42 protein-coding genes and 1 pseudogene (1 of these 43 only partly in view) are annotated in these 42875 nt (G+C 71.7%); 17 read left to right on the forward strand and 26 right to left on the reverse strand.

What is annotated here, in order from left to right; genetic code table 11:
- The 5 genes from PV419_RS18020 to PV419_RS18040 all read left to right on the forward strand — a co-directional run.
- A protein-coding gene (locus PV419_RS18020) for an ABC transporter ATP-binding protein (RefSeq protein ID WP_319690066.1) crosses the window boundary here: on the forward strand, positions 1-1171 show its 3' portion. The gene continues 401 nt to the left of window position 1, outside the view; the window shows 1171 of its 1572 coding nt (coding positions 402-1572); the start codon falls outside the window, past its left edge; it ends in the stop codon at positions 1169-1171.
- Entirely contained in the window at positions 1168-2388 is a 1221-nt protein-coding gene (locus tag PV419_RS18025; RefSeq protein ID WP_319689773.1) for an ABC transporter permease, read from the forward strand. Before PV419_RS18020 ends, PV419_RS18025 begins: the two co-directional genes overlap by 4 nt.
- 82 nt (positions 2389-2470) lie before the next feature.
- Complete coding sequence (locus tag PV419_RS18030) at positions 2471-3742, forward strand: ABC transporter permease (RefSeq protein WP_319689775.1); 1272 nt, start codon at positions 2471-2473, stop codon at positions 3740-3742.
- Positions 3742-4161, forward strand: a complete 420-nt coding sequence (locus tag PV419_RS18035) for a cytidine deaminase (protein WP_319689776.1) — start codon at positions 3742-3744, stop codon at positions 4159-4161. The genes PV419_RS18030 and PV419_RS18035 overlap by 1 nt, the downstream gene beginning before the upstream one ends.
- A 60-nt stretch (positions 4162-4221) precedes the next feature.
- Positions 4222-5502, forward strand: a complete 1281-nt coding sequence (locus tag PV419_RS18040; RefSeq protein ID WP_319689777.1) for a thymidine phosphorylase — start codon at positions 4222-4224, stop codon at positions 5500-5502.
- 100 nt (positions 5503-5602) lie between these two features.
- On the opposite strand, the gene PV419_RS18045 is transcribed toward PV419_RS18040, so the two are convergent.
- Complete coding sequence (locus tag PV419_RS18045; RefSeq protein ID WP_319689778.1) at positions 5603-6967, reverse strand: MFS transporter; 1365 nt, start codon at positions 6965-6967, stop codon at positions 5603-5605.
- Positions 6968-7002: 35 nt separating this feature from the next.
- Here PV419_RS18045 and PV419_RS18050 point away from each other — a divergent pair, with 35 nt between their 5' ends.
- Positions 7003-8016, forward strand: coding sequence for a LysR family transcriptional regulator (locus tag PV419_RS18050; protein ID WP_319689779.1), 1014 nt, complete (start codon positions 7003-7005; stop codon positions 8014-8016).
- A gap of 63 nt (positions 8017-8079) precedes the next feature.
- Here the strand turns inward: PV419_RS18050 and PV419_RS18055 are convergent, their stop codons facing one another.
- Complete coding sequence (locus PV419_RS18055) at positions 8080-8844, reverse strand: alpha/beta hydrolase (protein WP_319689781.1); 765 nt, start codon at positions 8842-8844, stop codon at positions 8080-8082.
- 102 nt (positions 8845-8946) lie between these two features.
- Between PV419_RS18055 and PV419_RS18060 the strand changes: the two genes are divergently transcribed.
- Both PV419_RS18060 and PV419_RS18065 read left to right on the forward strand, forming a co-directional pair.
- Positions 8947-10113 (forward strand): adenosine deaminase, encoded by a 1167-nt coding sequence (locus PV419_RS18060; protein ID WP_319689783.1) that lies wholly within the window; start codon positions 8947-8949, stop codon positions 10111-10113.
- A gap of 136 nt (positions 10114-10249) precedes the next feature.
- Positions 10250-10483, forward strand: a complete 234-nt coding sequence (locus PV419_RS18065) for a hypothetical protein (protein WP_319689785.1) — start codon at positions 10250-10252, stop codon at positions 10481-10483.
- Between the two features lie 85 nt (positions 10484-10568).
- Here the strand turns inward: PV419_RS18065 and PV419_RS18070 are convergent, their stop codons facing one another.
- The 4 genes from PV419_RS18070 to afsQ1 all read right to left on the reverse strand — a co-directional run bounded on the left by PV419_RS18070 (position 10569) and on the right by afsQ1 (position 14290).
- Positions 10569-11153, reverse strand: a complete 585-nt coding sequence (locus PV419_RS18070) for a VanZ family protein (RefSeq protein ID WP_319689786.1) — start codon at positions 11151-11153, stop codon at positions 10569-10571.
- Positions 11154-11293: 140 nt separating this feature from the next.
- Positions 11294-11896, reverse strand: coding sequence for a hypothetical protein (locus tag PV419_RS18075; protein WP_319689788.1), 603 nt, complete (start codon positions 11894-11896; stop codon positions 11294-11296).
- Entirely contained in the window at positions 11893-13449 is a 1557-nt protein-coding gene (locus tag PV419_RS18080; protein WP_415925319.1) for an ATP-binding protein, read from the reverse strand. Before PV419_RS18080 ends, PV419_RS18075 begins: the two co-directional genes overlap by 4 nt.
- A gap of 163 nt (positions 13450-13612) precedes the next feature.
- Positions 13613-14290, reverse strand: a complete 678-nt coding sequence (afsQ1, locus tag PV419_RS18085; RefSeq protein ID WP_311724214.1) for a two-component system response regulator AfsQ1 — start codon at positions 14288-14290, stop codon at positions 13613-13615.
- A gap of 204 nt (positions 14291-14494) precedes the next feature.
- Here afsQ1 and PV419_RS18090 point away from each other — a divergent pair, with 204 nt between their 5' ends.
- On the forward strand, positions 14495-15322 hold the full coding sequence (locus PV419_RS18090) for a SigE family RNA polymerase sigma factor (RefSeq protein WP_319689791.1): 828 nt from the start codon (positions 14495-14497) through the stop codon (positions 15320-15322).
- Positions 15323-15528: 206 nt separating this feature from the next.
- Here PV419_RS18090 and PV419_RS18095 read toward each other — a convergent pair whose 3' ends face one another.
- The 6 genes from PV419_RS18095 to deoC all read right to left on the reverse strand — a co-directional run bounded on the left by PV419_RS18095 (position 15529) and on the right by deoC (position 21443).
- Positions 15529-16191 (reverse strand): ATP-binding protein, encoded by a 663-nt coding sequence (locus PV419_RS18095; RefSeq protein WP_319689793.1) that lies wholly within the window; start codon positions 16189-16191, stop codon positions 15529-15531.
- Positions 16188-16979 (reverse strand): helix-turn-helix transcriptional regulator, encoded by a 792-nt coding sequence (locus PV419_RS18100; RefSeq protein WP_319689795.1) that lies wholly within the window; start codon positions 16977-16979, stop codon positions 16188-16190. The genes PV419_RS18095 and PV419_RS18100 overlap by 4 nt, the downstream gene beginning before the upstream one ends.
- A gap of 16 nt (positions 16980-16995) precedes the next feature.
- On the reverse strand, positions 16996-17928 hold the full coding sequence (locus PV419_RS18105; RefSeq protein ID WP_319689797.1) for an alpha/beta hydrolase: 933 nt from the start codon (positions 17926-17928) through the stop codon (positions 16996-16998).
- A 145-nt stretch (positions 17929-18073) separates the two neighbouring features.
- Positions 18074-18982, reverse strand: a complete 909-nt coding sequence (locus PV419_RS18110; RefSeq protein WP_319689799.1) for an aldehyde dehydrogenase family protein — start codon at positions 18980-18982, stop codon at positions 18074-18076.
- A complete protein-coding gene (locus PV419_RS18115; protein ID WP_319690075.1) occupies positions 18975-20411 on the reverse strand; it encodes an aldehyde dehydrogenase family protein in 1437 nt (478 codons plus the stop codon). Before PV419_RS18115 ends, PV419_RS18110 begins: the two co-directional genes overlap by 8 nt.
- A 21-nt stretch (positions 20412-20432) precedes the next feature.
- Positions 20433-21443 carry a deoxyribose-phosphate aldolase gene (deoC, locus tag PV419_RS18120; protein ID WP_319689801.1) on the reverse strand — a complete coding sequence of 337 codons (1011 nt, stop codon included), beginning with the start codon at positions 21441-21443 and terminating at the stop codon, positions 20433-20435.
- 103 nt (positions 21444-21546) lie between these two features.
- Here deoC and PV419_RS18125 point away from each other — a divergent pair, with 103 nt between their 5' ends.
- Together PV419_RS18125 and lspA are read left to right on the forward strand one after the other, a co-directional pair.
- Positions 21547-22227 carry a PH domain-containing protein gene (locus tag PV419_RS18125; RefSeq protein ID WP_319689803.1) on the forward strand — a complete coding sequence of 227 codons (681 nt, stop codon included), beginning with the start codon at positions 21547-21549 and terminating at the stop codon, positions 22225-22227.
- A gap of 38 nt (positions 22228-22265) precedes the next feature.
- Positions 22266-22841 carry a signal peptidase II gene (lspA, locus tag PV419_RS18130; RefSeq protein WP_319689813.1) on the forward strand — a complete coding sequence of 192 codons (576 nt, stop codon included), beginning with the start codon at positions 22266-22268 and terminating at the stop codon, positions 22839-22841.
- Between the two features lie 8 nt (positions 22842-22849).
- On the opposite strand, the gene PV419_RS18135 is transcribed toward lspA, so the two are convergent.
- Both PV419_RS18135 and PV419_RS18140 read right to left on the reverse strand, forming a co-directional pair.
- Positions 22850-23107 carry a hypothetical protein gene (locus PV419_RS18135; protein WP_319689818.1) on the reverse strand — a complete coding sequence of 86 codons (258 nt, stop codon included), beginning with the start codon at positions 23105-23107 and terminating at the stop codon, positions 22850-22852.
- A complete protein-coding gene (locus PV419_RS18140) occupies positions 23104-23433 on the reverse strand; it encodes a hypothetical protein (protein ID WP_319689822.1) in 330 nt (109 codons plus the stop codon). Before PV419_RS18140 ends, PV419_RS18135 begins: the two co-directional genes overlap by 4 nt.
- 155 nt (positions 23434-23588) lie before the next feature.
- On the opposite strand from PV419_RS18140, the gene PV419_RS18145 reads away from it, so the two are divergent.
- Both PV419_RS18145 and PV419_RS18150 read left to right on the forward strand, forming a co-directional pair.
- Complete coding sequence (locus tag PV419_RS18145) at positions 23589-24419, forward strand: helix-turn-helix transcriptional regulator (protein ID WP_319689827.1); 831 nt, start codon at positions 23589-23591, stop codon at positions 24417-24419.
- Entirely contained in the window at positions 24416-24637 is a 222-nt protein-coding gene (locus PV419_RS18150; protein WP_319689829.1) for a DUF397 domain-containing protein, read from the forward strand. The genes PV419_RS18145 and PV419_RS18150 overlap by 4 nt, the downstream gene beginning before the upstream one ends.
- Positions 24638-24742: 105 nt before the next feature.
- Here the strand turns inward: PV419_RS18150 and PV419_RS18155 are convergent, their stop codons facing one another.
- The 3 genes from PV419_RS18155 to PV419_RS18165 all read right to left on the reverse strand — a co-directional run bounded on the left by PV419_RS18155 (position 24743) and on the right by PV419_RS18165 (position 28203).
- Entirely contained in the window at positions 24743-26074 is a 1332-nt protein-coding gene (locus PV419_RS18155; protein WP_319689835.1) for an ankyrin repeat domain-containing protein, read from the reverse strand.
- A 71-nt stretch (positions 26075-26145) separates the two neighbouring features.
- Positions 26146-27297, reverse strand: coding sequence for a MalY/PatB family protein (locus tag PV419_RS18160; RefSeq protein ID WP_319689843.1), 1152 nt, complete (start codon positions 27295-27297; stop codon positions 26146-26148).
- 189 nt (positions 27298-27486) lie between these two features.
- Complete coding sequence (locus PV419_RS18165; protein ID WP_319689848.1) at positions 27487-28203, reverse strand: TetR/AcrR family transcriptional regulator; 717 nt, start codon at positions 28201-28203, stop codon at positions 27487-27489.
- A 129-nt stretch (positions 28204-28332) separates the two neighbouring features.
- Between PV419_RS18165 and PV419_RS18170 the strand changes: the two genes are divergently transcribed.
- Positions 28333-29535 carry an FAD-dependent monooxygenase gene (locus PV419_RS18170; protein ID WP_319689850.1) on the forward strand — a complete coding sequence of 401 codons (1203 nt, stop codon included), beginning with the start codon at positions 28333-28335 and terminating at the stop codon, positions 29533-29535.
- A gap of 11 nt (positions 29536-29546) precedes the next feature.
- On the opposite strand, the gene PV419_RS18175 is transcribed toward PV419_RS18170, so the two are convergent.
- Positions 29547-30578 carry a saccharopine dehydrogenase family protein gene (locus PV419_RS18175; protein ID WP_319689855.1) on the reverse strand — a complete coding sequence of 344 codons (1032 nt, stop codon included), beginning with the start codon at positions 30576-30578 and terminating at the stop codon, positions 29547-29549.
- A 112-nt stretch (positions 30579-30690) separates the two neighbouring features.
- On the opposite strand from PV419_RS18175, the gene PV419_RS18180 reads away from it, so the two are divergent.
- Entirely contained in the window at positions 30691-31653 is a 963-nt protein-coding gene (locus PV419_RS18180; RefSeq protein ID WP_319689858.1) for a helix-turn-helix domain-containing protein, read from the forward strand.
- A gap of 21 nt (positions 31654-31674) precedes the next feature.
- Here PV419_RS18180 and PV419_RS18185 read toward each other — a convergent pair whose 3' ends face one another.
- From PV419_RS18185 to PV419_RS18200, 4 genes and pseudogenes are all read right to left on the reverse strand, one after another.
- Positions 31675-33444, reverse strand: coding sequence for a phospho-sugar mutase (locus tag PV419_RS18185; protein WP_319689865.1), 1770 nt, complete (start codon positions 33442-33444; stop codon positions 31675-31677).
- A 315-nt stretch (positions 33445-33759) separates the two neighbouring features.
- Entirely contained in the window at positions 33760-34581 is an 822-nt protein-coding gene (locus tag PV419_RS18190; protein WP_319689870.1) for a purine-nucleoside phosphorylase, read from the reverse strand.
- A gap of 152 nt (positions 34582-34733) precedes the next feature.
- Positions 34734-35171, reverse strand: a complete 438-nt coding sequence (locus PV419_RS18195) for a gamma-glutamylcyclotransferase (RefSeq protein WP_319689877.1) — start codon at positions 35169-35171, stop codon at positions 34734-34736.
- Positions 35172-35174: 3 nt separating this feature from the next.
- Positions 35175-36819, reverse strand: a pseudogene (locus PV419_RS18200) (IS200/IS605 family accessory protein TnpB-related protein).
- A gap of 162 nt (positions 36820-36981) precedes the next feature.
- Here PV419_RS18200 and PV419_RS18205 point away from each other — a divergent pair.
- A complete protein-coding gene (locus tag PV419_RS18205) occupies positions 36982-38430 on the forward strand; it encodes an NAD(P)H-quinone dehydrogenase (protein WP_319689883.1) in 1449 nt (482 codons plus the stop codon).
- Between the two features lie 162 nt (positions 38431-38592).
- Entirely contained in the window at positions 38593-39612 is a 1020-nt protein-coding gene (locus tag PV419_RS18210) for a DeoR/GlpR family DNA-binding transcription regulator (protein ID WP_319689888.1), read from the forward strand.
- A 94-nt stretch (positions 39613-39706) separates the two neighbouring features.
- Here the strand turns inward: PV419_RS18210 and PV419_RS18215 are convergent, their stop codons facing one another.
- The 4 genes from PV419_RS18215 to PV419_RS18230 all read right to left on the reverse strand — a co-directional run.
- Positions 39707-40300, reverse strand: a complete 594-nt coding sequence (locus PV419_RS18215) for a helix-turn-helix domain-containing protein (RefSeq protein ID WP_319689893.1) — start codon at positions 40298-40300, stop codon at positions 39707-39709.
- A gap of 80 nt (positions 40301-40380) precedes the next feature.
- Positions 40381-41454 (reverse strand): hypothetical protein, encoded by a 1074-nt coding sequence (locus PV419_RS18220; RefSeq protein WP_319689898.1) that lies wholly within the window; start codon positions 41452-41454, stop codon positions 40381-40383.
- Between the two features lie 54 nt (positions 41455-41508).
- Complete coding sequence (locus tag PV419_RS18225; RefSeq protein WP_319689903.1) at positions 41509-41943, reverse strand: hypothetical protein; 435 nt, start codon at positions 41941-41943, stop codon at positions 41509-41511.
- 118 nt (positions 41944-42061) lie between these two features.
- Positions 42062-42875: biotin/lipoyl-containing protein (locus PV419_RS18230; protein ID WP_319689908.1), on the reverse strand; the 814-nt coding region annotated here is incomplete at its 5' end.

Below are 42875 nucleotides of genomic sequence, written 5' to 3' on the forward strand. Positions count from 1 at the left end.
GCGCCCCGACGTCCTCGTCGAGGACCTGGGCGTCGCCGACCGTCAGCGCGTGGAGATCCTCAAGGTGCTCTACCGGGGCGCGCGGACGCTGATCCTCGACGAGCCGACCGCCGTGCTGGTCCCGCAGGAGGTCGACGCGCTCTTCGACAACCTCCGCGAGCTCAAGGCGGAGGGCCTCACCGTCATCTTCATCTCGCACAAGCTCGGCGAGGTGCTGTCCGTCGCGGATGACATCACCGTCATCCGGCGCGGCACCACGGTCGGCTCCGTCGTCCCCTCCGAGGTCACCGTCCGGCAGCTGGCCGAGCTGATGGTCGGCAGCGAACTGCCCTCGCCGGAGACCCGCGAGTCCACCGTGACCGATGTGCCGATGCTGCAGGTCGAGGGGGTGACGCTGACCACTGAGGACGCCGAGCACGGCGCCCGCACCGTGCTGGACGACATCACCTTCACCATCCGCAAGGGCGAGGTGCTGGGCCTGGCCGGGGTCGAGGGCAACGGCCAGACCGAGCTGATCGACGCCCTGGTCGGCACCCGCAAGCCCGACAGCGGCACCATCCTCCTCGGCGACGAGGACGTCACCGGCTGGCCCACCCGGCGGCGCCGCGAGGGCGGCGTCGGCTACATCCCCGAGGACCGGCACCGCCACGGCCTGCTGCTCGAAGCGCCGCTGTGGGAGAACCGCATCCTCGGGCACGTCACCGAGCGGCCCAACACCAAGGGCAAGGGCTTCTGGCTCGATCTGAAGGGCGCCCGGGCGGACACCGAGCGGATCGTGACCGAGTACGACGTACGCACCCCCGGCGTCGAGGTCACCGCGGCCTCGCTGTCCGGCGGCAACCAGCAGAAGCTCATCGTGGGGCGGGAGATGAGCCACCATCCGCGGCTGCTCATCGCCGCGCATCCCACCCGCGGCGTGGACGTCGGCGCGCAGGCGCAGATCTGGGACCAGATCCGCGAGGCGCGCCGGGAGGGCCTGGCCGTCCTGCTGATCTCCGCCGACCTGGACGAGCTGATCGGCCTGTCCGACACCCTGCGGGTCATCTACCGCGGCCGGCTGGTCGCGGACGCGGACCCGTCGACCATCACCCCCGAGGAGTTGGGCTCGGCCATGACCGGTGCGGCCACGGGCCATCTGGAGCACCCCGCCGAGGAGGGGGCGGCGCGATGAAGAAGACCGACGAGGCGAAGCCGATGAGCGGCGACGCGAAGACCGGCGGCGGCCCCGCCAAGTCCGGCGGGTCCGTCAAGTCCGGCGGGTCCGCGGGCAAGAAGTTCAGCCGCGACCGGCTGCTGCTGGCCGTGGCCGGCCCGGTGCTGGCCCTGGTCGTGGCGGTGCTGCTGACCTCCGTGGTGCTGCTCGCCTCGGGCAAGAGCCCGTTCGAGCCGTACCAGCTGATGCTCGAATACGCGGGCAACGCCGACATCCAGGTGCTCATCATCAACCAGGCGGGCTCCTATTACCTGGCGGCGCTCGCGGTGGCCGTCGGCTTCCGGATGAACCTGTTCAACATCGGCGTGGACGGCCAGTACCGGCTCGCGGCGATGGCCGCCGCCCTGGTCGGCGCCAATGTCGGGCTCCCAGGACCGCTGCACATCGCGCTGATCGTGATCGTCGCCATGCTGGTGGGCGCCTTCTGGGCGGGCATCGCGGGCATCCTCAAGACCACCCGCGGCGTGAGCGAGGTCGTCTCCACGATCATGCTCAACGCGATCGCCACCAGCCTGATCGCGTATCTCATCCTGCCCGCGCAGTTCGGTGTGCAGCCCAAGGGCAGCAACAACCTCACCACCGGCGACCTGCCCTCCTCCGCCTGGTTCCCGGGCCTCCACGTCAGCGATATGGCCGGTGACATCTACGGCTTCGTGTTCGTGGCGATCGGCTGCGGCGTGGCGTACTGGCTGGTGCTGGGCCGCACCCGCTTCGGCTTCGACCTGCGCGCCACCGGCGCCAGCGAGAGCGCGGCGGCCGCCAGCGGCGTCGACGCCAAGCGCATGGTGCTCACCAGCATGCTGATCTCCGGCGCCGTGGCGGGCCTGGCGGGCATGCCGATGCTGCTCGGCGACGCGCACACCTACAGCCTGGACTTCCAGACCGGCATCGGCTTCACGGGCATCACCATCGCCCTCCTCGGCCGCAACAACGCGGTCGGCATCGCCTTCGGCGCGCTGCTGGTCGCGTTCCTGGACAAGACGGCCTCGACGCTGGACTACAACGGCTACGAGAAGGAGATCGCCACGATCATGCAGGGCCTGATCGTGATCTCCGTGGTCGTCGCGTATGAAACCGTTCGCCGGTACGGCCTCCGCCGCCAGCAGCGGAAGGTCGGCGAAGAGCTCGCCGCCGCGGCCCGCACGACGACGACCCGTGAGGAGGTCGCAGTATGAGCCGCGCAGTGACGGAGGAACGAGCAGTGACGAGGGAAGCTCGTGCGTTGGAGCGCGCCGGGACTGAGCGGGAGGGAGGGGCGTGAGCACCACGACTACCACCAAGACGGACAAGCCGCAGCCGCAGCCGCGGAAGCCGGTGCGCCAGAAGCTGTCCCTGCCCGTCGTCCTGCTGATCGTCGCGGGCGCCGTGGTGCTGGTCTCGGTGGTCCGGCTGATCACCGGCGCCGACGACATCACCTCGGTGGGCCAGGTCTCGGGCGCGCTGGAGCTCGCCATCCCCATCGGGCTGGCCGGGCTCGGCGGCCTGTGGGCCGAGCGGGCCGGCGTGGTCAACATCGGCCTCGAGGGCATGATGATCCTCGGCACCTGGTTCGGCGCCTGGGCCGGATACCAGTGGGGGCCGTGGACCGGGGTGCTGCTCGGCATCGCCGGCGGCGCGCTCGGCGGGCTGCTGCACGCCGTCATCACCGTGACGTTCGGCGTCAACCACATCGTCTCCGGTGTGGCGATCAACATCCTCGCCGTCGGCGTCACCCGCTATCTGTCCAACTTCACGTTCCTGGAGGCCGAGGGCTCCAAGAGCGCCCGGCAGTCCCCGACCATCGACCCGATCACCGACATCACCGTGCCGGGGCTGTCGGACGCGATGAAGACCCTCAACGGCAAACACTGGTTCCTCGTCTCCGACCTCGCGGGTTTCGTCGGCGGCGTGGTGACGGAGCTGTCGCTGCTCACCGTCGTGGCGCTGCTGCTGGTGCCGGCCACCTGGTGGGTGCTGTGGCGCACCTCGTTCGGGCTGCGGCTGCGGTCCTGTGGTGAGAACCCGGTGGCGGCGGAGTCGCTGGGCGTCAACGTCTACCGGTACAAGTACCTGGCCGTGATCATCTCCGGCGGGTTCGCCGGGCTCGGCGGCGTCTTCCTGGCCGAGGTGGCCTCCAACATCTACCAGGAGGGCCAGACCGGAAACCGTGGCTACATCGGCCTGGCCGCGATGATCTTCGGTAACTGGATGCCGGGCGGTCTTGCCATGGGCGCGGGCCTGTTCGGCTACACCGACAGCCTCAACCTGCGCTCCGGCGGTACGAACGTGCACGCGCTGCTGCTGTTCATGGTGTTCGTGCTCGCGCTGGTCGCGCTGTGGCAGCTGTACCGGAAGAAGTACGTGGCCGCGGTCATCGGCGCGGCGGTCTCGGCGCTGCTGCTGGTCTGGTATTCGCTGACGGATGAGGTGCCGAGCCAGTTCGTGACCGCGGCACCGTACATCGCCACGCTGCTGGTGCTGGCGCTGTCCGCACAGCGGCTGCGCGCGCCCAAGGCGGCGGGGCAGCCGTACTACAAGGGAGGCGGATGATGACCAAGGGCGCGACCCCGACGGCGAGTGAGCCGGTCGACTGGGAAGCGCTGCGCGCGCAGGCCCGGGGCGTGATGTCCCGGGCCTACGCCCCGTACTCCCGCTACCCCGTGGGCGCCGCCGCGCTGGTCGACGACGGCCGCACGGTGACCGGCTGCAATGTGGAGAACGCGGCGTACGGCGTCGCTCTGTGCGCCGAATGCGGCCTGGTCTCCGCCCTGTTCGCCTCCGGTGGCGGCCGTCTGACCGCGTTCACCTGCTGCGACCGCCACGGCGCGGTGCTGATGCCCTGCGGCCGCTGCCGTCAGCTGCTGTGGGAGCACGGCGGCCCGGAGCTCCAGGTGGACACCGCCTCGGGCATCCGCCCGCTCGCCGAACTCCTCCCGGACGCGTTCGGGCGCAACGACCTGGAACGCTGAGCCGCTACGAGCGTTGCGGCGCTCGATCGCTCGAATCCCCTGAAAGGCCCGCACTCCATCATGGACGCCATCTCCGTCATCCGCGCCAAACGCGACGGCGGCCGTCTCACCGACGCCCAGATCGACTGGATCATCGACGCCTACACGCGCGGTGAGGTCGCCCACGAGCAGATGTCCGCGCTCGCGATGGCGATCTTCCTGGGCGGCATGGACCGTGCGGAGATCGCCCGTTGGACCGCCGCGATGATCGCGTCCGGCGAGCGCATGGACTTCTCCTCCCTTCCGCGCCCGACCGCCGACAAGCACTCGACCGGCGGCGTCGGCGACAAGATCACGCTGCCGCTGGCCCCGCTGGTGGCCGCCTGCGGCGCGGCCGTGCCGCAGCTGTCCGGGCGTGGCCTCGGCCACACCGGCGGCACGCTCGACAAGCTGGAGTCCATTCCGGGCTGGCGGGCGCGGCTCTCCAATGAGGAGATGCTGCGGGTGCTCGAAGACGTCGGCTCGGTCATCTGCGCGGCGGGCGAGGGGCTGGCGCCCGCGGACCGGAAGCTGTACGCGCTGCGCGATGTGACCGGGACCGTGGAGTCGATCCCGCTCATCGCGAGCAGCATCATGTCGAAGAAGATCGCCGAGGGCACGGGCTCGCTGGTGCTGGACGTGAAGGTCGGTTCCGGCGCCTTCATGAAGGACCTGGCCTCGGCGCGGGAGCTGGCCGCCACGATGGTGGGCCTGGGCACCGACCACGGGGTCCGTACGGTCGCCCTGCTCACCGGCATGGCCACCCCGCTCGGCCGCACCGCGGGCAACGCCCTGGAGGTCCGCGAGTCCGTGGAGGTCCTGGCGGGCGGCGGCCCGGCCGACGTCGTGGAGCTCACCCTCGCCCTCGCCCGCGAGATGCTGGACGCGGCGGGCCTGCCGGACGCCGACCCGGCCAAGGCCCTCGCGGACGGCTCCGCGATGGACCACTGGCGCCGCATGATCGCCGCCCAGGGCGGCGACCCGGACGCGCCGCTGCCCGTCGCCCGCGAACAGCACGTCGTGACGGCCGAGTCGACCGGGGTGCTGACCGGCCTGGACGCGTACGCGGTCGGCGTCGCCGCCTGGCGGCTGGGCGCGGGCCGCGCCCGCAAGGAGGACCCGGTGCAGGCGGGGGCGGGCGTGGAGATCCACGCCAAGCCGGGGGACGCGGTACGGGCGGGCGAGCCGCTGCTGACGCTGCACACGGATACGCCGGAGAAGTTCGACTACGCGCTGGAGGCGCTGGCGGGGGCGGTGGGGTACGCCCCGCCGGGGACGGAGTTCACGGCCGAGCCGATCGTTTGGGACCGCATCGCGCCGTAACGGGAAAGCGGGAGAGACAGAGGGGCGAAGGGGCCGCTCCGCCGGGACAGTGGCGGAGCGGCCCCTTCGGGCTCTGTGGTACTTCTCGGGCGTCGGGCCGTTACGCCTGTGCGGCCAGCCGACGCATGCCCTGCGTGGTCTCGTTGGACGGTGAGCACCGCTCGGGCTGCTTCGCCGACCGGGCCACGATCTCCGCGCGCCGCTCGGCCAGCGCCTTCCGCGTCGCGTAGAGCGTGATCGCCGCCGCGCCGCTCACGGCCACGAGACCGAGCACGACCGTGCCGGTCCAGCCGGCCGCGTGGAAGGCGAGCGCGCCGAGGGTGCCGCCCACGCTGCTGCCGATGTAGTACGCGGTCTGGTAGAGCGCCGAGGCCTGGGCGCGCCCGGTCTTGGCGGCCCGGCTGACCGAGGAGGAGGCCACGGCGTGCCCCGCGAAGAAGCCCGCGGTGATCAGCACCAGGCCCAGCAGCACCGCGGCGAGCGAGTCGCCGAGGCTCAGCAGCAGTCCGGCCGCCGTGGTGGTGACCGCCACGTACAGCGCGCCGCGCCGGCCCAGCCGGCCGACCAGCTTTCCGGCCGCCGCGGAGGAGGCCGTACCGACCAGGTAGATCAGGAAGATCGAGCCGACCAGGGACTGCGAGAGGTTGAAGGGCTCGGCGACCAGGCGGTAGCCGATGACCGTGTAGACGCCGCCGAAGACGGTCATGAACAGCGCGCCGATCGCGTACAGCCGGCGCAGCAGCGGGTCGGACAGGTGCCCGCCGACCGTACGGGCCAGGGCGCGCGGGCTGACCGCCGAGGGGGTGAAGTGGCGCGCCTTGGGCAGCAGCAGCCGGAAGGCGATCGCGCAGACCAGGGACAGGACGCCGACCGTGCCGAGCGACACGCGCCAGCCCCAGCCGTCCGCGACCCAGCCGGTGAGCAGCCGGCCGGTCATGCCGCCGAAGCTGTTGCCCGCCACGAACAGGCCGATGGCGCCGATGAGGGAGGCGGGGCGCACCTCTTCCGAGAGGTAGGCCATCGCGGAGGCGGGGATGCCGGCGATCGCGGCGCCCTGGACGGCGCGCAGCGCGATCAGAGCGCCCAGGTCCGGGGCGAAGGGCACCGCGAGGCCGACCGCGACGGCGACGGCGAGCGAGCCGGTCATCATCGCGCGCCGGCCGAAGCGCTCGGACAGGATGCTGAGCGGGAGCACCGCCAGGGCCAGCGCGAGGGTGGCGGCGGACACCGTCCAGCTCGCCTGGTCCGGCTGGACGTGGAGGTCGGCGGAGATCGCGGGCAGCAGTGCCTGAGTGGAGAAGAGGAGGGCGAACGTCGCGAGACCGGCGGCGAACAGAGCGAGCCTCATCCGGCCGAAGCCCGGGTCCCCGGGGCTCATACGGTCGGGGTTCATTCGAGCAGAAGTCGGGTTGGCGCAGGCGTCCACAGGGGTTCCGGTGGACGCCTCGGTATCAGCAGGAGGCATGTCTCGACCGTAGGGTCCCTCTTTTGATGCGTCCAATGCACGGAATTGCCATAATCGATGCTGTGGAGCATCAGCCGAGGTCAGCGAGATCACTGTCACGCATCAGCAATGAAAAAGACATTCCCGTGACAGCCGAGTTCGAGCCCGACTCCTGGGCCGCCTCCTTGACGCCCCGCCTCGTGCAGTTCGCGGCGGTGGCCCGCCACGAGCACGTCACCCGGGCCGCGCAGTGGCTCGGCGTACCCCAGTCGACGCTCAGCCGGGCGATGGTACGCCTCGAAGCGGATCTGGGCGTCGCGCTGTTCGCCCGCCACGGCCGCACCGTCACGCTCACCCCCGCCGGCCGCACGTTCCTGCGCGCGGTGGAACGGGCGCTGGCCGAGGTCGAGCGCGCCGCCGAGTCCGTACGGGCCGACGCCGACCCGGCCGCGGGCAAGGTCGCCTTCGGGTTTCTGCACACCCTCGGCCCGGAGACGGTACCCGGTCTGATCCGGGACTTCCGGGTCGACCACCCGCGCGTGCGCTTCCAGCTCGTCCAGAGCTACGGCGAGGCGATGATCGAGCGGATGCACGCCGGCGACCTCGACCTCTGCCTGACCTCACCCGTCCCCGACGCCCCGGACCTGGTCGCCCGCCGCCTCGACGAGCAGCGGCTGCGCCTGGTGGTGCCCGACGACCACCGGCTCGCCGGCCGCAAGCGGATCCGGCTGGCCGAGGCCGCCGCGGAGCTCTTCGTCACCCTGGAACCGGGCTACGGGCTGCGGCGCATCACCGACGCGCTGTGCGCCGAGGCGGGCTTCAAACCGAAGATCGCCTTCGAGGGGGAGGAGGCCGAGACGCTGCGCGGCCTGGTGGCCGCGGGGTTCGGGGTGGCGCTGCTGCCGCCCCCGGCGGTGCCGCGTCCCGGGGTCGCCGAGCTGACGGTGACGGCCCCGCGGGCGGTCCGCGAGATCGGCGTCGCCTGGCTCGACGGCCACCCGGACACCGCGCCGGTGGCGGCGTTCAAGCGATTCCTGCTGAGCCGCCGCGGGCAGCTGCTGCCCAGGTGAACTCCGCCCAGGTGAGCCCCGCCCAGGTGAACTCCGCCCAGGTGAGCCCCGCCCCGGCAGGGCTCACCGCGGCAGCGAGGAGCCGAACCCCGCCGCCAGCGGCATGCGCAGCCCCAGCGGCGGCGGGGCCGCGAGCGCGTCCGCGACCGGGCGGGAGAAGCCGTGGGCGAACAGCGAGCCGAGCAGGAAGTCGGCGGTCAGCGCCTGCACCTCGGAGCGGTGGTGGTGCAGGCCGTGTCCGTCCGTGTGGACCTCGAAGCGGCACACATCCCGGTTGGCCTTCTTGGCCCGCTCCGCGAGCCGGTACGACAACTCGGGGTCGGTCCGCTGGTCATTCGTCCCATGGGCGATGAGCACCTGCCGCCCGACGAGCTGCTTCACCGGCTCGGGTTCGAGTACGGACTCGGGCGCCGGCAGCCACGGGGCCAGCGCGACCACCGAGACGACGGCGTCGTGCCCGGCGGCCCGCAGGGCGGCGCGGGCGCCCATGCCGTGACCGACGAGGCACACCGGCACATCGCCGTAGCGCCGTATCACCTCGTCCGCCGCCCACTCGGCGTCCAAGGCGGGGTCGGCCGCGGGTTCGTTCCAGCCGCGGTGGCGGTAGTGGACGACATGGGCGGTCAGCCCTTCGGACCGGCCCACCCGGACCAGCCGCCGGGCCAGGGGCAGCACCGCCGCCACCGACAGCCGCGAGGGCCGCCCGGTGCCGGTCTCCGGCCCCCCGGGGAGCAGCAACACCACACCGTGCACGGTCTCTTGTGCGGCGGCCGCGCCTCTCGGCCGCCCCAGCCGGGCGCCCCGCTCGGGCAACGCTTGCTGAGCCATGGCAGAACGATCGCAGAAGGAGCGGTGTACTCCACCACTCGTGCGGGTCACTGTTGCATATCTATCGGAAGCGATCTACGCGCGTAGGGGTATGGTGCGCAGATGACGAGCGAGTACCACGACCGACCCACCCCCGAGCAGATCCGCCGCGCCCCGAAGGTGCTGCTGCACGACCACCTCGACGGCGGGCTGCGCCCCGCCACCGTCATCGACCTCGCCCGCGAGACGGGCTATGACGCGCTGCCGGAGAGTGATCCGGAGAAGCTCGGCCGCTGGTTCCGGGAGGCCGCCGACTCCGGTTCGCTCGAGCGCTACCTGGAGACCTTCGCGCACACCTGCGCCGTCATGCAGACCCGCGACGCGCTGTTCCGGGTCGCCGCCGAGTGCGCCGAGGACCTGGCCGAGGACGGGGTCGTCTACGCGGAGGTGCGTTACGCCCCCGAGCAGCACCTGACCCGGGGGCTGGCCCTGGAGCAGGTCGTCGAGGCGGTCAACGACGGCTTCCGCGAGGGGGAGCGACGGGCCCGGGAGAGGGGCCTGCGCATCCGCGTGGGCGCCCTGCTCACCGCTATGCGCCACGCCGCCCGCGCGCTGGAGATCGCCGAGCTCGCCAACAGTTACCGCGACCGCGGCGTCGTCGGCTTCGACATCGCGGGCGCCGAGGCGGGCTACCCGCCCACCCGCCACCTCGACGCCTTCGAGTATCTGAAGCGGGAGAACAACCACTTCACGATCCACGCGGGTGAGGCCTTCGGGCTGCCCTCCATCTGGCAGGCGCTCCAGTGGTGCGGCGCCGACCGGCTCGGCCACGGCGTCCGCATCATCGACGACATCCAGGTGGCCGACGACGGGAGCGTGGCCCTCGGCCGGCTCGCCTCGTACGTCCGGGACAAGCGCGTCCCGCTGGAGCTGTGCCCGACCTCGAACCTCCAGACGGGCGCGGCCCGTTCGTACGCCGAACACCCCATCGGGCTGCTGCGCCGGCTGCAATTCCGGGCGACCGTGAATACGGATAATCGTCTGATGGGCGGTACGAGCATGAGCGCCGAATTCGAGCACCTTGTTTCGACGTTCCGCTACACGCTCGACGACATGCAATGGTTTACGGTCAATGCAATGAAATCGGCGTTCATTCCTTTTGATGAACGTCTGGCGATGATCAATGACGTGATCAAGCCTGGATATGCCGAATTGAAATCCGAATGGCTGTTCCGTCGGATGGCCTCTGCGTCCCCTCTGACCAGCAAATCTGGCAGCGGCGACGGCTGATCGTACGCACGGGGGCGCGGAGCGGGATAAACAGCCGGAAGGCAAGTGGCTGACGTTTTTTCGGGTTTGCGGGAAGCCGAAATCCATGGCTACGTTGCCGTACCGGTCAAGCCCCCGTCTCAAGGACAGATTTCTGATGAAGCAGGGAACCATCAAGACCCTCGGCGCCATTGCCCTCGGTGCGGTCGCCGTCATCGCCGGAGGCGGCGCCGCGGCTGCGGTCGGCAGCGCCCCGGTCGGGCCCGCGCCCGCACCCCAGGGCCAGGCCCCGCGGCCGGGTCAGCCCGCCACCAACAGCAAGGGTCTGTTGGAGAACCTCCCCCTCAACAATGTGAGGACCGGCGGTCTGCCGGGCGGCCTGCTGGGCTGACCCTCGTACCGCCCCCAGGCAGTGGGGCCCGCACGCCCGGACCGGGCGTGCGGGCCCCACTGCGCTGCCCTCGTGCTGCCTCGCGCTACGGCGCGACGCCGACGCTGTGAATGGAACGGGCCAGGGCCTGGACGCCCCCGTCCCGCTCTCCCTCCCGGGCCTCGTCGCCCTCGTCCCGGGGAAGGGCGGCGGCCCGCCTCCGGTCCGCCCGCCGGCGCAGCCACCCCCGTACGGCGGGGACCACCGCGAGGTGCGCGAGCGCCACGCCCGCCGTGTTGAGCAGCACCGTGTCGACGTTCATGATCTGGCCGGTGAGCTCGCTGTGCACCAGCGCCATCGTCAGGGAGACCATCGCGCCGGTGAAGACCGTCCGGACGAACGAGGCGAGCGGGTACACCGTCACCCGGCCCCCCGCCAGCGGCAGCAGCACACCCAGCGGTGCGAGCAGCAGCAGCCCGGCGCCGATGCTGCGGGTGGCCTCCCAGGGGCCGAGCGCCAGGTCGGCGCGGATGGTGGCCAGCGGCTCCAGACTCACGGCGGTCACCCAGGGCGCGGTCAGGGGGCGCAGGGTCAGCCAGCACACGTACGAGAGGTGTGCGGCGAGAAGGACGAATCCCGCGGCGCGGAAGCGGAAGGCGGCCCTGCGGCGGCCGGAACCATGACCCTGCACGCCTGTCAGGACGCCGGTTGCGGGGGTCGCGGTTCCGCCGGAGCCGCGCTGGTGAGAAACGGGTTACCGGTGAGTCGGTCAGGAGCGGGGAGAGGGGCGGGAGCGCGGGCGGCAATCGCCACGCGGCGGATTCAGCGGATTCAGGAGACGAGCACGCCGGAATTCACCGCGATCTCGGGGTGGCGGCGCATCTCCTCCGTGCACTCGTACCGCTTGAGCGGATCCCGGTCGGCGTCCGGGCCGCCGAGTACCACCCGGTGCCTGGAGTCCGCCACGGTGGTCTCCGCGTAGGTGCAGACGATCTGCGCCAGCGCGTAGGACTGCAGCTCCTCCGGCAGCCGGTTCAGCCGCAGCGCGCGATCCGGGTCGCCCTTGGCCGGCCCGGAGATCCGCACCCAGTCCTCCACCGCGGTGGAGAACCCCGCCTCCTCCTCGGCCACCGACGGCGGCTCCTGCAACTGCTCCAGCAGCGCGCGGGCGACCTGCAGCGGCTCGGGGGGCGTCTTGTCGTCCGTCAGCCGCGCGGAGCGGCTCACCGAGAGGATCCGCGAGGTGCACAGCAGATAGACCCGTACGGTGACCCGGCCCGCCCCCTCGGCCGACCGCCCGGGCTCGGGCGCCTGACACGACGCGCGTGAGGGGGCGGGGCCCGCGTCCACCGGCACCGACGTACCACGGATGCCGCACCCGGAGGCCAGCAGCGCCACCGCCCCGAGCAGCGCGCCCGCCGCTCGCCGCCTCATCGCTCGCTCCCCTCGTCCGGGCCGTCCTGACCGGTGTCCCGGCCGCCGTGCTGAGTGTTGTCCTGGCCGCTGCCCTGACCGGGGTGCTGGTCACTGCCCTGGCCCGGTTCGCTCAGCCGCGAGGCGTCCATGGGCAGGCGCAGGGTGAAGACGGCTCCGCCGTCGGGGGAGTTGTCCGCGGTGATGTCGCCGCCGTGAATGTGCGCGTTCTCCAGCGCGATCGACAGGCCGAGGCCGCTGCCCTCCGACCGGGGCCGGGAGGCGCTGGCCTTGTAGAAGCGGTCGAACACATGCGGAAGCACATCCTCGGGGATGCCCGGGCCGTGGTCCCGGACCTGGATCAGCAGGTCCTCGTCCACAGGCCGCACCGAGACCCTGACCGGCGAGCCGCCGTGCTTGAGGGCGTTCCCGATCAGGTTGGCGAGGATGACGTCGAGCCGCCGGGGGTCCAGCCGGGCCACGATGCCGCGCTCCGCGTCGAGCTCGACCGCGTCCAGCCAGGCCCGGGCATCGATGCAGGCCGTCACCATGTCCGCGACATCGACATCGTCGAGGACCAGCCGTGCCGTGCCCGCGTCGAACCGGGTCACCTCCATCAGGTTCTCCACCAGGTCGTTCAGCCGCCGCGTCTCGCTCACCACCAGCTGCACCGCCGGGGCGATCATCGGGTCGAGCGCGTCGGTCTCCTCTTCCAGCACCTCCGTCACCGCCGTGATCGCGGTGAGCGGGGTGCGTAGCTCGTGCGACATGTCCGCGACGAAGCGGCGGCTGGCCGCCTCCCGCGCGCTCAGCTCCTCCACCCGCTTCTCCAACCGCTCCGCGGCCCGGTTGAAGGTACGCGAGAGATTGGCGAGCTCATCGGTGCCGGAGACCTCGAGCCGGGTGTCGAGATGCCCCTCGCCCAGCCGGTGCGCCGCCTCCCCCAGCCGCTGCACCGGCCGCAGCACGGTGGCCGCGGCGGCCTGCGCGAGCAGCGCGGAGCCGATCAGCGCCAGGGCGGTCGCGATGCCCAGGGACCAGGCCAGGGAGTTGAGGTCCTGGCGCTCGGTCTCCAGGGACTTGAGCATGTAGCCGGTCGGCCCGCCGCCGTTCACCCGGGCGCCGCCGATCAGGTACGGGGTGCCCTTCAGCGTGATCCGCTGCCAGTAGAGGTGATACGGGGAGGTATTGGAGCCCGCGACGGCGCGCTTCTTGTCCACCGCGCTCCGCAGCGCCTCCGGCACCGTCTTCAGCGTCAGCAGATCGTCCGCGGAGGCCGCGGTGCACGGGCCGCCGCCCTCGGTCCGGGCGATCAGCAGCACCTCGTACTTCTGGGTGTTGTCCGCCATCCGATCCGCGGCATCTTGCAGTTCAGGACAGGTCGGCACGGCGGACAGCGGGTCGGTGGCCTCCTTCAGCGACTTGCGGAAGTCGTCGAGCGCGGCGTCCTGGGTGCGCGTGAGCACCGCGTCACGATTCAGCCAGTACGCGATCGCCGACGCGGACACGGCGGCCGCCAGCGCCACCAGACCGAATACGAGCATCAGCCGCAGCCGCAGGCTGAGCCATCGCAAGAGCCCCGCGGCCCAGCCACGCGCCCGGCTGGGCTTCTCTCCCCCGGATACCGCTGGGTGGTGCCCCCTCACCGCGCTCAATGCTCCGCTTCCCTGCCCCCCGCGGCGCCCGCGGGCGGATGGCACACGGCGCCCGCCGTCATCTTCCCGCTCGCCTTCCCGCTCACTGGGGTGCGTCCAGCCGGTATCCGACCCCGCGCACCGTGCGGATCAGCGTCGGCGACGACGGCACGTCCTCCACCTTCGCGCGCAGCCGCTGTACGCACGCGTCCACGAGCCGGGAGTCGCCGAGATAGTCGTGTTCCCACACCAGCCGCAGCAGCTGCTGCCGCGACAGCGCCTGTCCCGGTCTGCGGCTCAGCTCCAGCAGCAGCCGCAGCTCGGTGGGGGTGAGCTGCAGGTCCTCGCCGTTTTTGGTCACGGTCATGGCCGCGCGGTCGATGACCAGAGAGCCGAACGACGCCGAGTCATTGGCCTCCCGCTCGCCGCGGCGCAGCACCGCGCGGATCCGGGCGTCCAGCACCCGTCCCTGTACGGGCTTGACCACATAGTCGTCCGCGCCCGACTCCAGCCCGACCACGACGTCGATGTCATCGCTCCGCGCGGTCAGCAAGATGATCGGCAGCTGGTCGGTGCGCCGGATGCGGCGGCACACCTCGAAGCCGTCGATGCCGGGCAGCATCACATCCAGCACGATCAGATCCGGCCGCTGCTCGCGCAGCAGTTTCAGGCCGTCCTCGCCGGTCGCCGCCGTCGCCACGCGGTGGCCCTGGCGGGACAGGGAGAGTTCGAGGGCCGTGCGGATGGCGTCGTCGTCCTCGATCAGCAGAAGGAAAGGCACGTTGGTCATTCTGGCCTACAAGGGGCCTGTAGTTCGACCGTCAGGCGGTCAGGAGGTTCATTCGCCCCCTGTCCCTGTGACGAGCCTGTGACAGTCGGCAGACAGGGCCATGAAACTGGCCCGGCAGTCTTTTGGGCACCGGGAGGAACGACGGCCCGGGAAGCACGACGGAACCGAGCAAGCTCTACCGACGGGGGGCGCGAGATGAACACACTGCACTTCAACAACGCCAGCGCAGTCATTCGCACGCGCCTCCACGACGCCGGCCGGGGCAACGAGAAGTCCGGTGCCGTGAGCGGGCGGGGGTGCGCTCGCGGCGCCGGGCGTCAGCGGCCTCCTTACATGGTGGCTATTGACGCGTACACGGGGGACACCGGGGGGAGCGCGGGTCCGGGGGGACCCGCGGAGCCGGCCGGCTCCACGGACCAGGGGGGCTCCGCGGCCCAGGGGGGACGCGGGGAAGGCGGGGGAAGCTCGTACAGGGAGGCATCGGGGGAGCGGTGCGGGGCGTCGGAGGTGGAGTTCACCGCCTACGTCCAAGAACGCCGCGCCTCCCTGTACGCCACCGCCTACCACCTGACCGGTGACCGGTTCGAGGCCGAGGACCTGCTGCAGAGCGCGCTGTTCTCGACCTACCGGGCCTGGGACCGGATCAGTGACAAGGCGGCGGTCGGCGGCTATCTGCGCCGCACCATGACCAATCTGCACATCAGCGCCTGGCGTCGGCGCAAGCTCAACGAGTACCCGACGGAGGAGCTGCCGGAGACGGCGGGCGACCACGACGCGATGCGCGGCACCGAACTGCGCGCCGTGCTGTGGCAGGCCCTGGCCCGGCTGCCCGAGCTGCAGCGCACGATGCTGGTGCTGCGCTACTACGAGGGCCGGACGGACCCGGAGATCGCGGACATTCTCAACATCAGTGTCGGAACGGTCAAAAGCAGCATCTGGCGCTCACTGCGCCGGCTGCGCGAGGACGAGTGCCTCAGCTTCGGCCGGGACGAGGAGGAGTCCTTCGGCGAGCTCGTCGCCTGAGGATGAACGGGGGATACGGGGGAAAGCGGGGGGACCACGGGGGCCGACGTTCGGGGGAGCGGCGGTAGTACCGGGGAAAACGGGGGAAGCACGGGGGATCACGGGGGAAACGAGCGGGTCCGGACGGCCGGGGGGTCTGTCCGGGCCCGCCTTTCCGTGTGTCAGGAGGTCCTGCGCCGGGAGGTTCTGCCCCGGGAGGTCCTGCGTCAGGAGGTTCTGCTCGGCGCCGTCGGCTCCGCGGTCCTCGCGCCGGGGAAGGCCCGACCGGAGGCCGCCGCGGCCGCGATCCGGCCCATCGCCACGTCCTTCCCGCACGGATACGCCCCCAGCGCCGTCTGCCGCGCCACGATCCCGCGCTCCGCGCGCATCAGCCGCCAGCCCCGCCGCAGCAGATAGGGCGCGGACTTGCGCCCCTCCCGCAGATCGCGCAGCAGCCGGCGGCGGAAGGTGGTGGAGGGGCGGCCGCGCAGGCAGAGGGCGTCGGCCAGGACGCCGAGCGCGCGGCAGCGCTCGATGATGTCGGCGGCGAAGATCCCCTCGGCGACGAACAGCGGCGTACGGCCGATGCCCAGCGGCTCGGCGCCGACGCGGGCGCTGGAGGCGATGTCGTACACCGGCACCGTCGTACGCGACGTACGGCACAGCGCCTCGATCGCCGCGACCGCGGCCTCCGCGTCCCATGACAGCGGCGAGTCCCAGTCGGCGCCGGCCCCGCCCGGGAGTTGGGGCAGCGAGGGGTCGTCGCCCTCCTTGTAGAAGTCGTCCAAGTTGAGCACGGGCAGACCGGTGCGGGCCGCCAGGGACGACTTTCCGGAGCCGGAGGGGCCGGACAGCAGGACGACGCGGGCGGGTATGGGAGGAATGGTCACGGGACACCAGTGTGAGGCATGGCGGCCCTCGGAGGAACCGTTGCCGCAGGCTGAGCGTGAGTGAGGCCCGGGGGCGGGGGTGTGAGTGAGGCCAGCGCGGTGGGCCGCACCGCACCGGCGGCGGCCGAGCCGAGCAGCAGTTCGGCCAGGTCATGGGGGTGCGCCTGCTCACCGGTCGAAGCCGCTGCCGCGATCCGGTCCAGCCGGAAGCCCCGGCCGGCCCGCCGGGCGCGGCACCAGGCGATGAGGTACCACCGGCCCTCGGCGGTGAGCAGTCCGGCCGGTTCCACTACGCGGTCGCTTTCGCGCCCTGCCGCGTCGACGTAGGACAGTCGCAGCGCCATGTTGTCAGTGAGGGCCTGTTCCACCGCGGCGCGGACCGCGGAGTCGGTCCGCGACGGCAGCGCGACGATCCGCGCGGCCAGTTCCTGGGCCGCCGCCGAGGTGGGACCCGTCATCGAGGCCGTGATCTTCTGGTACGCCGTGCGGGCCGCACCGGCGTAGGGGGCGGAGGTGTCGGCCGCGGCCAGCGCGGTGGCCAACGCCCAGGCTTCATCGGCTGTGAAGTGGATCGGGGGCAGCGTCATCGCCGGGTCGACCGTCCAGCCCCCGCCTCGCCCGGGTGTGGTGCGCACCGGGACACCGGACTCCATCAGCGCCTGAAGGTCACGTTGCACCGTGCGCGTGCTGACCTCGAACCGTGCGGCGAGCGCCGCGACCGTGACCGGCCGGGGCGCCGACGCGCGCAATTCTTCCACCAGCGCGTAGAGCCGGGCAGTGCGGTTCATGAGGCCGACGCTACCGTCACGCGGTCGCCAGGAACTCCCGCTCACGCCCCAGTTCCCGCTCGGTGATGGTCAGCGGGAACAGGGTGAAGCCGTGCATCGCGCCGGCGACGACGCCGAGCTGCACGGGCGCGCCCGCCGCCTGCCACCGCCTGGACAGAAACAGTGAGTCATCCAGCAGCGGATCCTCGGTGCCGACGACGATCCGGGCGGGCGGCAGGCCGGCCAGGTCGGCGAAGAGCGGCGAGACCTCCGGGTCGCGGCGCTGCTCCGCCCCCCTCCCGGGGGTGAACAGCTCATAGCTGCCCCGCAGCGTGTCGGTATTGCTCAGCAGCCGCTTGGAGCCGAACGACCGCTGGCTCGGCGTCATCGACAGGTCGTACGGGCCGAAGAGCAGGTGGGCCGCCCGGAACGCGCCGGTGATGCCGTGCCGGTCGCGAAGGCGCAGCAATGTCACGACACTCAGGTGGGCGCCGGCTGATTCGCCGCCGATCAGCAGCCGCCCGGTGCCGAACTCGGCTTTGGCGTGGTCCACCAGCCACCGGGCAGCCGCTTCGCAGTCGTCGGGTCCGGCGGGGAACGGGTGCTCCGGCGCCAGGCGGTACTCCACGCTCACGACGGCCAGCCGCGTCTGCACGGCAAGCCGCCACAGCCTCTCATCCTGCCCACCCGCAGAGCCGAACGCCCAGCCACCCCCGTGGATGTGCAGGTATACGCCCTCGACGTGGTCGGGCACGAACGCCCGGAGTCCCACCCCACCCGCGACGACGAGGTCTCGGCCCTGCGGCAGTCTCACCGGTGGCGTGTCGCCACCGAGGCGGTTACGCCGCAGGAGCGCCAGTACGGTCGCGTCCGGCGCCTGCTCGCGGGGTGGACGGCTCGCGGCAGCAGCCTCGAATTGCTCGTTGAATGCCAGGGTCTCGGCGAGGCAGTCCTCATCGGTGATCGTCATGCCGTCGACAGTCGCAGCTGTCCGCGACAACACCCTGTCACCGTTTCCCAGTGAGCTGTGTCATAGCCCTGTCGCATTGCGCCGCGGCGGCGGGGTGCCTCGGCGGGCACCCCGCGGTCGGGTCTTCTCTGCCGGGCTGAAGTGGTCACACCCCCATCGGGTGCCACACCGTCTTCGTCTCCAGGAAGGCCAGCAGCCGGGCCGTGCCCGGGTCGGCGGACCAGTCCACAGGCTGTGGACGGACGACGCGCTTCAGGTTGTCCGCGGCGGCCTCCTCCAGCGAGCGGGCCAACTCCGCGTCCGCGCCCGCGAGGTCGATCGCGTTGACGTCCTGGTGGGCGGCGAGCGGGGTGGCGATCTCGGTGGTGCGGCCGGAGAGGATGTTGACCACGCCGCCCGGGAGGTCGGAGGTGGCCAGGACCTCGCCGAGGGAGAGGGCCGGGAGCGGGGCCCGCTCGCTCGCCACGACCACGGCCGTGTTGCCGGTCACGATCGCCGGGGCGATCACCGAGACCAGGCCGAGGAACGACGACTCCTGGGGCGCCAGAACGGCCACCACGCCGGTCGGCTCGGGCGTGGAGAGGTTGAAGTACGGGCCCGCGACCGGGTTGGCGGCCCCGGCGATCTGGGCGACCTTGTCGGACCAGCCCGCGTACCAGACCCAGCGGTCGATCGCGGCGTCCACGACGGCGGCGGCCTTGGACTTGCCGAGCCCCTCCGCGTCGCCGACCTCCCGCGCGAACTGCTCGCGGCGGCCCTCCAGCATCTCCGCGACGCGGTAGAGGATCTGGCCGCGGTTGTAGGCCGTGGCCCCCGACCAGCCGCCGAACGCCTTGCGGGCGGCGACGACCGCGTCGCGGGCGTCCTTGCGGGAAGAGAGCGGCGCGTTGGCGAGCCACGTGCCCTTTGGGTCGGCCACCTCGTACACCCGCCCGCTCTCGGACCGGGGGAACTTGCCCCCGACGAACAGCTTGTAGGTCTTGAGAACGCCCAGGCGCTCAGCGGACTTGTCTGTCTTCTCAGACTTGTCTGTCTTCTCGGACTTCTCAGACATCGAGGTACGCCTCCAGGCCGTGGCGGCCGCCCTCGCGACCGTATCCGGACTCCTTGTAGCCGCCGAAGGGAGAGGCCGGGTCGAACTTGTTGAAGGTGTTGGACCACACCACACCCGCGCGGAGCTTGCTCGCCATCCACAGAATGCGCGAGCCCTTCTCGGTCCAGATGCCGGCGGACAGGCCGTACGGGGTGTTGTTCGCCTTCGCGACCGCCTCTTCCGGGGTGCGGAAGGTGAGGACGGAGAGCACCGGGCCGAAGATCTCCTCGCGCGCGATGCGGTGCGCCTGGGTGACGCCCGTGAACAGTGTGGGGGCGAACCAGTAGCCGGCGGAGGGCAGCGGGCACTCCGGCGCCCAGCGCTCGGCACCCTCCGCCTCGCCCGCGTCCGCGAGGGTACGGATCCGGGCCAGCTGCTCGGCGGAGTTGATCGCGCCGATATCGGTGTTCTTGTCCAGCGGGTCACCGACCCGGAGCGTGCGCATCCGGCGCTTGAGCGCGTCCAGCAGCTCGTCCTGGACAGACTCCTGGACGAGAAGGCGGGAGCCCGCGCAGCAGACGTGGCCCTGGTTGAAGAAGATGCCGCCCACGATGCCCTCGACGGCCTGGTCGATCGGCGCGTCGTCGAAGACGATGTTGGCCGCCTTGCCGCCCAGTTCGAGGGTGACCTTCTTGTCCGTACCGGCGACCGTACGGGCGATGGCCTTGCCGACCTCGGTGGAGCCGGTGAAGGCGACCTTGTCGATGCCGGGGTGGGCCACCAGCTCGGCGCCCGTGGAGCCGTCGCCGGTGATGATGTTGACGACGCCCTTGGGGAGCCCGGCCTGGCGGCAGACGTCCGCGAAGAAGAGGGCGGACAGGGGGGTGGTCTCGGCGGGCTTGAGGACGACCGTGTTGCCCGCGGCGAGGGCAGGGGCGATCTTCCACGCGAGCATCAGGAGCGGGAAGTTCCAGGGGATGATCTGGCCCGCGACGCCCAGCGGGCGGGGGTTGGAGCCGTAGCCCGCGTAGTCGAGCTTGTCGGCCCAGCCCGCGTAGTAGAAGAAGTGCGCGGCGACCAGGGGGAGGTCGACGTCACGCGACTCGCGGATCGGCTTGCCGTTGTCCAGCGACTCCAGGACGGCCAGCTCGCGCGAGCGCTCCTGGACGATGCGGGCGATGCGGAAGAGGTACTTGGCGCGCTCGGCGCCGGGCAGCGCGGACCACTTGCCGAAGGCCTTGCGGGCCGCCTTGACCGCGCGCTCCACGTCCTCGGCGCCCGCGTGGGCGACCTCGGACAGAGTCTCCTCGGAGGAGGGGGAGACGGTCTTGAAGACCTTGCCGTCGGCGGCCTCGGCGAACTCGCCGTCGATGAAGAGACCGTAGGAGGGGGCGATCTCGACGATGGAGCGGGACTCGGGCGCGGGCGCGTACTCGAAGGGGTTTGTCATGGCTGGATTGGTCATGGCAGCTCAGTCCACCGTCACGTAGTCGGGACCGGAGTACCGTCCGGTGCTCAGCTTCTGGCGCTGCATCAGCAGGTCGTTGAGGAGGCTGGAGGCGCCGAAGCGGAACCAGTCGGCCGTCAGCCAGTCCGCGCCCAGCGTCTCATTGACCAGCACCAGGTACTTGATGGCGTCCTTGGAGGTGCGGATGCCACCCGCGGGCTTCACCCCGACCTGCACCCCGGTCGTGTCCCGGAAGTCGCGGACCGCCTCCAGCATGAGGAGGGTGACGGGAGGCGTCGCGTTGACCGCGACCTTGCCGGTGGAGGTCTTGATGAAGTCGGCACCCGCGAGCATCGCCAGCCAGGAGGCGCGGCGCACATTGTCGTACGTCTGCAGCTCGCCGGTCTCGAAGATGACCTTGAGGTGGGCGGCGGTGCCGCTGCCGTCCTCGCGCCGGCACGCCTCCTTGACCTGCTTGATCTCCTCGAAGACCTGGAGATAGCGCCCGGACAGGAAGGCACCGCGGTCGATCACCATGTCGATCTCGTCGGCACCGGCGGCCACGGCTTCCCGGGTGTCGGCGAGCTTGACGGCGAGCGCCGCCCGGCCGGAGGGGAAGGCGGTCGCGACGGAGGCCACATGGACCTCGGACCCGCCGGCCTCGGCCAGGGCCTGCTTGGCGGTGGCCACCATGTCGGAGTAGACGCAGATCGCCGCGACCTTGGGGACGGAGCGGTCGGTCGGGTCGGGGCTGACCCCCTTGGCGCACAGCGCCCGGACCTTGCCCGGGGTGTCCGCCCCCTCCAGGGTCGTCAGGTCGATCATGGAGATGGCCAGGTCGATGGCGTACGCCTTCGCCGTGGTCTTGATCGAGCGGGTGCCGAGCGCGGCGGCACGGGCCTGCAGGCCGACCGCGTCGACGCCCGGCAGGCCGTGCAGGAAGCGGCGCAGCGCGCCGTCGGTGGCGGTCACATCCGCCATCGACGCCAGTCGCTCGGCCGCCTCCGCGCCGTATGCGGGAACTGTGGTGGGCATGGTCACCAGGGGAGCATATCTACGCGCGTAGCCGAATGTCACCCCCGGGAGCGGCCGATCCCGGAGGGCCGGGCCGCCGCGCCCGTGCGGCAGAATCGGCCCCATGACGAGCCCGGACGACTCCTCGAACGACTCCTCCGCCCCGCGCGGGCCCGACCAGGAGACCGCCGACCAGGAGGCCGAGTACGCGGACCGCGTCTACCGCTCCCCGGGCGGCATCGCGGGCGGCGCACTGCTGCTCGCGATCGGCGCCTGGCTGGGGATCGACGCGATCATCCGGGGCGAGGGGCGGACGCCCTGGCTGGCGCTCGCCGGGCTGCTGTGCGCGGTGCCGCTGGTGATCGCCTTCACGGTGCGGCCGGCGGTGTACGCCGGCCGGGACCGGCTGCGGGTGCGCAACCCGTTCCGTACGGTCACCCTGCCGTGGGGCTCGGTGGCGGCCGTGCGCGCGGGCTACTCGAGCGAGGTGCTCGCGGGCGGCGCGAAGTACCAGATGTGGGCCATCCCGGTGTCGCTGCGGCAGCGCAAGCGGGCCGCGCGGCGGCAGGCGCGGGCGGCGACCGAGGACCCGTTCCGGCGTACGTCCGTCCAGGCCGCCGCGGACGCGGACGAGGAGCGGCGGGCCCAGGCCGACCGGACCATCGACGAGCTGCGCGGGCTCGCGGAGACGCACGCCGCGCGCGAGGGCGCGCAGGGTGAGCCCGAGGTGCGCTGGGCGTTCGAGGTCATCGCCCCGGCGGTGGCGGGGCTGGTGCTGCTCGCGGTGGTCCTGGCGATCACCTGAGCGGCCGGAGCGAGATCGGGACGGGGAGGAGACCGAGCGTGACGACAAGCGATGCGCCTAAGAGCGACATACCCGCCGCACGGCGGCGGGTGTGGGTGCTGTGGGTGGTGGCCGGTATCGCGTACGCCATCGACCTGGGGAGCAAACTGGCGGTGGTCGCGAGGCTGGAGGGGCGCGATCCTGTCCCGGTGATCGGGACCTGGATGGAGTTGCGGGTGCACCGCAACCCCGGCGCGGCGTTCGGCCTCGGTGAGGCGACGACCATCGTGTTCACGCTGATCGCAGCGGCCGTTGCCGTCGCCATCGTCCGGATGTCGCGCCGGCTGACCAGCACGCCGTGGGCGATCGCGCTGGGGCTGCTGCTGGGCGGGGCGCTCGGGAACCTGACGGACCGTCTCTTCCGGTCCCCTGGCAGCATGCGGGGCGCGGTGGTCGACTTCATCGCGGTCCGCGACTTCAGCGTGATGAACCTCGCCGACTGGGCGATCACGTGCGGGGGCGCCCTGGTGGTCGTGCTGTCCTTCCGCGGGGATGAGTTGGGCCCCGTGAGCGGCTCGTCAGATGTCGAGGGCGACAGCGGTCCGACTCGGCAGGGAGGGGTCGGTGTTTCATAGGCGACCGCCTATGAAACACCGCGCCGAGCGATCCGCGGCTGGACCTCTGTCCAGAGCCGCCCGCACTCGTCGGCGGATGGGTGCTGCTGACCGAGTGCGTAACAGAGTGCCGCGTGCAGCTGTTCCGCCTCGGCGGGGGTCAGTTCCAGCTCGGCGATGGCGCTGGGCTGTCCACCCCTGCTGATCTGAAGTGGCAGGGCGAGCCCGTCCTCGACCGTGCGGCGCAAGCCTCGCCCCGGGACGGCCGTGATTCGCCATCCGGTCACGACGACTCCCCGGCGTCCGCGGCGGGGCCGTCATCGTCATGCGCGGCGGGCAGGCGCATGCCCCTGCTCTCCGCCACGCGCAGCACATCGCGCAGCGCCTCGCACAGACGGTTCGCCAGGAACCGGAGCTCTCCGGCGTCCGCCTTGCGGTCGCCGAGCAGTGCGCGGGCGTGGCCGAGAAGCTGTGTGCCCATGGACAGCTGGAGGGCCTCGATCTCGTCCGCACGTCGGTTCAAGCGGCTGTCGCCGTGGTCCGCTGCCAGGTAGCACGGTTTGCCGTCCGGGCTGGTCCAGGGCAGCAGGCGCAGGTCGGTCGTCGCGTTCATCCGGTCGCCTCCGCGACGTAGGGGCGGCGCGCGTCGCGGGGGTCTTGCGCGTGGCGGGCCTTGTTGACTCTTTGTAGTGCAAGGGTGACTGTCGGCGCGTACGCTCGGCAGTGGTTGGACTCCCGACCGCACCTTGGGAGGCAGGAGTTGCGCACATGGCCGCGCGGAAACGCGAACTGACACCCGAACGAAGCGTCCGCCATCTCTTCGGCGCCGAGCTGCGCCGACACCGCGAACAGGCGGGGATGAGCCTGGATCAGCTCGCCGAAGTGGTGAACTCGAGCCGCAGTCACCTGGGTCGGATCGAGCTCGCGGAGTACATGATCCCTCCCGAACTCCCCGCTCAGCTGGACGCGGCGTTCGGCACGGACGGGATCTTCGGGAAGCTGTACGCGCTGGCTCGGCGCGAGGTGCACCCGGACAAGTACCGGCGACGCATGGAGCTGGAGACGCGTGCGCAGGCCATCGCATGTTACGCCGGGCAGCTCGTGCCCGGTCTGTTGCAGACGGAGGACTACGCACGGGAGCTTTTCCGAGTCAGCAACCCCGAGGCGACGGCGGAGGAAATAGAGGAGAAGGTGGCGGCTCGCATGAGTCGGCAGGCTCTGCTCCGGGGCACCCCGGCGCCTCATCTGTCGGTGGTCCTGGACGAGGCGTCCGTACGGCGGCCGATCGGCGAGCCGGTGGTCATGCGCGCCCAACTGGCCCGCCTGGCCGCGTTGGTGGACACTCCCACCAGCGTGATTCAGCTGCTGCCGTTCGAGCACGGTGGGCATGCGCTGATGGGCGGCACGCTGAATCTGCTGACGCTGGACGACGGTACGACCGTCGCCTATGAGGAGAGCATCGCTACGGGTGAACTCCTGGAGGATAGGGAGAGGGTGGTCAGGCGCAGCCGGTCGTACGATCTGCTCAGGGCATACGCCTTGTCGCCGACCCAGACGGCGGCATTCATCCGTTCCGTCATGGAGGCATTGACGCCATGAGTGGCACCCCTGATCTCTCCCGCGCGGAGTGGGTCAAGTCCAGTTACAGCAACGGTGATGGTGGTGATTGCGTCGAGTGGGCGCCCGCGTACGCGTCCACCGGCCGGGTCCCCGTCCGTGACAGCAAGGACCCCCACGGCCCCGCCCTGGTCTTCCCGGCGGCGGCGTGGTCGTCGTTCGTCTCGGCCGTCAGGGGCGATGGGTTCCCCGCTGCCTGATTCGGTCACCGGCACCGGCACCACAGCGCGGCCCTCGCCGTCCGGCGGGGGCCGTCGCACTGCCCGGCGCTCTCTGCGGAGTACCGCCGAACCGTTCGCCCTCGATCAGGCGCCGCCCTGGGCGGCGGCCTCGCGCAGCCTTCGTACCACCGGCTCGTAATTGGCGTGGCCGTTCTTCACCTGTTCCTCGGCACGCTCCAGCGCGGTGCTGCCCTGGTACGACGTGTCGCGGACACCGTGGCGGAGGAGCACATCGACGAGTTCGACGAGTATGTCTCCGGGCACCTCGCGCTCGTAGTAGCCGGTGAAGGCGAGCAGCGCATGCAAGGCCGGGCCATCCCCATGACGTAGCCATGTCTGCTGGGCCGCCACCTCGGCGTCCTCGGGACGGGCTCCCGACTCGAGGAGGAACCGCACCTCGTTGACGCGTGTTTCGAGGGCTTGTCGGCCGTCGCTGTACGGCAGGACAGCCAGGAGGCGGCCGAAATCCGGATCCGTGAGCCGGACGCTTCGCGTGCCCTTGCCGACGAGGAAGCGGATCGTCTCCTCGGGGTAGGGCTGGGTGGCAATCGCCATGTCGAGGAGCGTCGAGCCGTCGCGGTTCTGCGCGTTGACCGGGGCGCCGGCCTCGATGAGTGCGTGCAGGATGGCCAGGTGCTCGTCGTCCTCGAGCCGCTCCGCGCCGGCTGAGACCCGCTCGCTGTCGTCGAGTGACGCGAATTGGGGGGCGTTGTTGTACGCGAACTGGAGCGCGGGATCGGCTCCTGCCGCGAGCAGTGCTGTCACGGCGGACAGGCGGCGGTGGGCCACGGCGATGTGGAGTGCGCTCATGCCGCGCTCGTCCAGCGCGTTGACGTGCGCGCCCTCGCTCAGGGCCTCGGAGAGGGCGTCGGTGTCACCGTCCTCGGCGGCGTCCATGAGCGCGCGGTCGGCGTCCGAGGGCTCGCCGGTGGGCTGCAGTTCGAGGATGCCGTAGTCGGCTTCCTGGTTGGGCGGGACCGCGGTGCTGAGGAAGACCATGCGGGCACCGGCGAGCCAGCCCGGGCCCTCGCTCGTGTCCACCTCTATGGCGCCTTCGTAGCCCATGAGCAGGCACGCGAGAGCGCGGTGCTCCGGCGAGTGGATACCGTCGAGCCGTTGGAGGTCCGCCTCCTTCATATCTTGCTCGTCGGGCGGATCCCCCACCTCGTCCGACACGGCGGACGCCAGGATGTCCAACGCGTCGTACACGGAGGTGGCCTCGCCCAGCCCGGCGAGGATCGAGCACTCCTCGCCTTCCTCGTCGTCGATCCCGTCGAAGAGGTCGAGGGGCAGCGGGGTGGCGTCGTCATAGGCGTAGCGGTTGACCACGGGCACATAGCGCTTTCCGCGGAGTTCGGGCCGATGATGGTCGGCTTCGGCCTCCTTGAGGCAGCGCAGTACGTCGTTCAGATCCATGGCCGCGATTCTGTACGACGGCGCCCGGCCGCGCGCCGCGACCCCGGTCAGTGGCCGTGCTGGGCGGCCTTTCAGGCGGTTGTGGCGATACGCGTGATGGCCTCGGTGAGCGTCTCCGGTGAGCAGCCGAAGTTCAGCCTGGCGAATCCGACGCCGAGAGGGCCGTAACGGTGGCCGGCGTTCAGAGCGACGCGCGCGGTGTTGAGGATGTGTTCGGTGGGGTCGTCGCCCCAGCCGAGAGCGCCGAAGTCGATCCAGGCCAGAAAGCCGGCTTGCGGCTGTCTGTAGTGAGCCGCGGGGAGCAGCTTCCTCAGCAGGTCGTCCAGCAGTCTGCTGTTGTGGTCGAGCATGTCCAGGACATCGGCAAGCCACTGATCACCCTCGTTGAACGCGGCGACCGTGGCGATCACTCCGAGGTGTCCGGTGCGGTAGAGCGAATGCGGCGAGAGACGGTCGACGTACCGCTTGGGTGCCCGGTCCGCGGTGACGACGGTGGCGGCCTTGAGTCCGGCCAGGTTCCAGCCCTTGCTGGCCGACAGGAACGAGAATCCCCAGCGCCTCGCCGCATCCGAAACCGACAGGAAGGGGACGAAATCGGCTCCCGGCAGGACGAGCGGGGCGTGGATCTCGTCGGACAGCACGTAGACGCCGTATGTGTCGGCCAGTTCGGCGAGCGCGACCAGGTCCTCGCGCCGGTGCACGAGGCCGACGGGGTTGTGCGGGTTGCACAGCACGTACGCCGTGGCGTTGGTGGCGAAGGCCCGCTCCAGGGCATCCAGGTCGAGTCGCCACCCCAGCGGTCCGTCGGCCAGCGGTACCTCGACGGTATGGGCCCCGACCTCGCGTATCCACCAGGAGAAAGGTTCGTACACCGGCGGGCTGATCACCACGTGATCTCCGGGGCTGACAACGCGCCGCAGGATTTCGACCATCCCCATTCCCACGTCGGCGACGGTACGCACATGGTCGGTGTCGATCTCCCAGCCCCAGGTGCGCAGGGCGTAGCCGCTGACCGCGTCCGCGAGGTCGCGGGTCGGTGCCGCGTAGCCGGTGTCCGACCGGTCGATCGCCTCATGGAGGACCTTGGCGATCGGCGTTGCCAGGGGGAAGTCCATCTCCGCGACGGGAAGGGGCAGGACGTCGTCCGGGAAGGTCCGCCATTTCGCGCTTTGGCGCTTCCTCAGCTCCGCAAGCGGGTCGATCGAGAGATTGCCCAGGCCCATGAGGTAGCTCCTTGAAGTCTGTACGGGGACGCGGTGCCGTGAGCCCACGACGGCGTCGTCACCTCCCGATGATCGGCCCGGCGGGGATCATGCCGCTTTCGGTAAATCGACAAGTGCTGTCGAAAGTCCGCCACGCTTTGCGCATGACCGGTGTCGTCGGGCTCCGCGCCCGTCTCCTCCTCGTCCCGCTCAATGGCCGCGCTGGTCGATGAGCACGGCCAGACCGTCCATGATGCGCTGCAGGCCGAACTCCCACGCCTGGTCCTGCCCGCCGGACTGCTCCGCCGAGGCGAGCGCGGCGGCCAGGGCGGGGAATCGCTCGCCCTGAGCCCGCATCAGGTCGGCGAGGACGCGGCTCAGTTCCGCCTCGGGGGTGCCCGCCGGGCCCGCCGCCCGGGCCTGCTGGGTGATGCCGCGCACATGGCCGACCAGCAGGACGACCGCGTCCATCCGCTCGGCGCCGCTGAGCCCCGTACCGTCCAGCGCGGAGACGGCGCGCTCCATCCAGCCCAGCTCCGCGGGGCCCATGACCCGCGGTCCGATGGTGGCGTCCAGCGTCCATGGGTGCCGGAGGAAGACGGAGAGCAGACAGCGGGCCCAGTCCTCCAACTGCCCCCGCCAGCCGTCGTGCTGTGCGTCCGCCGCCGGGTACGGGCCGATCGCGGCCTCGACCATCAGCGCGACCAGCTCGGCTTTGCCCGGGACGTATCGGTACAGCGCCATTTTGGTGACGCCCAGTTGTGCGGCGACCCGCTGCATGGAGACACCGGCCAGCCCTTCCGAGTCGGCGATCTCGATCCCGGCCCGCGCGATGCGGTCCAGGTCGAGGGTCGGCCGGGGGCCGCGCGACGGCTTGGCGTGAGGGCCCCACAGCAGCCGCACCGTTTCGGCGTGGTTGTCGCCCATGTCCGTCGCCCCTCTTGCCTCGGTGTCTCGACGCCCTCAGCGGCTCGGCGTCTTGGCCAAATAACTGCGTCTATGGTACACAGTAATTAATCGTGTCCGTCGGACACAATTCTCAGGGGTGGAGGAACCATGAACCGGAACGTCCTTGTCTCCGGCGCGAGCATCGCCGGTCCGGCGCTGGCCTATTGGCTGGGGCGCCACGGCTTCAGCCCGACGGTCGTCGAGCTGGCTCCGGCCCTGCGCGGCGGCGGCCGGGCCGTCGACTTCCGGGGCGATACGCACCTGACCGTGCTGGAGCGCATGGGCCTGCTGCCCGAACTGCGCGGGATGCAGACCGGCGGCAGCCCGATGAGCTTCGTCGACGAAAGCGGCCGGACCCTGCTGCACCTGCCCGCGGAGTTCGCCGGGGGCGCCATCGAGGTGCTCCGCGGCGACCTGGCCCAGCTGCTGTACGAGCGCGGCCTGGACCACACCGAGTACCTCTTCGGTGACTCGATCACCGGCCTCACCGAGACCCCCTCCGGCGTGCGGGTCGACTTCCGGCACGCGGCCTCGCGCGAGTTCGACCTGGTGATCGGCGCGGACGGGCTGCACTCCAACGTCCGACGCCTCGCCTTCGGACCCGAGGAGGACTACGTGAGCCACCTCGGCTACTACGCCGCCACCTGGCAGCTCGCCAACGACCTGGGGTGGGGGAAGGGCTCGGTCGGCTACAACGCGCCGGGGCGGCTGGCCTCCGTCGGGGCCGACCACCGGGACCCGACGCGGGCCGGGGCGTTCTTCGTCTTCGCCGCGCCCGAGCTGGCGTACGACCGCCACGATCCCGAGCAACAGAAGCGTCTGATCACCGACGCCTTCTCCGGCCTCGGCTGGGAGGTGCCACGCCTGCTCGACTCGCTGCGCCGGGCCCCCGAGCTGTACTTCGACTCGATCAGCCGGGCGGACGTGGACACCTGGTCCAGGGGCCGGGTGTGCCTGGTGGGCGACGCCGCGTGCGGGGCCACCATCGGGGGGATGGGGACAGGAACCGCCGTGGTGGCCGCCTATGTGCTGGCAGGCGAGCTCGCGCGGGCCGAAGGGGACCACCGAGCGGCCTTCGCGCGCTACGAGAGCAGGCTCCGGAAGTACGCCAAGGGCTGCCAGAACGGCGGCGACCGCACCGGGAAGTTCCTCGCGCCCGGCACCGCGACCGGCCTACGTTTCCGCAATGGCCTGCTGTCCAGGCCCCTCTTCCTGAACTGGATGCTCAGGCTGGGGGAGAAGGTCAGCAGCGGTGTGGCCCTGCCCGACTATGCCGCCGAGCCGCGCCGGCGGACGGGCGCAGCCCGCTGAGTGGCTGCGCGCTACTGGCGCACATCCAGGGACAGGTGCGGGGACAGCGCGCGGAGGAAGTCGGGCGCGTCGAAGATCTCGCCCGCGGAGGCGACACCGACCGTCCTGGTCCGTCCCGTGAGGATGCGGTCAACCGCTTCCACCGCGAGCGGCGCGGTGACGGCGTAGATGTCCTGCCCCCTTGCCACAGCGCGCCGTTCAGTGTCGCCGGAGCGCACGACGACATCGACGAGGAAGGTCTGCGCGGACCGCCCGCGCTCGTCGACCGCCGCCGGTGTCGGTGTGTCCGGGGCCGACAGGTCCCTGGCCGCCTCGGTCGTCATGTAGGTGCACACTTCCGGGATGGACAGGTGGCTGGGGATGGTGACGACATCGGCCATCGTGAACTCCCCGATGACGGCCCGGGGGCCCATCGGGTCGGGAAAGGACCACTCCAGGGTCGGCGGGGCATCATCGCGGTACTCCAGCCGCCCGTTCGCGTAACGGACGCGGCTGCCGTCCCGCCGCTGCCGGGAGACCGCGCCCGCGATGCGCGTCCCGGCGGTGGGGTGCCAACTGTTCAGCCCGTACGCGATGTGCGCCTCGTCGGCCGCCGTCCAGTCGCCCATCGCGGCGGTGGCCAACAGGTCGCCGAGGCCGCCGTAGAAGGCCATCGCGGGGACGATCACCGTTCCCGCGGCGCGGGCGCGGTCCGTGAAGTGCGCGAACGTATCGACGTTGGCCTCGATCTCGGCCGCCACATCCACATACGGGATCCCGGCGCGCAGCGCCGCCTCGATCACGGGGGCGGCCGTCGTGGCGAAGGGCCCGGCGCAGTTGATCACGGCCGCCGCGCCGGCCAGTGCGCGGTCGAGCGAGGCCGGGTCATCGACCGACGCCGGGCGGGCCTCCAGCCCGGATTCGGACTCCGCCAGCACCTTCAGCTTGTCGGCGTCGCGCCCGGAGAGAACCGGGACGAACCCGCGCTCCCGCAGCTGTGCCACCACAAAGCGCCCGGTGTGCCCGTACGCGCCGAACACCGCCACCGCGAGTCCCGATTCCATGGGTTTCTCCCCCGTACTCAAATGATCCGCTGCGATCTGTCACGGACCATCCTGGCGAGGACGCGCGCCCCACACGAGTGTCCGGAACGCCATGACGCGTACAATTCCGGACGTGGACACTGTTGCCCTGGCCGTCACCGACGGGATGCTGCACTTCGAACTGTCCTTGGCGCACGAGGTCTTCGGAGCCGCCCCGGCCGGCGTGGCCGACCCCTGGTACGGCGTCGAGGTCTGCGGGCCGGACGCCGTGCGGGTCGGCCGGTTCCGGCTGGAGCCCGACCACGGCCTCGACCGGCTCGCGCGGGCCGACACCGTGATCGTCCCGGGCTGGGCCGACGTCGACCAGGACCCGCCCGCCGACCTGGTCGACGCGGTGCGCGCGGCCCACGAGGCGGGCGCACGCGTGGCCTCCCTCTGCACGGGCGCGTTCGTGCTGGCCGCCGCCGGCCTGCTGGACGGGCGGCGCGCGACCACGCACTGGGCGCACACCGAGGTCCTGGCCGCCCGCTACCCCCGGGTGGAGGTGGACCCGGACGTGCTCTACGTGGACGACGGCAGCGTGCTCACCTCCGCCGGCAAGGCCGCCGCGATGGACCTGTGCCTGCACCTCGTCCGCCTCGACCACGGCTCGTCGATCGCCAACACGGTCGCCCGCAATCTGGTCGTGCCGCCGCACCGGGACGGCGGCCAGGCCCAGTTCGTCACCACCCCGGTGCCCGCCCCGGGCAACCACCCGCTGGGCGAACTGTTCCCCTGGGTGATGGAGCGGCTGGACCATCCGCTGACCGTGGACGACCTGGCCCGCCGAGCGAGGATGAGCTCGCGCAACCTGGGCCGCCACTTCAGGGCCGTGACAGGCACCACCCCGCTGCAGTGGCTGCTGACCCAGCGGATCCGTCACGCCCAGGAGTTGCTGGAGACCACCGACGACACGGTCGACGCCATCGCGGCGGCCACTGGCATGGGCACCGCGACGACGCTGCGCCGACACTTCAACCGCACGGTCGGCGTGCCCCCCGACGCCTACCGCCGCACCTTCCGCTCCCGGACCGGGTCGGCCATGGGGCCTGCATGACCATGGCCTGACCCGGAGCGTTCAGATACCCGCCGCCGTCGCGAGATCCGCCTTGAGCGCCGACAGGACCTGCTCCGCCGTCGCGCGCGCCGCCGCGAGGGCGTCCGCCCCGGGGACGTCGACCACCACCTCCAGGTAGCACTTCAGCTTCGGCTCGGTGCCGCTCGGGCGGACGATCACCCGGGCCGACTGGATCGTGCTCCCCGGGCTGACGCCGATACGGCCGGAGAGGCGGTAGCGCAGGCCGTCCGTCGGGGGCAGCGTCGCCGTACCGCGTGAGAGGTCCTCGCCGGCGGACACGGCGAGGCCCGCGAGCTCGCTGGGCGGCTGTTCGCGCAGCCGCTTCATGGCCTGCGCGATCAGGGACAGGTCCTCGACCCGTACGGACAGCTGGTCGGTGGCGTGCAGCCCGTGCTCCAGCGCGATGTCGTCGAGCAGGTCGGCGAGGGTGCGGCCCTGCTCCTTGAGCTCGGCCGTCAGCTCGGCGACGAGGAGGGCGGCCGTGATGCCGTCCTTGTCGCGTACGCCCTCGGGGTCGACGCAGTAGCCGAGCGCCTCCTCGTAGGCGTAGCGCAGCCCGTCGACCCGGGCCAGCCACTTGAAGCCGGTCAGCGTCTCGGCGTACGGGAGGCCCGCGGCGTGGGCGATGCGGGACAGGAGGGAGGACGAGACGATCGAGGTCGCGAAGGTGCCGCGGGCGCTCTTGTGGATGAGGTGGGTGGCGAGGAGGGCGCCGACCTCGTCGCCCCGGAGCATCCGCCACTGCGTGGCGGTGGCGGCCGGTACGGCCACCGCGCAGCGGTCCGCGTCCGGGTCGTTCGCGACGATGATGTCGGCGCCCCCCGGCCCCAGGCCGCGGGCGGTGGCGAACGCCAGGTCCATCGCGCCCGGCTCCTCCGGGTTGGGGAACGCGACGGTCGGGAAGGCCGGATCCGGCTCGGCCTGCTCGGCCACCACCGTAGGGGCCGGGAAGCCCGCCCGGGCGAAGGCGGCGGTGACGGTCTCGCCGCCGACGCCGTGCAGGGGGGTGTAGACGACGCGTACGTCCCGCGGGGAGCCCGGGGTGAGGACGGCGTCGGTACGGGCGAAATAGGCGCCCAGGACGTCGTCGTCGAGCGTCTCCCAGCCGGAGTCCGGGCGGGGAACCTCGTCGAGACCGCCGATCGAGGCGATCTCGGCGGCGATGTCGAGATCGGCGGGCGGCACGATCTGGGAGCCGTCGCCGAGATAGACCTTGTAGCCGTTGTCACGGGGCGGGTTGTGGCTGGCGGTGACCTCGACCCCGGCGACCGCGCCGAGGTGGCGGACGGCGAACGCGAGGACAGGGGTGGGGAGGGGCCGCGGCAGCAGGGCGGCCCGGAAGCCCGCGCCGGTCATGACGGCGGCGGTGTCGCGGGCGAAGTCGGCGCTCTTGTAGCGGGCGTCGTAGCCGATGACGACGAGGCCGGGCTGCTGCGCGGTGGGGGCGGGCTGCGCGGTGGGGGCGGGCTGCGCGGTGACGCCCGCCTGCTTGGTGAGGTACGCCGCGAGGCCGGCGGCGGCGCGGATGACCACGGCGCGGTTCATGCGCATGGGCCCGGCACCCAGCTCGCCGCGGAGGCCGGCGGTGCCGAACTGCAGGGTGCCGGAGAAGCGGTCGGCGAGCTGGTCGAGGTCCCTGGACTTGCCCGCCTCGCCCGTCTCGGCCGCCTCCAGCAGCTTGGCCAGCTCTTTACGGGTCTCGGGGTCGGGGTCCTCGGCCATCCAGGCGCTGGCCTTGGAGATGAGCTCGGACTCGGGGGTGGGCGCCATGGGCGGCCTCCTGGGGTGGCTGTGGGGGTCTCGGGGGGCGTGTATGGGTTCCGGGCGGGCCCGAGCCGCGCTGTCGCGCCCCCGCGCCCGCTGCCCCGGCGCTGCCGAGCACAGCCGCCGAGGGGGCTGACCAGTGACTGACCAGTGAGTACCCCGGCAACCGGGCGTGACGCCCGGGACCGTCCGGGTCCCCCGGGGCCCGGACGCGGCGGCGGGTCCGCGCCGTGCGGTCGTCGGCAGCCGGTTGCGCGGGTCCGCGGCGCGGGTCGGCCGGTCGGCTCCGCCGCCCCGGAGCGTCGTCGTCGGCGGTCGGGGTCAGATGCGGTCGAGGACCTGCGCCAGGAGGCTTCCCATCCGTGCGGCGGAGTCGCGGCCCGCCTGGAGGACCTCCTCGTGGTTGAGGGGTTCGCCTGTCATGCCCGCAGCGAGGTTGGTGACCAGGGAGATGCCGAGGATCTCGGCGCCCGCCTCGCGGGCGGCGATCGCCTCCAGGGCGGTGGACATGCCGACGAGGTCGGCGCCGAGAGTGCGGGTCATGGTGATCTCGGCGGGCGTCTCGTAGTGCGGGCCGGGGAACTGCGCGTAGACGCCCTCCTCCAGGGTGGGGTCGATCTGCCGGCAGAGCGCGCGCAGCCGGGGCGAGTAGAGATCGGTGAGGTCGACGAAGTGCGCACCGGCGATCGGGGAGGCGGCGGTGAGGTTGATGTGGTCGCTGATCAGCACCGGCTGGCCGGGGCGCATGCCCTCGCGGAGGCCGCCGCAGCCATTGGTGAGGACTACGGTCTTGCAGCCGGCGGCGACGGCGGTCCGTACGCCGTGCGCGACGGCGGCGACACCGAGGCCCTCGTAGTAGTGCGTGCGGCCGAGGAAGACCAGCGCTCGCTTGTCGTTGATCTTGTACGAGCGGATCTTGCCCGCGTGGCCCTCGACGGCGGGCGGCGGGAAGGAGGGGAGATCGGTGACCGGGAACTCGTGCTCCGGTGCGCCGAGGGCGTCGGTGGCGGGTACCCAGCCGGAGCCGAGGACCAGGGCGACGTCGTGAGTCTCTTCGCCGGTGAGTTCGCGCAGGCGTGCGGCCGCGGCGTCGGCGGCGGCGTGGGGGTCCCCCAGATGGGTAACTGATGCGTTCACGCGCATGAGACTAGCCGGTGATTGCCTACGCGCGTAGAAGTATCTGCAGCGGTGTTCGATTCGTTGCCAAGGCGCGATCGAACCGCGCGGAAGAGACGCGGAAGAGACGCGGAAGAGGCGTGGGGATGAAGCGGAGGAGGCGGGCCTGGGCCGCGGTCTCAGCAGGGGCGCTTGCGCAGTTCCATGACGTAGTCGTGCGGGGCCCCCGCGGACTCCGCGGCGTCCGCGATCTCGCCGAGGTAGCGGGCGGAGGGCAGGCCGCCCTCGTAGCCGTTCAGCACGTACAGCCAGGCCGCCTCGTCGCCGTCCAGGGTGTGGACGCGGACCCGCATCCGGCGGTAGACGTCCAGGCCGACCCCCTCCCAGCGGTCCATGGACTCCTCGTCCATGGGGGCGATGTCGTACAGGGCGACGAAGACCTGGGAGCGCGGCGCCTCGACGATGGTGGCGAGGGCGCCCTCCCAGCCCATCTGTTCGCCGCCGAAGGTCAGGCGCCAGCCGTTGATCCACCCCGTGCCGCGCAGCGGGGAGTGCGGTGCGCGGCGGGACATCAGCCGCGCGTCGAGGTTGCCGGCGTACGCGGCGTAGAGCGACATGGCTCAGAGGGTACGGGAGTGGGAGGTGAAGGTTTCGGGGGCGCCGGGAACCGTTCCCGAAGACTGGGCGGGAGTGAGCCCCTGTTGCAAGGGCTCATGCTCAGCCGGACGCCCCGAACGGTGTTGGGCGTTCTGGTCCACCGCGTTCGCTCCGCGTCCGGCGTGCACGGATCGTGTCCCTGGTCCGGGGATGCGGAGGGCGGCCCGCGGCCGGAGGCCGCTGATGGACAGAGCCTCGCGCCCCGGGGTGCCCGGTCGGGCCTGGACGGTCCGATGCCCGCACTCATCGCTCCGGTGGGTGCGGGGCGGTGCCGTCCGTCGCCGGATCGGGTGCCCCAGGGCGCGCCTGCCGATTGCCACGGCGGCAGCATCGTGGCGAGTGGTCTTCCTGGTCTTGGTGGTGAGGGGCTTCTGCCAGTGCTGGGCGCCCCACTTGGAGGTGTAGGCCGGGTCGACGGCGACGATGGTGATGCCGAGTTCGGCTGCCATCGACACGAGCCGGGCCCGCAGCTTGCTGACGGGCATGCCGGAGATGAGGTTGCGGAAGTGCTTGCGGCGGCCGTGCTTCTCGCGGGTGGCCTCTGCTTGGAAGTCGAGATCTTCGATCGCGACCGTGAGACCGTGGCGCTTGGCCCAGTGCAGCAGGCGGATCAGGGCGTGGCGGACCTGTGCGTCGCGGTGGTCGGCGGTGCCGGACAGGTCGTATCCGAACCGGAGTGGTTCGCCGGTGGGGTTGCCGTGCTGGTCGAGGCGCCAGGCGGCGAGGTGGTCGGCGTTGGTGTCCACCCCGATCAGACCGTTCGCGCGGGCCGCCTCCAGTGGCACGGTCTGGACCGGTGGCCTCGTCCACGACGCGGTCAGATACCAGCGTCCGCGGGCGGTGTCCTCGTGGACGCGGTAGGCGACGGCCCGGTGGGTGGTGACGCGGTCGGCCCACTGCTCGCCCCGGTGCGCAAACGCCACACGGGCGGTGAGTACGTACTGGCCGTGCGGAGCGTTCGCCAGGTGCGCCGGCGGTGCCGGGAGCCTGATCGAGATTTCGCCGCCGGGTGTGACGCGGATGGTTTCGTTGTCAAACCTTTTGCCGGACTCGCCGTCGGCCTGCGGGAACCGGCGCCCGGCCTCCCACCGCTTGCGCCACCCGGCCTCTGCGAACTGCGCTTCCTGCAGGTGGTGCCGGGTGTTCAGCAGCCGTTTGCCACCACGCACCACATGCATCCGCCCAGCCTCACGGTCGGCCCGCACCGCCTGAAGCCGGTCTTCGAGCACGCGCAGACGGCGGGACTTGGCGAACCACTCCTGCCGTGTGCGGTAGCCGCCCGGCGCCCGCTTGGCGCCCCTTTCGCTCATGGGCACAGACAGTCGGTGGGTGATCGTCTCGATCCCAGCCTGAAGGCTCTGGATGTGCGCGAGCCGGCCGCGCCGGGCGAGCGCCCACTGGTCGTGGGTGGCTTTCGTGATGCTGCCTGCCCAGCGCGAGGAGGAGTCCTCGGTCAGGACACGCTTACGCTGCGCCCACTGCTTGCTGTCGTGCTTCCGCCCGGCTGCGCACCCGGGCCTTCAGATCACGGCAGGCGAGCGAACCAAGGTGGTCACCGACCAGGCGCAGCACCTTCTCGTCCCCGGCGGCACACCCAACGACCACCACTGGCGAAGGTCACACATTCGAGACGTGAACTCTCGTTCCCCACCCGGGAAGTGTGCGTGCCACCGCTCGGAGACTCGCTCATATGTGTCAGAACGCGATCAAATACCACCGATCGCGGCCCTTTCACCCCCCGGAGGAGTGATGTCGAACGGGTGCGGGACAATGGAGCATGTGACTCGGATCGTGATCATTGGTGGCGGACCCGGCGGATACGAGGCGGCGCTGGTCGCCGCCCAGCTCGGTGCGGAGGTGACCGTCGTCGACTGCGACGGTCTGGGCGGGGCGTCGGTGCTCACTGACTGTGTGCCCTCGAAGACGTTGATCGCCACCGCTGAGGTGATGACGAACTTCGACTCTTCGTACGAGGAGTTGGGGATCATCGTGGCCGATGACACCCCGCCGCTGGAGCAGGCGGCCCGGGTCGTGGGCGTTGACCTGGGCAAAGTCAATCGACGGGTGAAGCGCCTGGCGCTGGCCCAGTCGCATGACATCACCGCTTCGGTCACCCGCGCGGGCGCGCGGGTGTTGCGTGGGCGCGGGCGGCTGGAGCCGTCGCAGGCGCCCGACGGGTCACGGAAGGTGATCGTCCGGGCCGCGGACGGGACCGAGCAGACGCTGGTCGCGGACGCCGTGCTGGTGTCGACCGGGGCGCACCCCAGGGAGATCCCGGACGCGCTGCCGGACGGGGAGCGCATTCTGAACTGGACGCAGGTCTACGACCTGGACGAGCTCCCGGAGGAGCTCATCGTGGTCGGCTCCGGTGTCACGGGTGCCGAGTTCGCCGGCGCGTACCAGGCGCTGGGGTCGAAGGTCACCCTCGTCTCGAGCCGGGACCGGGTGCTGCCGGGCGAGGACCCGGACGCGGCGGCCGTGCTGGAGGACGTCTTCCGCCGGCGCGGGATGAATGTGATGGGGCGCTCGCGGGCGCAGGCCGCCAAGCGGGTCGGGGACCGGGTGGAGGTGACCCTCGCGGACGGGCGGGTGATCACCGGCACCCACTGTCTGATGGCCGTCGGCTCGATCCCGAACACGGCCGAGATGGGCCTGGAGGAGGCCGGGGTCCGGCTCAAGGAGTCCGGGCACATCTGGACCGACAAGGTCTCGCGGACCAGCGCGCCGGGCGTGTACGCGGCGGGGGATGTCACCGGGGTGCTGGCGCTGGCGTCGGTGGCGGCCATGCAGGGCCGGATCGCGATGTACCACTTCCTCGGCGACGCGGTCGCCCCGCTGAACCTGAAGACCGTCTCGGCGAACGTCTTCACGGACCCGGAGATCGCCACGGTCGGCTACTCCCAGGCCGATGTGGACGGCGGGAAGATCGACGCCCGGGTGGTGAAGCTGCCGCTGCTGCGCAACCCGCGCGCGAAGATGCAGGGCATCCGGGACGGCTTTGTGAAGATCTTCTGCCGTCCGGGCACCGGCATCGTGGTCGGCGGTGTGGTGGTCGCGCCGCGCGCCAGCGAGCTGATCCACCCGATGTCCCTCGCGGTCGACAACAACCTGACGGTGGAACAGATCGCCAGCGCCTTCACGGTGTACCCGTCGCTGTCCGGCTCGATCGCCGAGGTGGCGCGGCAGCTGCACACGCGGAAGACGCAGGAAGAGGCGTAGCGGCGAGGTGGAGGGGCGAGGCGTAGGGGCGAGGCGTAGGGAAGGCGCAGGGAAGACCTGTAGTCCTCTCCCATACCATCTCGCGGGGTCGCAGACGAACAATATCTGTTAATTGGTGCAAGCTGCTGAAAGCAGACGGTCGTTGGCGTTACTGTCAGTTTCGTGTTCGCTGCAGAACGTCGCCAATTGATCCTTGAAATGGTGCGTGCGAACGGAGCGGTATCGCTCCGCGAGCTCGCCCGCGTCGTCCAGACCTCCGAAGTGACCGTACGGCGGGATGTGCGGGCGCTGGAGGCAGAAGGACTGCTCGACCGCCGGCACGGCGGTGCGGTGCTGCCGGGCGGATTCACCAGGGAGTCCGGCTTCCCGCAGAAATCCCATCTAGCGACCGCGGAGAAGACGGCCATCGCCGATCTCGCGGCCGGTCTCGTCGACGAGGGCGAGGCCGTCGTGGTCGGCGCCGGGACCACCACGCAGGAGCTGGCCCGCCGGCTCGCGCGCGTCCCCGGCCTGACCGTGGTCACCAACTCCCTGCTTGTCGCACAGGCGTTGGCGCACGCCAACCGGGTGGAGGTCGTCATGACCGGCGGCACCCTGCGCGGCTCCAACTACGCGCTGGTCGGCAGCGGTGCCGAGCAGTCCCTGCAGGGGCTGCGGGTCAGCCGGGCCTTCCTGTCCGGCAGCGGGCTGACCGCCGAGCGCGGCCTGTCCACCTCCAACATGCTGTCGGCCAGCGTCGACCGGGCGCTGGTGCAGGCGGCGGCGGAGGTGGTGATCCTCGCGGACCACACCAAGCTGGGCACCGACACCATGTTCCAGACGGTGCCGACGGATGTGATCACCCGGCTGGTGACGGATGAGCCGCCCCCGCACGACGACCGCGCCCTGACCGAGCTGCAGGCCCTCGCCGACCAAGGTGTGCAGATCGCGGTGGCCGGCCCGGGCGCGGGCTCGGGCCCGGGCGGCGGCGAGGGCGGCCCGGCAGGGCCGGGGCGCCAGCAGCCCCGGCTCGGCGGCCCGCCCCCCGCGCGCGGCGCGGAGGAGGGGCTACCGCTTCCCGGACCGCGCCGCAACCACCCGCACCCGCCGGGGTCCGGGCCCGGCGCCACGCTGCGCGGCGCGGCGCCGCTGGCGGAGCAGCCGGGAGGCCGGGTCGCGGACCTGGCGCCACGGCGGCGCTGAGGGAGAGGTGAAGCCCTGGCCGGCTCAGCGGGGCTTGAGGCCGGTGAAGCCGCGTCGGCTCAGCGGGGCTTGAGGCCGGTGAAGCCGCGTCGGCTCAGCGGGGCTTGAGGCCGGTGAAGGTCAGGGTCAGCAGCCGGTCGGCCAACTCCGGGTCGTCCGGCGACTGTTCCACGGCCAGCGCGATGGCGTTGGTCAGCTGCATCAGATCGTCTATGCCGACGTCGGACCGTACGTTCCCGGACTGCTGGGCGCGGGCGAGCAGCGCGCTGCCCGCCTCGCGCATCGGCAGACCGCACCCCTGGGACAGCGATGAGCTCTCGTCCCCGGAGGCCGCCATCAGGGCGTGCGACAGCCCGCGGTAGGTGCTCGCGTGATCGATGATCTCGCGCAGCCAGTCGACCAGCGCATGGCACGGCTGCGGCGCCTTCGCCAGCTCACGGGCGCGCGCCAGCAGCGCGCACACCTCTTTCTGGAAGACGGCCCCCATGAGCGCGGTGCGGTTGGGGAAGTGCCGGTAGAGCGTGCCGATTCCGACGCCCGCGCGGCGCGCGATGTCCTCCAGCGACGCGTCGGTGCCGTGCTCGACGAACGTGGTCCTGGCCTCGGTCAGCAGCCGCTCGTAATTGCGGCGCGCGTCGGCGCGCATGGCGCGCGGTGGGGTGTGCGCCGTGGCTGTCTCGGTCGCCATCGCGGTCCTCCCTGCGCCGTTGGTCGTACGGGGTCGGTCGTACGGGGTCGGTCGTACGGGTCCGTGGGTCAAGCATGCCATTACGAGCCGGGTCGGGGCGGCGTCGGCGGCGGGACCGGGGGCCAGACCAGCGGCGGCTGGGGATCGGCGCGGTACGGGTCGAGGGCGGCCGCGCGCTCGTGGTACGGGAGCCGGGACAGCCGGGAGACCAGCGTCCACATCGTGCGCTCGGCGGCGAGCTCGGACGGCAGCGCCAGGCCCAGCGACTCGGCCAGCGGCTTGCGGCCCACGTTGACCAGCGCCCGTACGGCGGCGGCCCACTCGTCGGTGGCGGTCACGGCGGACCGGTACCACAGCGGAATCAGCGCGACGAGGACGGCGGCGGTGGTCAGCAGGGCGGGGCGGTCCGCGTCCCCGGAGGCCAGGGCCGCGAGGGCGGCCGCCGCCACCGCGGCGTGGCCGTAGAGCAGGGCGATGAAGAAATCGACGCTGGCGCGGGCCAGTTCCTCGTGGCGGCGGACCTGTTCGGGCGCGGTGCCGGTCAGTTCGCCCCACAACACCTGGGTGTCGAGGCGGAAGCGGTCATAGCCGTACTCCTCCAGCCGGCGGATGGCGTTGCCCAGGCGGGTGGGGGCGACCTGGTCGTCGTCGATGGGGTAGCGGATCAACCGCTCCTGAAGCAGGGCACGCTGAGCCGACGTACGGAGGCGGTCCCGGCGGGCGGCGCGGGCGATACGGGGGCTGGCGCGCAGATCGGCCAGTTGCCGGGCGGCCTCGGGCGGCAGCCCGCCCTCGCGCTCGCGGCCCTCAAGACGCAGCAGCGCCAGGCGGTCGCGGAGGTCCCGCTTGGTCTGCCGGTGGCTGCGGCAGCGGGCGTCGTAGGCGGTGGCGGGCCAGAGGACATAGCCCTCCAGGAGGCGGTACAGCAGGGTCTGCACCGCCGAGACGACGAGCCCGAGGAGGAGGGAGACGGTCAGCAGGAGGACGGCGGTGTTGACCTTCGACGAGGGCCACAGGCGCTGCGCCAGGTCGATGTGGTGGAGGCTGGGCGCGACGGCGAAGAAGAAGACGGACAGGTTGAGGGCGGTGGGCAGGATCCAGCCGACGAGCAGGGTCCAGGCGCCGCCGAGCACGCCCTTGGCGATGTCACCCACGGGGGCGGGCCTCCTGCGGGCGGGCGTTCACCGGGCGGGTGTTGGGCGGACAGGTCACGCGTCGTCGTCCGTCGTCTCGTCGTCCCAGTCGTCGTCGCCGAACGGGGGGCCGGGGGGCCGGGCGGCCATGGCGTCGTCGAACGTGATGTTTCCCTGGACATTCCGTCCTTGGATGGCCAAAGTGCCGCTGATGGATTCGTTGGATCCGCTGATCTCGTTGTGGACCTCGCCGCTTCCGGCGGCCGTGCCGTATTGGCTCATCCACTCCCGGAGCTCCCGGAGCCCGCGGTCGAACTGCTGGTCCTCGCCGACGCGTTCCTCGATCAGTACGACGAGCCGGTGCGGAGCCACCACAAGGTCCTCCGCGGTGGCATCCCGCCGCAGCACCAGCGCCACCAGCGCATCCCACGCCCGCCGCGCCGTCGGGTCCCCGCCCTGCGCGGCCGCCCGGATCCGCGTGAGCAGCGCTTCCAGATCCCCCTGTGCCATGGGCTCCCCCCTGTTCAGCCGGGTTCACATCCTGCCGGGTGGGCGGCTCCGGCCGCCACTGGATGCACCCGGGCCCCGGTCGAGGGATCGACCGGGGCCCGGGGGGCAGCCTTGGCTGTCAGTCTTTGATTTCGCAGATGACGGCGCCTGCGGTGATGGAGGCGCCGACGTCGGCTGCCAGGCCCTTGATGGTGCCGGCGCGGTGGGCGTTCAGCGGCTGTTCCATCTTCATGGCTTCCAGGACCACGACCAGGTCGCCCTCGGCGACCTGGTCCCCCTCCGCGACGGCGACCTTGACGATGGTGCCCTGCATCGGCGAGGCCAGCGCGTCGCCGGAGGCGGCGGAGCCGGACTTCTTGACCGCCTTGCGCTTGGGCTTCTTCGCACCGCTACCACCGCCTGCGGGGGCTGTGGCCACGCCCAGCGAGGCGGGGAGGGAGACCTCCAGTCGCTTGCCGCCGACCTCGACGACCACCGTTTCCCGTGGGGCGGTTTCCTCTGTCTCCTCCGTACCCGTGGGGGTGTAGGGGGTGATGGTGTTGGTGAACTCGGTTTCGATCCAGCGGGTGTGGATGGTGAAGGGGTCGCTGGTGAAGGCGGGGTCGGTGACCACGGCCTGGTGGAAGGGGATGGCGGTGGCCATGCCCTCGACCTGGAACTCGGCGAGTGCGCGGGCGGCGCGTTGGAGGGCCTGGGTGCGGGTGGCGCCGGTGACGATGAGTTTGGCGAGCAGGGAGTCCCAGGCGGGGCCGATCACGCTGCCGGACTCGACGCCGGCGTCCAGGCGGACGCCGGGGCCGGTGGGGGGTGTGAAGGTGGTGACGGTGCCGGGTGCGGGCAGGAAGCCGCGGCCGGGATCCTCGCCGTTGATGCGGAACTCGAAGGAGTGGCCGCGCACCGGGGGGTCGTCGTAGCCGATCGGCTCGCCGTCG

Origin of the sequence: Streptomyces sp. ME19-01-6, from assembly GCF_033793745.1 — a bacterium.
GTDB lineage: Bacteria > Actinomycetota > Actinomycetes > Streptomycetales > Streptomycetaceae > Streptomyces.

Bases quoted from the DNA above. Each gene is read 5' to 3' on its own strand.
- PV419_RS18025 (WP_319689773.1), top strand. From the start codon at position 1,168: ATGAAGAAGACCGACGAGGCGAAGCCGATGAGCGGCGACGCGAAGACC.
- PV419_RS18035 (WP_319689776.1), top strand. From the start codon at position 3,742: ATGACCAAGGGCGCGACCCCGACGGCGAGTGAGCCGGTCGACTGGGAA.
- PV419_RS18040 (WP_319689777.1), top strand. From the start codon at position 4,222: ATGGACGCCATCTCCGTCATCCGCGCCAAACGCGACGGCGGCCGTCTC.
- PV419_RS18045 (WP_319689778.1), bottom strand. From the start codon at position 6,967: ATGCCTCCTGCTGATACCGAGGCGTCCACCGGAACCCCTGTGGACGCC.
- PV419_RS18050 (WP_319689779.1), top strand. From the start codon at position 7,003: ATGCACGGAATTGCCATAATCGATGCTGTGGAGCATCAGCCGAGGTCA.
- PV419_RS18055 (WP_319689781.1), bottom strand. From the start codon at position 8,844: ATGGCTCAGCAAGCGTTGCCCGAGCGGGGCGCCCGGCTGGGGCGGCCG.
- PV419_RS18060 (WP_319689783.1), top strand. From the start codon at position 8,947: ATGACGAGCGAGTACCACGACCGACCCACCCCCGAGCAGATCCGCCGC.
- PV419_RS18065 (WP_319689785.1), top strand. From the start codon at position 10,250: ATGAAGCAGGGAACCATCAAGACCCTCGGCGCCATTGCCCTCGGTGCG.
- PV419_RS18075 (WP_319689788.1), bottom strand. From the start codon at position 11,896: ATGAGGCGGCGAGCGGCGGGCGCGCTGCTCGGGGCGGTGGCGCTGCTG.
- PV419_RS18090 (WP_319689791.1), top strand. From the start codon at position 14,495: ATGAACACACTGCACTTCAACAACGCCAGCGCAGTCATTCGCACGCGC.
- PV419_RS18100 (WP_319689795.1), bottom strand. From the start codon at position 16,979: ATGAACCGCACTGCCCGGCTCTACGCGCTGGTGGAAGAATTGCGCGCG.
- PV419_RS18105 (WP_319689797.1), bottom strand. From the start codon at position 17,928: ATGACGATCACCGATGAGGACTGCCTCGCCGAGACCCTGGCATTCAAC.
- PV419_RS18110 (WP_319689799.1), bottom strand. From the start codon at position 18,982: ATGTCTGAGAAGTCCGAGAAGACAGACAAGTCTGAGAAGACAGACAAG.
- PV419_RS18115 (WP_319690075.1), bottom strand. From the start codon at position 20,411: ATGACAAACCCCTTCGAGTACGCGCCCGCGCCCGAGTCCCGCTCCATC.
- deoC (WP_319689801.1), bottom strand. From the start codon at position 21,443: ATGCCCACCACAGTTCCCGCATACGGCGCGGAGGCGGCCGAGCGACTG.
- PV419_RS18125 (WP_319689803.1), top strand. From the start codon at position 21,547: ATGACGAGCCCGGACGACTCCTCGAACGACTCCTCCGCCCCGCGCGGG.
- PV419_RS18140 (WP_319689822.1), bottom strand. From the start codon at position 23,433: ATGAACGCGACGACCGACCTGCGCCTGCTGCCCTGGACCAGCCCGGAC.
- PV419_RS18145 (WP_319689827.1), top strand. From the start codon at position 23,589: ATGGCCGCGCGGAAACGCGAACTGACACCCGAACGAAGCGTCCGCCAT.
- PV419_RS18150 (WP_319689829.1), top strand. From the start codon at position 24,416: ATGAGTGGCACCCCTGATCTCTCCCGCGCGGAGTGGGTCAAGTCCAGT.
- PV419_RS18155 (WP_319689835.1), bottom strand. From the start codon at position 26,074: ATGGATCTGAACGACGTACTGCGCTGCCTCAAGGAGGCCGAAGCCGAC.
- PV419_RS18160 (WP_319689843.1), bottom strand. From the start codon at position 27,297: ATGGGCCTGGGCAATCTCTCGATCGACCCGCTTGCGGAGCTGAGGAAG.
- PV419_RS18165 (WP_319689848.1), bottom strand. From the start codon at position 28,203: ATGGGCGACAACCACGCCGAAACGGTGCGGCTGCTGTGGGGCCCTCAC.
- PV419_RS18170 (WP_319689850.1), top strand. From the start codon at position 28,333: ATGAACCGGAACGTCCTTGTCTCCGGCGCGAGCATCGCCGGTCCGGCG.
- PV419_RS18175 (WP_319689855.1), bottom strand. From the start codon at position 30,578: ATGGAATCGGGACTCGCGGTGGCGGTGTTCGGCGCGTACGGGCACACC.
- PV419_RS18185 (WP_319689865.1), bottom strand. From the start codon at position 33,444: ATGGCGCCCACCCCCGAGTCCGAGCTCATCTCCAAGGCCAGCGCCTGG.
- PV419_RS18190 (WP_319689870.1), bottom strand. From the start codon at position 34,581: ATGCGCGTGAACGCATCAGTTACCCATCTGGGGGACCCCCACGCCGCC.
- PV419_RS18195 (WP_319689877.1), bottom strand. From the start codon at position 35,171: ATGTCGCTCTACGCCGCGTACGCCGGCAACCTCGACGCGCGGCTGATG.
- PV419_RS18205 (WP_319689883.1), top strand. From the start codon at position 36,982: ATGGAGCATGTGACTCGGATCGTGATCATTGGTGGCGGACCCGGCGGA.
- PV419_RS18215 (WP_319689893.1), bottom strand. From the start codon at position 40,300: ATGGCGACCGAGACAGCCACGGCGCACACCCCACCGCGCGCCATGCGC.
- PV419_RS18225 (WP_319689903.1), bottom strand. From the start codon at position 41,943: ATGGCACAGGGGGATCTGGAAGCGCTGCTCACGCGGATCCGGGCGGCC.